The organism is Paraburkholderia sp. HC6.4b (assembly GCF_014200875.1).
Classification (GTDB): domain Bacteria; phylum Pseudomonadota; class Gammaproteobacteria; order Burkholderiales; family Burkholderiaceae; genus Paraburkholderia; species Paraburkholderia tuberum.
The window spans coordinates 1-57,671 of record NZ_JACHDC010000027.1; the positions used below are offsets into that span (position 1 = coordinate 1).

Annotated in this window: 41 protein-coding genes, 6 pseudogenes and 1 riboswitch (1 of these 48 running past the window's edge); of the genes and pseudogenes, 28 read left to right on the top strand and 19 right to left on the bottom strand. The window is 65.2% G+C overall.

The features are described from left to right. Positions 1-169: 169 nt before the first annotated feature. Together HDG34_RS33245 and HDG34_RS39610 are read left to right on the top strand one after the other, a co-directional pair. Positions 170-1,195: an aliphatic amidase gene (locus HDG34_RS33245; protein ID WP_184066718.1), complete on the top strand. Its 1,026-nt coding sequence runs from the start codon at positions 170-172 to the stop codon at positions 1,193-1,195. A 49-nt stretch (positions 1,196-1,244) separates the two neighbouring features. Then, positions 1,245-1,382 (top strand): annotated as a pseudogene (locus HDG34_RS39610) (IS6 family transposase); the annotation flags it as partial. 345 nt (positions 1,383-1,727) lie between these two features. On the opposite strand, the gene HDG34_RS33255 reads toward HDG34_RS39610, so the two are convergent. Continuing rightward, positions 1,728-2,012 (bottom strand): hypothetical protein, encoded by a 285-nt coding sequence (locus HDG34_RS33255; protein WP_184066721.1) that lies wholly within the window; start codon positions 2,010-2,012, stop codon positions 1,728-1,730. On the opposite strand from HDG34_RS33255, the gene HDG34_RS33260 reads away from it, so the two are divergent. Together HDG34_RS33260 and HDG34_RS33265 are read left to right on the top strand one after the other, a co-directional pair. After that, entirely contained in the window at positions 1,984-3,240 is a 1,257-nt protein-coding gene (locus tag HDG34_RS33260) for an acyltransferase (RefSeq protein WP_184066724.1), read from the top strand. The genes HDG34_RS33255 and HDG34_RS33260 overlap by 29 nt on opposite strands. 23 nt (positions 3,241-3,263) lie before the next feature. Then, a pseudogene (locus HDG34_RS33265) lies at positions 3,264-3,437 on the top strand (ubiquinone-dependent pyruvate dehydrogenase); the annotation flags it as partial. A gap of 70 nt (positions 3,438-3,507) precedes the next feature. Here the strand turns inward: HDG34_RS33265 and crcB are convergent. Together crcB and HDG34_RS33275 are read right to left on the bottom strand one after the other, a co-directional pair. After that, positions 3,508-3,888, bottom strand: coding sequence for a fluoride efflux transporter CrcB (gene crcB, locus HDG34_RS33270; RefSeq protein WP_184066727.1), 381 nt, complete (start codon positions 3,886-3,888; stop codon positions 3,508-3,510). 72 nt (positions 3,889-3,960) lie between these two features. Next, positions 3,961-4,022: riboswitch (Fluoride riboswitch) on the bottom strand. Positions 4,023-4,099: 77 nt separating this feature from the next. Further along, on the bottom strand, positions 4,100-5,287 hold the full coding sequence (locus HDG34_RS33275; RefSeq protein ID WP_184066730.1) for an ammonium transporter: 1,188 nt from the start codon (positions 5,285-5,287) through the stop codon (positions 4,100-4,102). Between the two features lie 431 nt (positions 5,288-5,718). Here HDG34_RS33275 and HDG34_RS33280 point away from each other — a divergent pair, with 431 nt between their 5' ends. Then, positions 5,719-7,476 (top strand): ATP-binding protein, encoded by a 1,758-nt coding sequence (locus tag HDG34_RS33280; protein WP_184066733.1) that lies wholly within the window; start codon positions 5,719-5,721, stop codon positions 7,474-7,476. A 42-nt stretch (positions 7,477-7,518) separates the two neighbouring features. On the opposite strand, the gene HDG34_RS33285 is transcribed toward HDG34_RS33280, so the two are convergent. Together HDG34_RS33285 and HDG34_RS33290 are read right to left on the bottom strand one after the other, a co-directional pair. Beyond that, positions 7,519-7,842 (bottom strand): hypothetical protein, encoded by a 324-nt coding sequence (locus HDG34_RS33285; RefSeq protein ID WP_090804088.1) that lies wholly within the window; start codon positions 7,840-7,842, stop codon positions 7,519-7,521. A 173-nt stretch (positions 7,843-8,015) separates the two neighbouring features. Further along, a pseudogene (locus HDG34_RS33290) lies at positions 8,016-8,198 on the bottom strand (SDR family NAD(P)-dependent oxidoreductase); the annotation flags it as partial. 213 nt (positions 8,199-8,411) lie between these two features. Between HDG34_RS33290 and HDG34_RS33295 the strand changes: the two are divergent. The 4 genes from HDG34_RS33295 (at position 8,412) to HDG34_RS33310 (ending at position 13,167) form a co-directional block, all read left to right on the top strand. Then, entirely contained in the window at positions 8,412-8,876 is a 465-nt protein-coding gene (locus HDG34_RS33295; RefSeq protein ID WP_184066942.1) for a hypothetical protein, read from the top strand. A 90-nt stretch (positions 8,877-8,966) separates the two neighbouring features. After that, positions 8,967-9,416, top strand: a complete 450-nt coding sequence (locus HDG34_RS33300) for an Rrf2 family transcriptional regulator (RefSeq protein WP_184066736.1) — start codon at positions 8,967-8,969, stop codon at positions 9,414-9,416. Positions 9,417-9,596: 180 nt separating this feature from the next. Beyond that, a complete protein-coding gene (locus tag HDG34_RS33305; protein WP_184066739.1) occupies positions 9,597-10,244 on the top strand; it encodes an NAD(P)-dependent oxidoreductase in 648 nt (215 codons plus the stop codon). Positions 10,245-10,362: 118 nt separating this feature from the next. Continuing rightward, positions 10,363-13,167 carry a mechanosensitive ion channel family protein gene (locus HDG34_RS33310; protein WP_184066742.1) on the top strand — a complete coding sequence of 935 codons (2,805 nt, stop codon included), beginning with the start codon at positions 10,363-10,365 and terminating at the stop codon, positions 13,165-13,167. Between the two features lie 31 nt (positions 13,168-13,198). Here the strand turns inward: HDG34_RS33310 and HDG34_RS33315 are convergent, their stop codons facing one another. After that, positions 13,199-13,867 carry a cysteine dioxygenase family protein gene (locus HDG34_RS33315; RefSeq protein ID WP_184066745.1) on the bottom strand — a complete coding sequence of 223 codons (669 nt, stop codon included), beginning with the start codon at positions 13,865-13,867 and terminating at the stop codon, positions 13,199-13,201. A 138-nt stretch (positions 13,868-14,005) separates the two neighbouring features. On the opposite strand from HDG34_RS33315, the gene HDG34_RS33320 reads away from it, so the two are divergent. Together HDG34_RS33320 and HDG34_RS33325 are read left to right on the top strand one after the other, a co-directional pair. Further along, positions 14,006-14,491: an Lrp/AsnC family transcriptional regulator gene (locus tag HDG34_RS33320; protein ID WP_184044147.1), complete on the top strand. Its 486-nt coding sequence runs from the start codon at positions 14,006-14,008 to the stop codon at positions 14,489-14,491. 229 nt (positions 14,492-14,720) lie between these two features. After that, positions 14,721-14,930 (top strand): hypothetical protein, encoded by a 210-nt coding sequence (locus HDG34_RS33325; RefSeq protein WP_090804099.1) that lies wholly within the window; start codon positions 14,721-14,723, stop codon positions 14,928-14,930. Between the two features lie 19 nt (positions 14,931-14,949). Here HDG34_RS33325 and HDG34_RS33330 read toward each other — a convergent pair whose 3' ends face one another. Then, on the bottom strand, positions 14,950-17,484 hold the full coding sequence (locus tag HDG34_RS33330; RefSeq protein ID WP_184066748.1) for an FUSC family membrane protein: 2,535 nt from the start codon (positions 17,482-17,484) through the stop codon (positions 14,950-14,952). Positions 17,485-17,697: 213 nt separating this feature from the next. Here HDG34_RS33330 and recC point away from each other — a divergent pair, with 213 nt between their 5' ends. From recC to HDG34_RS33345, 3 genes are read left to right on the top strand one after another with little or no spacing between them, the layout of a single operon-like run. Then, positions 17,698-21,090: an exodeoxyribonuclease V subunit gamma gene (recC, locus tag HDG34_RS33335; RefSeq protein ID WP_184066751.1), complete on the top strand. Its 3,393-nt coding sequence runs from the start codon at positions 17,698-17,700 to the stop codon at positions 21,088-21,090. Beyond that, positions 21,087-24,818: an exodeoxyribonuclease V subunit beta gene (gene recB, locus HDG34_RS33340; RefSeq protein WP_184066754.1), complete on the top strand. Its 3,732-nt coding sequence runs from the start codon at positions 21,087-21,089 to the stop codon at positions 24,816-24,818. The genes recC and recB overlap by 4 nt, the downstream gene beginning before the upstream one ends. Further along, positions 24,815-26,911, top strand: coding sequence for an AAA family ATPase (locus HDG34_RS33345; protein ID WP_184066757.1), 2,097 nt, complete (start codon positions 24,815-24,817; stop codon positions 26,909-26,911). Before recB ends, HDG34_RS33345 begins: the two co-directional genes overlap by 4 nt. A gap of 55 nt (positions 26,912-26,966) precedes the next feature. Here HDG34_RS33345 and HDG34_RS33350 read toward each other — a convergent pair whose 3' ends face one another. After that, positions 26,967-27,608: a VC0807 family protein gene (locus HDG34_RS33350; RefSeq protein WP_090804107.1), complete on the bottom strand. Its 642-nt coding sequence runs from the start codon at positions 27,606-27,608 to the stop codon at positions 26,967-26,969. A 177-nt stretch (positions 27,609-27,785) separates the two neighbouring features. On the opposite strand from HDG34_RS33350, the gene arfB reads away from it, so the two are divergent. Continuing rightward, a complete protein-coding gene (gene arfB / locus HDG34_RS33355) occupies positions 27,786-28,190 on the top strand; it encodes an alternative ribosome rescue aminoacyl-tRNA hydrolase ArfB (protein ID WP_090804108.1) in 405 nt (134 codons plus the stop codon). Between the two features lie 12 nt (positions 28,191-28,202). On the opposite strand, the gene HDG34_RS33360 is transcribed toward arfB, so the two are convergent. Further along, on the bottom strand, positions 28,203-29,498 hold the full coding sequence (locus HDG34_RS33360; RefSeq protein ID WP_184066945.1) for an EAL domain-containing protein: 1,296 nt from the start codon (positions 29,496-29,498) through the stop codon (positions 28,203-28,205). A gap of 492 nt (positions 29,499-29,990) precedes the next feature. Between HDG34_RS33360 and HDG34_RS33365 the strand changes: the two are divergent. Then, positions 29,991-30,152 (top strand): annotated as a pseudogene (locus tag HDG34_RS33365) (putative quinol monooxygenase); the annotation flags it as partial. Between the two features lie 80 nt (positions 30,153-30,232). Here the strand turns inward: HDG34_RS33365 and HDG34_RS33370 are convergent. From HDG34_RS33370 to HDG34_RS33380, 3 genes are all read right to left on the bottom strand, one after another. Further along, positions 30,233-30,490: a DNA-binding protein gene (locus tag HDG34_RS33370; protein ID WP_090804111.1), complete on the bottom strand. Its 258-nt coding sequence runs from the start codon at positions 30,488-30,490 to the stop codon at positions 30,233-30,235. A 235-nt stretch (positions 30,491-30,725) separates the two neighbouring features. Then, positions 30,726-30,965, bottom strand: coding sequence for a hypothetical protein (locus HDG34_RS33375; RefSeq protein ID WP_090804113.1), 240 nt, complete (start codon positions 30,963-30,965; stop codon positions 30,726-30,728). Positions 30,966-31,164: 199 nt separating this feature from the next. Next, positions 31,165-31,884 (bottom strand): YdcF family protein, encoded by a 720-nt coding sequence (locus HDG34_RS33380; RefSeq protein WP_409259671.1) that lies wholly within the window; start codon positions 31,882-31,884, stop codon positions 31,165-31,167. 265 nt (positions 31,885-32,149) lie between these two features. On the opposite strand from HDG34_RS33380, the gene HDG34_RS33385 reads away from it, so the two are divergent. Continuing rightward, positions 32,150-32,473: a hypothetical protein gene (locus HDG34_RS33385; protein WP_018418368.1), complete on the top strand. Its 324-nt coding sequence runs from the start codon at positions 32,150-32,152 to the stop codon at positions 32,471-32,473. Between the two features lie 372 nt (positions 32,474-32,845). Here HDG34_RS33385 and HDG34_RS33390 read toward each other — a convergent pair whose 3' ends face one another. Together HDG34_RS33390 and HDG34_RS33395 are read right to left on the bottom strand one after the other, a co-directional pair. After that, complete coding sequence (locus tag HDG34_RS33390) at positions 32,846-33,097, bottom strand: hypothetical protein (protein WP_090804114.1); 252 nt, start codon at positions 33,095-33,097, stop codon at positions 32,846-32,848. Between the two features lie 334 nt (positions 33,098-33,431). After that, a pseudogene (locus HDG34_RS33395) lies at positions 33,432-33,827 on the bottom strand (transposase); the annotation flags it as partial. A 403-nt stretch (positions 33,828-34,230) separates the two neighbouring features. Here HDG34_RS33395 and HDG34_RS33400 point away from each other — a divergent pair. The 4 genes from HDG34_RS33400 to rluB all read left to right on the top strand — a co-directional run bounded on the left by HDG34_RS33400 (position 34,231) and on the right by rluB (position 39,802). Next, positions 34,231-35,133, top strand: coding sequence for a LysR family transcriptional regulator (locus HDG34_RS33400; RefSeq protein WP_184066760.1), 903 nt, complete (start codon positions 34,231-34,233; stop codon positions 35,131-35,133). Between the two features lie 190 nt (positions 35,134-35,323). Further along, entirely contained in the window at positions 35,324-36,544 is a 1,221-nt protein-coding gene (locus HDG34_RS33405) for a pyridoxal phosphate-dependent aminotransferase (RefSeq protein WP_184066763.1), read from the top strand. A gap of 375 nt (positions 36,545-36,919) precedes the next feature. Next, positions 36,920-37,963: an SMC-Scp complex subunit ScpB gene (gene scpB / locus HDG34_RS33410; protein ID WP_184066766.1), complete on the top strand. Its 1,044-nt coding sequence runs from the start codon at positions 36,920-36,922 to the stop codon at positions 37,961-37,963. Positions 37,964-38,026: 63 nt separating this feature from the next. After that, positions 38,027-39,802: a 23S rRNA pseudouridine(2605) synthase RluB gene (gene rluB, locus HDG34_RS33415; protein WP_184066769.1), complete on the top strand. Its 1,776-nt coding sequence runs from the start codon at positions 38,027-38,029 to the stop codon at positions 39,800-39,802. Between the two features lie 302 nt (positions 39,803-40,104). Here the strand turns inward: rluB and HDG34_RS33420 are convergent. Next, positions 40,105-40,571: pseudogene (locus HDG34_RS33420) on the bottom strand (transposase); the annotation flags it as partial. Positions 40,572-41,225: 654 nt separating this feature from the next. Here HDG34_RS33420 and rimP point away from each other — a divergent pair. The 5 genes from rimP to truB all read left to right on the top strand — a co-directional run bounded on the left by rimP (position 41,226) and on the right by truB (position 47,774). After that, positions 41,226-41,684, top strand: coding sequence for a ribosome maturation factor RimP (gene rimP / locus HDG34_RS33425; protein ID WP_184066771.1), 459 nt, complete (start codon positions 41,226-41,228; stop codon positions 41,682-41,684). Then, positions 41,681-43,156 carry a transcription termination factor NusA gene (gene nusA, locus HDG34_RS33430; RefSeq protein ID WP_176120042.1) on the top strand — a complete coding sequence of 492 codons (1,476 nt, stop codon included), beginning with the start codon at positions 41,681-41,683 and terminating at the stop codon, positions 43,154-43,156. Before rimP ends, nusA begins: the two co-directional genes overlap by 4 nt. Before the next feature lie 94 nt (positions 43,157-43,250). Beyond that, positions 43,251-46,172 (top strand): translation initiation factor IF-2, encoded by a 2,922-nt coding sequence (gene infB, locus HDG34_RS33435; protein WP_184066774.1) that lies wholly within the window; start codon positions 43,251-43,253, stop codon positions 46,170-46,172. A 222-nt stretch (positions 46,173-46,394) separates the two neighbouring features. Next, on the top strand, positions 46,395-46,760 hold the full coding sequence (rbfA, locus tag HDG34_RS33440) for a 30S ribosome-binding factor RbfA (RefSeq protein WP_008922231.1): 366 nt from the start codon (positions 46,395-46,397) through the stop codon (positions 46,758-46,760). A 78-nt stretch (positions 46,761-46,838) separates the two neighbouring features. Next, complete coding sequence (gene truB, locus HDG34_RS33445; RefSeq protein ID WP_184066777.1) at positions 46,839-47,774, top strand: tRNA pseudouridine(55) synthase TruB; 936 nt, start codon at positions 46,839-46,841, stop codon at positions 47,772-47,774. 124 nt (positions 47,775-47,898) lie between these two features. On the opposite strand, the gene HDG34_RS33450 is transcribed toward truB, so the two are convergent. From HDG34_RS33450 to HDG34_RS33465, 4 genes are all read right to left on the bottom strand, one after another. After that, the gene (locus HDG34_RS33450) at positions 47,899-49,461 is read right to left on the bottom strand and encodes a DHA2 family efflux MFS transporter permease subunit (protein ID WP_184066780.1); all 1,563 of its coding nucleotides are present in this window, start codon (positions 49,459-49,461) and stop codon (positions 47,899-47,901) included. A 34-nt stretch (positions 49,462-49,495) separates the two neighbouring features. Further along, a complete protein-coding gene (locus HDG34_RS33455; protein WP_184029918.1) occupies positions 49,496-50,737 on the bottom strand; it encodes an EmrA/EmrK family multidrug efflux transporter periplasmic adaptor subunit in 1,242 nt (413 codons plus the stop codon). Positions 50,738-50,820: 83 nt separating this feature from the next. Beyond that, positions 50,821-52,341, bottom strand: coding sequence for an efflux transporter outer membrane subunit (locus HDG34_RS33460; RefSeq protein WP_184066783.1), 1,521 nt, complete (start codon positions 52,339-52,341; stop codon positions 50,821-50,823). Positions 52,342-52,393: 52 nt separating this feature from the next. Beyond that, entirely contained in the window at positions 52,394-52,909 is a 516-nt protein-coding gene (locus tag HDG34_RS33465) for a MarR family winged helix-turn-helix transcriptional regulator (protein WP_184066786.1), read from the bottom strand. A gap of 326 nt (positions 52,910-53,235) precedes the next feature. Between HDG34_RS33465 and typA the strand changes: the two genes are divergently transcribed. Next, the gene (gene typA, locus HDG34_RS33470) at positions 53,236-55,065 is read left to right on the top strand and encodes a translational GTPase TypA (RefSeq protein ID WP_090804133.1); all 1,830 of its coding nucleotides are present in this window, start codon (positions 53,236-53,238) and stop codon (positions 55,063-55,065) included. Positions 55,066-55,470: 405 nt separating this feature from the next. Continuing rightward, positions 55,471-57,671 carry the 5' portion of a 2-oxoglutarate dehydrogenase E1 component gene (locus HDG34_RS33475; RefSeq protein ID WP_184066789.1) on the top strand. The gene runs 661 nt beyond the window's last position, so the window shows 2,201 of its 2,862 coding nt (coding positions 1-2,201); the start codon lies at positions 55,471-55,473; its stop codon lies beyond the right edge, outside the window.

A 57,671-nucleotide genomic window follows, 5' to 3' on the forward strand; every position in this document is an offset into this window, starting at 1 on the left:
TCCATCGTCGCTGCAACGGACTTGTGCCGCATCGTCCGATTACCCTTGGGATTCAATAACTGTTTCTCTTATTGACACGCAGCGACCATATCAGTAGTGAGTGTGTGCTGAAGCGGAGCGGGCGGCCCGAAGTCCGCCTGCGATCTGAGGGACTTAAGGAGGATATGTCATGCGACATGGCGATATTTCGAGCAGCAACGATTGCGTGGGCGTCGCGGTGGTCAACTACAAGATGCCGCGTCTGCATACGAAGGCGGAGGTGCTCGACAACGCGCGCCGCATCGCCGGCATGGTGGTCGGCATGAAGCAGGGATTGCCTGGCATGGATCTCGTCGTGTTTCCCGAGTATTCGACGCACGGCATCATGTACGACCGGCAGGAGATGTTCGATACGGCGTCGACGGTGCCGGGCGAGGAGACGGAAATATTTGCGGCGGCGTGCCGCCAGGCCAACGTCTGGGGGGTGTTCTCGATCACGGGAGAGCGTCACGAAGAACATCCGCGTAAGGTGCCGTACAACACGCTTGTGCTGATCGACAATCGCGGCGAGATCGTGCAGAAGTATCGCAAGATCATGCCTTGGACGCCGATCGAAGGCTGGTATCCGGGCGATCGTACCTACGTGACGGATGGGCCGAAGGGTTTAAAGATCAGCCTGATCATCTGCGATGACGGCAACTATCCCGAGATCTGGCGCGACTGCGCGATGAACGGCGCGGAATTGATCGTGCGCTGCCAGGGCTACATGTATCCGGCCAAGGAGCAGCAGGTGATGGTGGCTAAGGCAATGGCGTGGATGAATAACACTTACGTCGCCGTGGCGAATGCCACGGGCTGGGACGGCGTGTATTCGTACTTTGGCCACTCGGCGATCGTGGGTTTCGACGGGCGCACGCTCGGCGAGTGCGGCGAGGAGGAGATGGGCGTGCAGTACGCGGAGCTCTCGCTGAGCATGATCCGCGACGCGCGGCGCACGATGCAGTCGCAGAACCATCTATACAAACTTCTGCACCGCGGGTACACGGGCACGATCAATTCGGGCGACGGCGCGAACGGCGTGGCGGCCTGTCCGTTTGGGTTCTATCGCGACTGGATCGAAGACGCCGACGGCACGCGCCGCCGCGTCGAAGCACTCACGCGCCCGACGCCAGGGACGCCGGAGTGTCCGATTGAAGGGATTCCGAACGGGGCGTGAGGATTGGTTCGCCGGGCGTTGTCACGTTCGCGCGCTGGTCAGCTAGTCAGTCATCAGCCGCGCGGTTCGGAGGTATTTCCGCTTTCAACTCAGCCTTCGCGACATCGAGGAGCTACTGTTCGAGCGCGGCGTGGTTGTCAGCCATGAATCGATCCGGCGGTGGACGGACAAGTTCGGCGCCAGTTTTTGCGCATCAGGTCAGGACTGCCCGTCGCAAGCCGGGCAGCACATGGCCCGCGAAAACAGAGATCCCTGAGCTGGCGAATGTGAAGCACGTGTTCGTCAAGGCCTGCGCGCGCGAACAACCGCGCTGAAAACAGCCATCAACCCACGCGTGAACGCGAGCGCCGGATGCGAGGGTTTCGCTTGCCCGAACGCACGCAGTCATCTGCTGAGCGCCTCGCTCTATCGCAAACAGCTCGCCGCGCGATTTGAAGCGTGGCGTCTCTTCACCGGCATTGCCCAAGCTCCGTCCACCGTGTTCTGAGACACGCCTATTGGTGGCGTTTTTTTACATCGCAGCTCTGCGCATTTATTTTGTCACTGTTTTCTCATTAACGGGATGGCGGGCGGAGAGACGCGCACGCTGGTTTCCGGCGATCTTCGCACACAGTGGTTTTTTTGCAGCTGCAATTGGTGCGGAAGCGCACATACCGGTTGCCGCGCCTCCATGAATCATGCTCCGCATATCGAGTCGCGTAAATGCTTTCAATTTAAAAATTAAAGAAGATAAAAATGAAAGGAAACGCAATGAAGCGATATTTCCACGTAAGAAAAAGGAAAACAAAATGAAGGCGATGTTCCCGGGGCTGGACATCCTGCGGTTCCTGCTGGCCTGCTATCTGGTCGTCTTCCACACGCTCGTCATTTACCCCGAGGCGAGGGCGATGCCAATGGCCGACTTCTTCAAATTCGGCGGCTGCGCGACGAGTATCTTCTTTATTCTGTCAGGATTCATTCTATCGCACGTTTCGGTGGAAAAGAAAACTGGCGAAGCGATGAAGGTTTCGGCATCGAAGTTTTTTATCAACCGTTTTAGCAATATTTATCCCATTCACATCGTTACGTTAGCGCTGAGCATTGCATTAATGGCTGTGAATTCCCATCCCTTCGACACCGAACTGAGCAACCTCGATTCAGCAACGCCGATTGTGCACACCATGAGCGGTGTGGAAGTGGCGGTCAATGCGGTTTTACAGATCCTGTTATTGCAGGCCTGGAATCCCTTTTATCTGTCATTCAATATTCCGTCGTGGTCGTTGTCGACGCTGTTTTTTTTCTATTTATCGTTTCCGGCGCTCGCGCCACGCCTGCTGTCGTTGCGCTGGAAGTCCACGATGCTGATGGCGATGTGGGGCGCCAGCCTGTTGCCGGCCGTGATCGTCGTTGCAGGCGGCTGGTATCAGGTGTGGCCGATCGGTGTGTTGCATACCAATCCGCTGGTGCGGCTTCCGGAGTTTCTGGCGGGCATTCTCGCTTACGGGATATTCGAGGCGAACGTCGAAAGCATTACCGGCATGATCGCGAGTTGCCGGTGGATCATATTCGCTGCTACAGGGGCACTTTTCATCGGCGCCACTTTTCTGTTTACGGCGGGAATGCGTTCGTGGGAAGTACTTCTTCACAACGGCGCACTCTTGCCCGCGCAAGTCGCAGTGATTTTTGTTTGCGCGAGCGCACTGCAAAACGCGTCGCCGCGCGTGGCCGCCTGGACGAGACGGCTCGGCAACGCTTCGTTGTCGATCTTCGCGCTGCAATACCCGCTATTTATCGGCTTTCTCAAAGTGCAGAAGCTGCTTGGCATTCCGTATTCGCTGTTGTCATGCGTGCATCGACCGCATGTTTGCCGGGAGGCGGCAAGCCAGGTGCCCGTGCATTTTTCCGCCTATCCGGTCTATCTGGTCCTGGTGCTGGTGGCGTCGGTGCTGTTTCAGGAGCGGGTCGTGTTGCCGCTCAGGACCAGGCTGCGTCGCGTGCTGAAGAGTCGCTGGGACGCAGCGCGGCCCGCGCCGCTGCCAGCGACGTCGGTGCCGAAGACACAGTGAGACGCGCTGCCGGCCAGGTGCAGGCGTTTGCGCATCCCGGTCCCGCACTCGTCGATGTGACCACATCGAAGCATGAGCTTGCCATGCCTCCGAAGGTGGAACGTGCCCATGCGAAGGGATTCAGCCTTTATATGCTGCGTGCGATATTGAACGGACGCGGCGACGAGATCGTCGAGCTGGCTCGCACCGAGCTCAGATGCAAACGGGCGCTAGCCCAATTGCCGACGGCTCGGGCCCGCGTCCGTGATCCTCGTCAACGTGTGCGCCTCAGCGCGCCAGCAACGAAACCGTCGCGATGCCGAGAATCGTCATGATCAGCGAAGTGCTCAGGTGAATCGCCACTTCGCCCGCCGCCCAGCCGAACCGGCCGTCCTGCAGACGCTGCACGACCTCCGCGGAGAACGTCGAGAACGTCGACAGCCCGCCCATCAGTCCGGTGATGACGAACAGCCGCCATTCCGGCGTGAGCTGGGGCACTCGCGCGAAGCCCGCGACCGCCACGCCGATGAGGTAGCCGGCGATCACGTTGGCGGCGAGCGTGCCGAGCGGCAGGTCGCTAAAGAGCGGGTTAAGTCGAATGCCGAGGAACCAGCGAAACAGCGAGCCGAGTGCGCCGCCAATCGCGACAGCGAGAAAAGACCAATACATGGAAGAGGATCGAAACCGGAATGTCGACAGACCGGTTGATGCGGGCGAGTTGATGCCGCGTCCGCATAACCGGGCGTAGCAGGCATCATCAGCCCCAAGGGCGGTTAATGGAGAATGCCATCTCCAGCCGCGAAGTCTAACATCGGCGCGCGCATTTGGGGACAGGCGCGTGAGTCGCGCCTCTCCTGTTTCCCGCGAGCGCCGCCTTCGTTCACTCCGGCGTTGCCGAAATCTTGTGAATCGACAGATCGGCGCCGTTGTATTCCTCTTCCTGGTCGAGGCGCAGACCGACCGTCATGCGGATCACGCCGTACACGACCGTGCCGCCGAGCCCCGACACGACGATTCCGCCGAGCGTGCCGATGACCTGCGAGGCGAACGACACACCACCCAGCCCGCCGAGCGAATGGATGCCGAAGATCCCGGCCGCGATGCCGCCCCATGCGCCGCACAGCCCGTGCAGCGGCCACACGCCGAGCACGTCGTCGATGCGCCAGCGGTTCTGCACGCAGGTGAACATGTAGACGAACAGCACGCCAGCGATACCGCCCGTGACCAGCGCGCCGAGCGGATGCATGATGTCCGAGCCCGCGCACACCGCGACGAGCCCGGCGAGCGGGCCGTTGTACGTGAAGCCCGGGTCGTTGCGGCCCGCGAACCACGCGCTCAGCGTGCCGCCGACCATCGCCATCAGCGAATTGACCGCGACGAGGCCGCTGATCTTGTCGAGCGTCTGCGAGCTCATCACGTTGAAGCCGAACCAGCCGACCGTCAGCACCCATGCGCCGAGCGCGAGAAACGGAATGTTCGACGGCGGATGCGCGGCGATGCCGCCGTCGCGGTGATAGCGACCGTGGCGCGCGCCGAGCAGCAGCACGGCCGGCAGCGCGACCCAGCCGCCGAACGCGTGCACCACCACCGAGCCCGCGAAGTCATGGAACGGCGCGCCGAAAGCCTGCGTGAGCCAGTCCTGGATGCCGAAGCGGCCATTCCACGCGATGCCTTCGAAGAACGGATAGATGAAACCGACCAGCACGAACGTCGCGAACAGCTGCGGATTGAACTTGGAGCGCTCGGCGATGCCACCCGACACGATCGCGGGGATCGCGGCGGCGAACGTCAGCAGGAAGAAAAAGCGCACGAGCGCATAGCCGTTGTGCTGGGCGAGCGTCGCCGCGCTGTCGAAAAACTGCACGCCGTATGCGATCGTGTAGCCGATGAAGAAGTACGCGATCGTCGAGACCGCGAAGTCCACCAGAATTTTGACCAGCGCATTCACCTGATTCTTCTTGCGCACGGTGCCAAGCTCCAGGAAGGCGAATCCCGCGTGCATCGCCAGCACCATGGCAGCGCCCATCAAAAGAAACTCGGTATCGGCGCCGTATTTCAGACTTTCCATTGATATGTCCCGCTTATGCCAAAAAAGTGCGCTATGTCAGCAAGAAGCGGGCCAAAGCTGTGCTGGTCGCGTCGACACGGTGCAATCGGGCACCGGGATGGGCATCCAGTGGGTTTTGAGCCATGCGCCGCCCGAGCGCGTCATGCACCTTAACAGAGAGGAATGGCACAAGAAAAGTGCATAAATCGACGCCCTTGCGCAGATTGACCCAGAGGAGGGCGAACTATTCGATTCAAATTACATTTTCATTCGGCATCCTGACGCAGCGAGACGCTGGCCGGCGCGTCGATGCCCATTTCTGGCGCACTGTACGCGAACGGCAGAAGCTGCCGTCGACGCGTTCGTGCCCCTCTTTCTTTTCCCGCGCAAACGCCGACATAATGTGCCGACTCCGTGCACGATCCGCCGGCCAACCCCTCCCATGGGCACGCATGAGACTGACCACTAAAGGCCTGCTTTTGATTGCGATCCCGGCCGTTTTCGAACTCGCGCTGCTCACCGGTGTCGTGAAGGCCCAGACCGATGCGACGATGGCCGAGCGCTGGGCGATCCATAGCGAGAAGGTGTTGCGCCAGACCACGGAGATTCTCGATCCGGTGCTGGCCGAATCGGTCGCGCTGCGGGGCGCGGTGCTCGCCAACGACGCGCATTTCACCACCCCGATCGCGGTATGGATGGACGTCGACCGGCGCATCGACGAGCTCGCCGAACTCGTCGCGGACGATCCGGCGCAGGTCGAGCGCGTGGCCGAGGTGCGCCAGGCGGTGCAGGCGTACCGCCAGTGGTCCGACCGGATCCAGGACATGCTGCACGCCGGGCGGACCGGCGAGATTCTCGCGCGCTTCCACGATCTCGCCCAGGCCGACGTGCTCGATCATTTCCGTGTGGAGGTGAGCGCGTTCCAGGCCGAGGAGCGCCGTCTCGACAGCTCGCGCTCGAATGCCGTCGCCGCCGTGCGCGAACGGGAACAGACGCTGATCGTCGCGGCCGCGTTGGGCTCGCTGCTGTTCGTCGCGCTCGCCGTCTGGATGTTCACGCGCGGCGTGCGCGGCCGGCTCGCGCTACTGTCCGACAACGCGGGCCGGCTCGCCGGCAACGAGCCGCTCGCGCCGCTCGGCGCCGGTAGCGATGAAATCGCGCGGCTCGATCTGACCTTGCACGAGACGAGCCGCCGACTGCTCGAAGCCGAGCGCATCGAAGCTCGCTTTCACGCGGACCTCGAGCGGCGCGCCGCCGAGCTCGCGCGCAGCAACGAGACGCTGCGCCAGCAGACCCAGGAAAACGAAACGTTCATCTACAGCGTGTCGCACGACCTGCGTGCGCCGCTCGTGAACCTGCAGGGATTTTCCAGGGAGCTGATTCGCGCAAGCGACGAGTTGCGCGACGCGGTGCGCAACTCGTCGCTCGCGATCAGCACGCGCGAGCGGATCGAGCGCCTCGTCGACGAGGACATCGGCGAGGCGCTGCACTATCTGCAGACCGCGGTGCTGCGCGCGTCACACATCATCGACGCGCTGCTGCGGCTGTCGCGGGTCGGGCGGGTCGAGTACCGGCGCCAGAATGTCGATGTGCGCGACATCGTGCAACGTGTCGTCGATGCGATGCAGGGCTCGATCCGTGCGCGGCGCGCGCGCGTGACGGTCGGCGAACTGCCCGCGGTATGGGGCGATCCGACCGCGCTCGAACAGATCTTCGCAAACCTGATTGGCAACGCGGTCAACTATCTGGACCCGGCGCGCGAGGGCAGCGTCGAAATCGGCACGACGGCGGCGCCGCCGGGCGTGCATTCGCTGCGGATCTTCTACGTGCGCGACAACGGCCTCGGTATCCCGGCGATCGCGCTGCCGCGCCTGTTCACCGCGTTCCAGCGCCTGCACGGCAATGCCGCGGCCGGCGAGGGCATCGGCCTCGCGCTCGTGCGGCGGATGGTCGAGCGACATGGCGGCCGCGTGTGGGCGGAATCGAAGGAGGGGGTGGGCACGACGTTCTATCTGTCGCTGCCAGAGGCGGGTGCCGCGGGCGCGAAACCGGCCGCGGCTGGCGCGGCTGCGCTCGCCGCGGCGGGTCCGGCTCCGGCGGCGCGCGGTGCGCGTCAGAGTGTGCCGGGCGCTGCGGGACCAGGCTTGGGCGCAGGCAGCGGGTCGTCCACGCGTTCGATCGACGCGGTGCGAGGAATCAGCACGCGGTAGGGGGCGCTCGATCGTGCGGCGCGGATGGCGCTCGTCCGCGCATCAACCGGCGAAAATCCGCCGCGGCTTCAGCAGTCTTCTGCCGCGCACCGACCAGTAGCAACCGCATGCCAGCAGCACGGCGATGCCGGCGAACGTTTCGGCCGGTGTTGGCCGAATGCCGGCAAGACCCTCGACGGCAAACAGGCCGTGCGTGACACCCAGCAGCGCCGCCCACAGTGCACACGCGGCCTGCATCAGCAAACGGGTCCCTTTCATATGCCGAGCGCGGGTGTCGTGCGACCAGGTGGGCAGCCGGCGCGCGCAGAAAAAAACGATCGCCATCAGCATGATGACGAGGGTGACGATCCAGTCGATCAGTTTCATCGAAACAGCACTCCCCAAAAGCAGCCGCGACACTATACGGAGGTGTTTCGCCTGCAACTGTCGGAAGATTCTGAATTGTGGGGCGCTGTTGAGCGATGTTGAGGCGAGCGCCGCTGCAAGTCGACGCTCGTTGCTGCACGTGGTCTCGGGACTCGGTGGGCGATCCGCGTGCCGACTGTCGCGTGAATGCCCAGCGGTCTCAACTCGGCATGCAACGCTTCCGTGATGCCTTCGACGGCGAACTTCGTCGACGAATACACGCCAAAGCCCGCCGCGGCACGATAGCCGCCAATCGATGAAACATTGATCACGTGGCCCGAGCGGTTCGCGCGCATGGTCGGCAATACAGCGCGCGTCGGCTTCGCAATACTGCCGCGGCAACAGGCGCGCGCCGAAGACGATCGTTGAGGGAAGGATCGCCTTTGAATCGCGCGGACGTCAGCTCCATCAGGTTCGACAGAACCGCGACCAACTCGCCGGGGCGATCCGAAGCGGCCGCGCGGCGCAACGGCGGTATCATGGGCACGTCTTCGCATGTGCGAGCCGCCCGACGCGGCTCCTTCCAGATCATGATTTCATCTCTTTCCTCATCGTTATTACGCCGCGCGGCGGTCGTGGCCCTCGTGTTCGGCGCGCTGGCCGCGTGTCAGAAGAACGACGCGTCGGCCGGCCAGGTCGCGGGCAAGCTGAACGACGCCGCGCAGCTTGCCGGTCAGAAGCTCGATCAGGCCGCGAGCTACGTCGGCCAACAGGTCGACGCGACCAAGGACGCCGCGCAACAGAATCTCGACTCGGCCTCCGCGCCGTCGCTCAAGATCGACCCGGCCGCGCTCGCGTCGAGTGCGCAGGCCAACCTGCAGAACGCGGCGAGCGCGGCCAACGCGCAGCTCGGCAAGGCCGCGTCGATCACGGGCCAGGGCCTCGAAACGGCGGGGCGCAAGCTGCAGGCGTGGTCGGCGCAGAATGCGGGCGCGTCGGCTTCGTCGACTGCATCGACCGATTCCGCCGACGCGCAGAAGCAGATGGATAAATGACCCGCGCCGTTCTATCCGGTTTCGCCGATTGACTTTAGTGTTATATGTAATTGCGATGGTTACACATTGTCGTTTCGGGACGGATTTGCCGTGAACACGAGTAGCCGGTTTGCCTTTGCCGTGCATGTGCTCGCGCTGTTGTCGCTACAGGGCGGCGTGCCGTTGTCGTCGGAGATGATCGCGGGCAGCGTGAACACCAATCCCGCGCTCATTCGCCGGCTTCTGAGCATGCTCTCCGACGCCGGCCTCACCACCTCGCAGATGGGCGCCGGTGGCGGCGCGTTGCTTGCGCGGCGGCCGGAACGGATCACGTTGCTCGAGGTCTATCGCGCGGTGGAAGACGCGCAGTTGTTCGCGTTGCATCGCGAGGAGCCAAATCCAGCGTGCATGGTGGGGCGCAATATCCAGAGCGTGTTGAGCGGGATCATCGACGAAGCGCAGCAGGCAATGGAAGCGACGCTGGGCGCGCGCACGCTCGCCGACGCGACCGCCGACGTGGTCCGCTCGGAGAAGCAGCGCGAGCGCAAGCGCCGTGCTTGAGCGTGTCTTCGCGCGCAAGACGCGTCGGCGGTGAACGATAGAAGCGCAGTGTCGTAGGGCGCGGCTCGAACTATTCCGGCACGCGTGCCAAACAAAGGAACGGGGTGAGCGCCCCGCTTTTTTTCTCGTTATATGTAACTATAAAAGTTACATATAAGACAACCTGAGGAGTACGCTGATATGAGCAAGCAACTGAAGATCGCCCTGTTTGGCGCGACTGGCATGATCGGTTCGCGGATTGCCGCGGAAGCCGCGCGTCGCGGGCATCAGGTGACGGCGCTGGTGCGCGATCCGGCGCGCGTGCCGGCCGGCGTCGCGAATCTGCATGCGGCGCAGGCCGATCTGCTCGACGCCGCGAGCGTCGGCGCGGCGGTGCGCGGTCAGGACGTGGTCGCAAGCGCGTATGCGCCGCCGCAGGGCGATCTCGCCACCCTGACGCAAGCGACACGCGCGCTGGTCGAGGGGGTGCGCGCGGCGGGGCTGAAGCGCGTCGTCGTGGTAGGCGGCGCGGGCTCGCTCGAAGTCGCAGCGGGCAAACAACTGGTCGATACCGACGGCTTTCCGGACGCGTACAAGGGTATTGCACTCGCGCACCGCGACGCCTTCGAGTACTACCGCGGCGTGACCGATCTCGACTGGACGTTCTTCGCGCCGGCCGCGCTGATCGCGCCGGGCGAGCGCACCGGCAAGTTCCGCACGGGCGCGAACACGCTGATTGCGGACGCGGACGGCAACAGCCGCATTTCGGCCGAAGACTACGCGATCGCGTTCGTCGACGAACTGGAGCAGGGCCGCTTCATCCGCCAGATCGCGACGGTCGCGTACTGACGAGCGGCGGTTCGAATTCGCCGGCCGCGCAAGCGTACTAACATTCGGTTACGCATGTTCGGCCGCGCCGGGCGAAACTGCGGCTACACTGGCGTCTGCCGTTTTCTCACGGATTGCCATGCAGTCATGCCCGTCGCAGCGTGAGTCCGAGGCTGCGCCGTCTGGCGGCGGGCAGCAGCCGGCGATTCTCAGCGCCCCCCATCTCTCCTCCGCTCACACCGCTTGCGACACTGCCAGCGGCGACGCCCGCCCGCGCGCGAGCACAGATGCCGTCGGTTGGTTTGCCGCGCTGCTGTGCGCCGCGCTGATTCTGTGCCTCGGCGCGCTGCCGCGCATGGCGCAAGCCGCGGGCCCTGCGGTCGGCGGCGGCACGCCGGTGATCCCGGCATTGCAGAGCCTGATCAACAGCGCGACGGTGAACGCGACGCCGGCGTCCGCGGCATCGGGGGCGTCGGCGCCCGAGGCGGCGTCGGCGCCGTCGCCCGCGAGCCAGGCGGAGCTGGCGCGCTCGCTCGACAGCGTGATCGCCACGCTCGACAACGACCGCCAGCGCAGCGCGCTCGTTGCCCAACTGAAAAAGCTGCGCGACGTGTCGCAAAGCGCCGCGCAAACCGTCGGGCCACCTGCGCCCGCGTCCGCGCAACCTAGCCCGGGCCTGCTCGGCGCGATCGCCTCGGGCATCGCGTCGTTCGAATCCGACGTGCATCAGGGCCGCACGCCGGTGCGCTACTGGAGCGGGCGCGTGACCGCGGCCGGCAACGAGCTGTACACGATCGTCTCGGGCCAGGGACACGAGGGTGTCGGCACGATCCTGTTGGCGATGCTGGGGATGCTGGCCGGCTGGGGCGCCTGTGCCGGCGCGCTGATCTATCTGCAGCAACGGCTGCACCGGCGCTTCGGTGTCGAGCTGGTGCTGCGGCCCAATCCCACCACGCGCGAGCTGCTGATCTTCGCGTTGCGCCGCGTCGGTCCGTGGATCATCGCGTTCATCGCGGCGCTGCTGTTCATGCGCGCGATGCCCGATTCGCTCGGCCGCACGCTGGGCATGGTGGTCGCGTATGCGATCGTCGCGGGCGCGGTGTTTTCCGCGATCTGTCTGATCATGTTTTCGCTGTTCGGCTCGGGCCACCGCCGCGTCGCGGTGCGTCTGCTGATCGATCACGCGCGCCGCGTGCTGTTCGTGATCGGCGTGTGCGGCGCGCTCGGCGACGCAGCCGTCAATTACGACGTCGAGCATCAGCTCGGCACCAACCTCGCCGCGCTGATTTCGACCGCGGCCAACATGACGGCCGCCGTGCTGACCGGCTATTTCGCGCTCGCGTTTCGCCGGCCGGTCGCGCATCTGATCCGCAACCGGCCGTACGAACAGCGCAACGACCACAAGGCCGCGACCGAAGCGTTCGAGGTGCTCGCCGCGCTGTGGCACGTGCCGGTGCTGGTGCTTGCGGCCGCGTCGGTGGTCGCGACGCTCGGCGGCTCCGGCTCCAGCGAAAACGTGCTGCAGATCTCGATCGTCACCGCGCTGCTGTTGGTACTGGCGTTCTTCCTGTCGGCGATCGTGCTGCGCATGACGCGGCCGCGCAGTGCCCGCGCGCGGCGCCGCTCGCCGTATCTGACGCGGCTGCTGCGCTTTTGCGGCACCTTGCTGACATTGTTCATCTGGCTGTTTTTCTTCGAATCCGCGGCGCGTCTGTGGGGCGTGTCGCTGGCCGCGGTGATCGAGAGGAACGTGGCGGCGCGCGGCGTCGCGCATGCGATGACGGCGATCGTCGCCACCGTGTTCATCGCGTGGCTGCTGTGGATTCTGGTCGACACCGCGATCACCGAGACGCTCAATCCGGGCAGCCCGCGCAACAAGGCGCGCAGCCCGAGCATGCGCGCCCGCACGATGTTGCCGCTGGTGCGCAACGTGTTGCTCGTCACGATCATGACGATCGGTGGGATCGTCACCGCCGCGAACCTCGGCATCAACGTGACGCCGCTGCTCGCGGGCGCGGGCGTGATCGGTCTGGCGATCGGTTTCGGCGCGCAGTCGCTGGTGACCGACCTGATCACCGGGCTCTTCATCATCATCGAGGACACGATCTCGGTCGGCGACTGGATCGACGTCGATGGCGGGCATGCGGGCACGGTCGAGCATCTGTCGATCCGCACCGTGCGGCTGCGCGACGGGCAGGGCGCGATCCACGCGATTCCGTTCTCGCAGATCAAGATCGTGAAGAACCTGTCGCGCGATTTCGCGTACGCGGTGTTCGAGGTGCGCATGTCGTTCTCGACCGATGTCGACGAGATCACGCAGTTGATTCGCGAAGTCGGCGCGGAGCTGATGGCCGACTTCCGCTACCGGCGCGAGATGCTCGGGCCGATCGAAGTGTGGGGCCTCGACCGCTTCGATCCGAACTGGATGGTCGTCAAAGGGCAGATCAAGACGCGGCCGCTGCAGCAATGGAGCGTCGCGCGCGCGTTCAATTTGCGGCTCAAGCGCAAGATGGACGAGGCCGGCATCGAGATTCCGGTCGCGCAGATGCGGCTGTACACATCGTCGAAAGATAGCGAGGGCGAGCCGCTGCGCGACGATGAGATGACCGGGTTCGTCGCGCCTGTGAATGCCGGTGCCGATGACAGCCGGCATGCGCATGGCGAGGCGCAGCAGCCGGCGCGGGACGGCGCGCGCGGCAAAACCCATCAAAGGGCGCATGAACCCACTCGCGAAAGAGACCGCGAAGGGCCGCACGAGTATCCGCGCGAAGCTGAGTATGAGGTGGGCGTCGTTGGCCCGTCGGCGCGCGCGTCGACACAGGTGCCGCTTGCGCCCGCCCGTGACGTGTCGCACGAACCGCGTCCGGCGCCGCCGACGACCGGACAGACCGCGCCGATTCCGCCGCAGATTCCGACGGCGGGTGATGTGGGTGGGAAGAATTGAGGCGGGGGTGTGTTTGGGGGCCGTGCAACCGTCAAACCATCTCCGCCGCGTCGGCCATGCGCACGATGTCGTTCACGTGCGAGCCGATCCGCGCGCCTTCGACGCCATAGATATGCAGCGACACCGCCGGCGCATCACTGCTGTTGCCAAGCCGATGAATCGCAGCACGGCCGCCGCGCACGAACGACACCGCGCCGCGTTTGCGCGTCTGAGCGCGCAGCGCGCTCGCGCATTGATGCGCGTCGTCCCATTCGAAGACCGTTTCGCTCAGCTTGCCCTCGACCACCGCGTAACCGCACCAGGTGTGATGCGCGTGCACGGGGCTCGCCTGGCCGGGCTGCCAGACCAGCGCGGCAATCGCATAGCGGCCTTGCGGATCGGCGATGAGCAGATGGCGCCGATAGGTGTCGGCGGAACCTTCGCGTTGCATCGGTGCGAGCAGCGCCGGGTCCGCGGCCGCCTCGGCGAGCGCGAGCCGCATGGTGCGCGCGAAGAACGTCGAATGCGACGGTTCCGGAAATTTCGCGCAGGCTTCGAACATCGCGTCGAGCGTGTCGCACAGGCGCTCGAGCGGTGTGCGCCCGATCTCGCCCAGCGTTTGTGTCGGTAACGCGGCCGCTTCAAGTCGGGCCGGGTCCGGCAGCGACTTCAGGTAGTCGGGAAGGTGCTCGAAAGCGGTGGCGCGAAGGTCGTCGCTCATGGTTTTATTGCAGCGCGGGCGCTGCAGTTCGGCAATTTTCGGTATCGATATTTATACCGGTTTGCCCGGAGAAAGAGTTTCCATATAATTCCCTCGACCGTCAGAAAAGTAGAATAATTTCCTATGAGGGGTGGTGGTATGAGTATGGATATCATCGATCGGAAGCTGCTCGAATTGCTGCAGGCAGACGCGACGATGCCGATCGCCGAACTCGCGCAGCGCGTGAACCTGTCACAGACGCCTTGCTGGAAGCGGCTGCAGCGCCTGAAGGAGGCGGGCGTGATTCGCGCGCAGGTGGCGCTGTGCGACGCGCGCAAGCTCGGGGTCGGAACCACGGTGTTCGTGGCGGTGCGGACGAATCAGCACACGGAGACATGGGCCGCCGCATTTACGCAGGCGGTGCGCGATATTCCCGAAGTGGTCGAGGTCTACCGGATGAGCGGCGAGACCGACTATCTGCTGCGCGTGGTGGTCTCCGATATCGACGACTACGACCGGATCTACAAACAGTTGATCACGGCCGTGCCGCTGTACGACGTGAGTTCGAGCTTTGCGATGGAGCAGATCAAGTATTCGACGGCGTTGCCAGTGCGGCCGGTTGTGACTGTCACAAATAACGGCTAACGCGCGACATGCGATGGGGCGGTGACGAACGAACGGAACACGGGTTCGCTACGATGGCGACGTGGTCGATGCATTTAAGGTCAGGAGCGCCGCTTGCTGCGTCGACAGTAAACGCGCCACAGCGCATCCATACTGCTCCCCCGGCTGCAAGCCGCGTGCAAGCCCACTGGGCGTAGAATGCCGCCTTCTCCGACCCATCCGCGACTGCTTCGCGAATCGAGCCCGCTTCATGACCAGACCGCCGCGCAAGAAGAATCCGACCTTTGGCATCTCCGTCTTTATCGTGGTGGCGATCCTGCTGGTGATTGCCACGCTGTTCTATAACGCGATCCGCGAAAAGCACGAGTTCGACAGCCAGCCCACGCAGGTGCCGCCAGTGGCTTCGCAGGCAGCCGCGGCGGCCACCGCGATGAAACCGGCGAGCGGCGCCGCGCAATAACGCCCGCGCGCTTCCTGCTTCACTCCTCCGGTAGCCGGATCATGCTCGCGTCTTTGCGAATCTGGGCGGACGCCGCGAGCATCTGCTTGCATTGATGCGCGAGCAGCTTCGTGTCATGCACGGCATCGGCCGTATAGTCCGGCGATTTCTCCGTTTCGACGACCATTGCATCGAGCTCGCGACTCATCAGTTTGATCTGCTCGCCCTGCTCGGCGGGCAACGCGGTGCCGGCTTCGGCGGCGCTCAGGTTGTCGCGCACGAGGCTCAAAGCGCGCTGCAGCGGCTGTAGCGAGATATCCTCGACCTGGTGCTGCTGTTGCGCGGAAGTGCGCAACAGTGGCGCGGCGGCCGTGATCTGCGACGCGAGCACATGGCTGCGCACCAGCAGACCGTTCAACTCCGGCACGAACTTCTGCGCGGACTTCGGTTCGAGCATCATCCGCTGGAACGCCTGACCGAGATTCGCGAACGCAACGTGAACGTTCTTGCGCGCGAGCCGATAACGGTAATCGCGGTCGAGCGCGGTCGCCGCGGCGGCAGCGGCGACCGATGCACCGCTTGCCGGGCGCGCGGTCGCGTTGCGGATCGTGGTGGTGTCATGGCTGGCCTCGCCCGCGTTCGCCTCGGCATTGGCGTCGGCGACCGGCTGTGCCACGCCGGCGCGCCCAGCGCCGCGCGCACCGACGCCACCCGCCACTTCGGCTCCGGCACCGGCTCCGGCTCCGGCGCCGGCAACGGCGAGCGCCGGGCCGCCAAAGCCGATCGCCGGATCCGCCATCGCCGCCGCCGGCGCGCGCGCGCCCGCTTCGGTCACGGCCGCGACCACCGCCGCGGCCGGTTTACCGCTCCACCACCAGCTCGCTTCGAGATACTGCCGCGTCGCGCTGATCATGTTGTTGACGAGCTTGCCCATCAAGCGGTACTCCCAGTACGGGAACAGGTGGCTCGCCGCGATCGCGATCGCGCAGCCGACTACGGTGTCGATCGCGCGCTCGCCGATGATGCGCATGCTGCCCGGCGCGAGCAGATGGAACAGCAGCAGCACATACGATGACGTGAACACGACGCTCGCCGTGTAGTTGAACAGCAGCAGGCTGTAGCTCATCACCATCGACGCGAACATCACGACCATCAGGATGTGCGGCTCCTTCACGAAGATGGTCAGCGCGATGCTCGCCGCGCAGCCGATCAGCGTGCCGATGATCCGCTGCCCGTTGCGCTGCTTGGTCAGCGAGTAGCCGGGCTTCAGAATGATCACGGTGGTCATCACGATCCAGTACGCGTTCGTGAGCGGCAGCAGGCGGCCGAGCCAGAAGCCCACGGCGACCGCGATCGTCACGCGCAACGCGTGTCGAAAGCTCGGCGAGGCCATCGTCAGATTCGACAGGATCTGCCCGAACGGCACGCGCCGGCTCGACACGAAACGGCTCAGCGCCTGGTCGATGCGCAGTTCGGTTTCGGTCGGGCTCGGCTCGCTGGCAAGGCTTCGGCGCATCTTGTCGATCAGCCGCGTGGCGCTCCAGATGCGGCGGAAATTCGACGACACGGCCGAATACGCCTCCGGGTTCTGCGTCGGCAGCTCCTGCTTGCGCATCAGTTCGATTTCATACTCGATCGCGCGCAATTCCGCCTTCACGTTCACGCGCATGCGCGGCGCCTGGTTCTGCAGCACCGCGAGGCCGATCTCCTCGAGATCTTCGGCCGCCTTGCGGATCAGATCGCGATAGAACACCAGCAGATCGGAGCCGCCGAACGTGCTGCGCACGAGCGTGTAATCGGTTTGCGCGCCGACGAACAGCTCATGCAGATCGACGCTATTGATGAACAGGTTGTAGAGCATCGCGCGGCGTGGTTCGAGCTTGCCGCGCTTCAACCTGGGCAGATTGCGCAGCACCATGTCGCGCGCGGCGTCCTGGCGATCGACCGCGGAGATCTGCTTGTCGACGAGGTTGCGATAGCACTCGTCGAGATCGTTGTCGAGATCGTAGAAGGCGGCGCGCGCGAGCAGATAGTCCGCGCACGCGAACACGCTTTCGGCGAGCGCCTGCTGCTCGATCCGATGCATCATCCAGCGGCTCACGAAGGTCGACCAGTACGTGTACCAGAGACCGCCGAGCAGGATCCACGACGCGTTGACGAGCGCCTGCAAGGGCGTGAAGTGCTCCTCCAGCGTCATGATCATCATGAACAGCGTCGCGAAGCTGATCTGCGGCCAGCGATTGCCGTACACGACGATTAGCGACAGCACGAACGTGAGCGGCACGACCGTGCACCACAGCGCGAGCGGATTGACGGTGGCGAGGCCGGTGGCGAGCGCGGACAGAAAGCCGATCACCGAGCAGGCCAGCATCTCGTTGTGCTTGTACTTGAGCGGGCCCGGCATGTCGACGACGCAGGCGCCGAGCGCGCCGGTCGCGATCGTGAAGCCGAGGTCACGATTGTGAAACACGATCAGGCACAGGATGGCCGGTAACGACACGCCGACCGCGATGCGCAGGCCGCCATAAAAGTACTGGCTATAAAGGAATTTTCTTATTTCGACCGAATAGCGCATCGACTACCTGAATCCATTCACCGAGAAAACCGCAGTTGGAAAGACAGCGCGAAACTGCCGTCGAGTCTAACTGATTTTGCGCGCGTTCTGACCTCGTCCATTCGGCCAGGTTATGCCCTGGGGATGGGTTTGTTATGCTGTCGCTTCAATGTCCGCCGTGGCTCGCGCGCATCGCTCGCGGGCCATCAGCGTGCCAAATGTGATCTGGAATCCATGCTTCAGCTCTTCTACTCGAACCGCTACGAAACGCTGGTGGGCGCGCTGCTCGGCGACCTCGCGCAAGCGCCGTCCGATCCGTGGACCGCGCGGCCCGTGATCGTGCCGAGCGCGGCCGTGCGCCGGCGGCTCGAGCTCGATATCGCCGCGCGCCAGGGCATCTGCGCGAACGTTAACTTTGGTTATCTCGCGCAATGGCTGTGGGCGCAGATCGGCGGCGTGATCGAGGTGCCGAAGCATTCGCCGTTCGCGCCGGACCGGCTCGTGTGGCGCTGCTACCGGCTGCTCGACGACTCAGACGAAGCGCTGCCGTGGAACGCGTCGCCGCGTCTGCGCGCCTATCTCGATGCGGCCGACGCGTCGATGCGCTACGAACTCGCGCGGCGCGTCGCGACCGTGCTCGATCACTATCTGACTTATCGCCCCGAATGGCTGCTGCAATGGCACAAGGGCGGCTCGATCTTCGCGAGCGGCGCGGCTGACGACACCGGTCCGCGTCTGACCGGCGCGAGCGACGCGGCGCGCGAGGACGAGCGCTGGCAGGCGGCGCTGTGGCGCGCGGTGCTCGCCGAGCTCGCGCAAGCCGGCGGTCATGCGCAAACATCCGCGGCCGCGCTGCCGCCCGCGTATCGGTTCCTCGATGAAATCGCGGCGCTCGATCTCGATGCGATCTCGAACGCGCAATGGCCCGAGGCGGTCAGCGTGTTCGCGCTGCCGACCATGCCGCCGCTGCATATCGCGTTGCTGCGTGCGCTGTCGCGCTGGATCGACGTGCGTCTGTACGTGATGAACCCGTGCCGCGAGTTCTGGTTCGACGTGGTCAGCGAAGGGCGCGTGCAGGCACTCGACGCGGCGGGGCAGCTCGACTATCAGGAAGTCGGTCATCCGCTGCTCGCCGAATGGGGCCGCCAGACTCAGGCGCAGCTGCATATGCTGCACGAGCTGACCGAAAGCGCCGCATCGGCCGAGACCGGCGACTTCACCGAAAACCCGGAGCCGAGCTGGCTCGCCGCCGTGCAGAACGGCATCCTCGCTTTGCGCAATGAGGCCGATGCCGACGAGTTGCCTATCGAGCGCGGTATCGAGGTGCACGTCTGTCATAGCCTGTCCCGGCAGCTCGAAGTGCTGCACGATCGCCTGCTCGGCTGGTTCGACGAATTCGACGATCTGCAGCCGTCCGACGTGCTGGTCGCGGTGTCAGATCTCGCGGCAGCCGGTCCGCTGATCGATGCGGTGTTCGGCACCACGCCCGCCGGCGACACGCGCCGCATTCCGTACCGCATTACCGGCCTGCCGCCGTCGCAGGCCAATCCGGTCGCGCGTCTGTTGCTCGACTGGCTCGCGCTGCCCGAGCGCAGCGTCGGCGCGCCGGATCTGATCGAATGGCTGCGCGTCGACGCGGTCGCGGTGCGCTACGGCATCGATGCGAATTCGCTCGAAGCCGCGCAGGAATGGCTCGCGGCCGCCGGCGCGCGGCGCGGGCTCGCGCCGCTCGAACCGGTCGGCGAGCACGTACCGGTCGCGCGTCATACGTTCGCCGATGCGCTGACGCGCCTGTACCTCGGCTACGCGATGCCGGCAGGCGGCGAGCCGGTCGATGCGTGGCTGCCGGTCGAAGGCGCGGGCGGTTCGGATGCTGAACTGCTCGGCCGTCTGTCGCGTTTCGTCGACGACATCGACAGCTTCGCGGCGAGCTGCGCGATCGAGCGCACGCCGTCCGACTGGTCGCAACTGCTGCTCGAAACGCTCGGGCAGTGCTTCGACGGCGGCGTCGAGTTCGCCGATTCGCTCGCGGCCGTGCGCGACGCGCTCGATGCGATGAGCGCCGCGATGCAGGCCGGCGCGCATGATGTGTTGCTGCCGGCCTCGGTGGTGCGCACCGCGCTCACCGAAGCGCTCGATGACCCCGCACGCGGCGGCGTGCCGTGGGGCAGCGTGACGTTTTCTTCGCTGACGAGCTTGCGCGGTTTGCCGTTCCGCGTGGTCTGCCTGCTCGGCATGGACGACGGCGTGCTGCCGTCGCTCGCGCGTGCCGACGAGTTCGACCTGATGGCCGCGTTTGGCAAGGCCGGCGACCGTCAGCGCCGCGACGACGAGCGCAATCTGTTCCTCGATCTGCTGCTCGCCGCGCGCGAGCGGCTCTTCATCGCCTACACCGGCCGCAGCATTCGCGATAACGCGCCGCTGCCGCCGGCCGCGCTCGTCGACGAACTGCTCGATCATCTCGCGCAGGTGTCGGCGGGCGAGGACGCGAGTCCGGCCGGGGTCGACAGCGCGCGGCGCGAGTTCATCGTCGAGCATCCGTTGCAGGCGTTCGCGTCGGACTACTTCGCGGCGAAGCCCGACCTGTTCACCTACGACGCCAATCGCGCCGAGCTGGCCACGCTGCTTGCCGAACCGCAGCATGCCGCCGCCACGCCGTTCTTCGATCAACCGCTGCCGCCGGAAGATATGCACGAGGTGGAGTTCGACGACTTCGTGCGCTTCTGGCGTCATCCGGCGCGCGCACTGCTGCGCGACCGGCTCGGAATCGCGTTGTCGGATGCGCAGGGCGAGTTGCTCGACACCGAGCCGTTCGATCTCGACTATGCGGGCCGCGACGCACTCGCCGAGCGCCTGCTGCCGGTCCTGCTAGACGCCGGCACCGACGACGAGGTGATCTACAGCCGCGTGCAGCGCGTCGCCGAGGCGAGCCCCGAGTTGCCCGGCGGCGCGACCGGCGCGGTCTGGCGCGCGCGCGAGCTGTCCGCGCTGCGGCAGTTGGCGCAAAGCGTGCGGCGCGAAGTGGCCGCGGGCGTCGAGCGCTTGCCGTTCGTGCTCGACGTCTCGCCGCGCTGGCCGCAAGGCGGCGCTGGCACCGACAGCGCCGTCTCCCTGTTTGGCGACTACGACGCGCTGCTGCGCGAGTCCGCCGAAACGCCGCTGCAATTGCGCGGCACGTTGAACCTGCTGACCGGAACGGGACAAGTGATCTTTCGTTATGCCAAAGCCAGCGCGCGCGACTATCTGTCCGCGTGGCTCGCGCATCTGGTCTATTGCGCGGCGCAGCCGGACGGCCCGCGCCGCACCGTATGGCACGGCAGCAACGAGAGCTTCGAGCTCGCGCCCGTCGCGGCTCCGCTCGACGAACTCGCGCCGTTGGCTGCGCTCTTCAATGCCGGCCGCCGGCTGCCGCTGCGCTTTTTCCCGAAAAGCGCATGGGCGCGGCTCAGCGAAAGCGAATCGGCGGCGCAAGGCGTATGGGTCAACGACCGCGTGCGCGGCGAATCCGACGACCCCGCGTTGCGCATCGCGCTGCGCGGCACACCGCTCACGCTCGACGAACCGTTCGGCAGCCTCGCCGCGATCGTCTTCAAGCCACTGATCCAGCATTTGCGGAGCGCCTCATGAGCGACGCGCTGCGCCATCAAAGCCTCGCCGCCGACGAACTCGACGTGTTCGCATGTCCGCTCGACGGCGTGAACCAGATCGAAGCGTCGGCGGGCACCGGCAAGACGTGGAACATCTGCGCGCTGTACGTGCGGCTGCTGCTGGAAAAGAACCTGAACGCGGATCAGATTCTCGTCGTCACGTTCACGAAGGCCGCGACCGCGGAGCTGCACGAGCGCATACGCGGCCGTCTCGCGGAACTGCATCGCGCGATCGAGATGGACGACGACGGCGACGATCCGTTCATCCGCCGGCTGTTCGAAACGACGCTCGCGCCGGAGCGCGGTATCGAGCGCGAGGCCGCGTTGAAGGTCGTGCGCCGCGCGCTGCGCACGTTCGATCAGGCCGCGATCCACACGATCCACGCGTTCTGTCAGCGCGCCTTGCAGGAAGCGCCGTTCGCGGCCGCGATGCCATTCGCGTTCGAGATGGAAGCCGACGACGCGGCGCTGCGTTTCGAACTCGCCGCCGATTTCTGGCGCGAGCAGGTCGAGCCGGTCGCACATGCGCATCCGGCGTTCGCCGCGTGGCTGGTGGCCAAGCGCGCCGGTCCCGCGTCGCTCGACGAGCAGCTGGCACGGCGCCTGAAAAAGCCGCTCGCGCAATTGCGCTGGGGCAGCGTCGACGCGGCCGGCGTAAGCGCCGATCCGCAGGCCGGCTTCGATGTCGCGTGCGCGATCTGGCGGGCCGAACGCGACGCGATCGTCGCGCTACTGGCCGAGGCACAGGAGCGCCTGAGCAAGACCACGCACAAGCCCGATCACGTGAGCGCCGCGATCGCCGCGTGGACCGACTACTTCGCGCAGGGCGATTGCCATGCGCCGCCGCCGCGCGCCGCGCTGAAGCTGATGGCGTCGGCGTTGAAGAAGGCAACCAAGGTCAAGTTCGAGCCGCCCGCACATCCGTTCTTCGAGCATGCCGACGCGCTGGCCGCGGCCGTGGTCGCCGCCGAGGCCGCGCAGCGCGCGCGCTGGCTCGCGCTGGTGCAGACATGGCTCGACTACGCGCCGGCCGAGTTGGTGGCGCGCAAGCGCACGCGCCGCGTTGTATCGTTCGACGATCTGCTCGCGAATCTGTATCGCGCACTGGCCGCGCATGCCTGGCTCGCCGATGCATTGCGTAGCCGCTATCCGGCCGCGCTGATCGACGAGTTCCAGGACACCGATCCGCTGCAATTCGCGATCTTCAGCCGCATCTTCGCGCCGGCGGGACCGCTGTTCCTCGTCGGCGATCCGAAGCAGGCGATCTACAGTTTTCGCGCGGCGGATCTGCATACGTATCTCGCGGCGCGCGAGTCGGCGTCCGCGTGCTACACGCTCGCGGTCAACCAGCGCTCGACCGCACCGATCGTCGAGGCGTGCAACCGCATCTTCGAAGCGAACCGCCAGGCGTTCGTGCTCGACGGGCTCGACTATCAGCCAGTGCGTGCGGGCGAGCGGCGCCGCGCGCCGTTTACCGATCCCGACGCGAGCGGCGGCGACTTCCGCATCTGGACGTTGCCGCGCGGCGCAACGCCGCTGGACAAACGCAGCGCGCAGCGCGCCGCGAGCGAAGCGTGCGCGGCCGAGATCGTGCGGCTTTTGCGAGGGGCGCGCGAAGGTGTCGTGACGATCGGCGACAAGCCGCTCGCACCGGGCGATATCGCCGTGCTCGTGCAGACGCACAAGCAGGGCAGCCTCGTCAAACGCGTGCTCGCGGCGTGGGGCGTCGGCAGCGTGGAGCTTGCGCAGGCGTCGGTGTTCGCGACGCTCGACGCCGAGCAGATCGAGCGCGTGCTCGCCGCCATCGACACGCCCGGCGATCTGCGTCGCCTGCGCGCCGCGCTCGCCACCGACTGGCTCGGGCTCGATGCCGCCGCGCTGTGGCGTCTCACGCAGGTCGCCGATGCGCCCGCGGCCGCGGCCGCGGCCGTTGATGAACCCGCGCCAGCGCTCGACGCCGCCGACGCGATGGGCTGGGTCGAGCGTTTTTCGCGCTACCGGATGCTGTGGCACGAACGCGGCTTCGCGGTGATGTGGCGCACGCTGGTGCGCGAGCTGCGCGTCGCGCAGCGGCTCGTCGCGGGTGTCGACGGCGAGCGTCGGCTGACCAACGTGAACCATCTCGCCGAGCTCGTACAGGCGCGCGCGGCCACCCAGCCCGGCATCGCGCCTACCTTGCGCTGGCTCGCCGCGCAGCGCGAGCAGGGCGGCGGTGACGAGGCCCAACTGCGGCTCGAGTCGGATCGCAATCTCGTGCAGATCGTCACGGTCCATAAATCGAAGGGACTCGAATACGCGGTCGTGTTCTGTCCGTTTCTGAACGATGGCGGCTTGCGCGAGCCGCCCTCGTCGGGCTTGCCCGATGCGCGCGAGTATCACGACGACAGCGGCGACGCGGTGCTGCACTACGGTTGCGACGAAGAGGAAGCCGAGCGCGCCTCGCGTTACGCGGTGCGCGAGCAGGCGGCGGAACGCGCGCGGCTCGTCTATGTGGCGCTCACGCGCGCGGTGTATCGCTGCTACCTGGTCGCGGGCACGTATCTGTCGTCGCGCTCGACGAAGGAGTCGCGGCGCAGCGTGCTGAACTGGCTCGTCGGCGGCAGCGGCCACACGTTCGACGCCTGGCTCGCCGAGCCGCCCGACGAAGCCGCGCTCGCGGCGAGCTGGCAGGCGCTCGCGGGCGGACCGGTCACGTTGCGGGCGCTGCCCGAAGTGACGCGCCGCGTGCCGCTCGAAAGTCTGCGGGATCAGGGCACGCATCTGCACGCGCGCGCGAATCGGCGGCCGTTGCGCGATCAGTGGCGCATGGCAAGTTTCAGCGGGCTGATCGCGGCCGGCGGCAGGAGCGCGGATGCCCACGCGCACGCGCCGCAGGAAGACGTGCGGCCCGACCACGATGAAATCGCCGACGCGCTACCCGCCGCGCCGCTGCTCACGCCGCTCGCCGCGTCGAGCGCCCCGGCGCATGCCGACGACGACATCCTCGGGTTCCCGCGCGGCGCGGCGGCCGGCGATTGCCTGCATCGGATGTTCGAACTCGCCGATTTCACCGAGGCGCGCACCTGGCCCGACGCGATCCGCGGCGCGCTGCGCGAGCGTCCGGCGCCGGCCGCGCCCGAGCTCGCCGCGCGCTTGCCCGCGATGATGCATCGGCTGATCGCCGATGTCGTCTCGACCGAACTCGTGCCGGGCATGACGCTCGCGCGGCTCGATCCGCGTCGGCGCCTGAACGAACTCGAGTTTCTGTTCGCGGCGCCGTCGCTGGATTTTCCGGCGCTGCGCGAGCTGCTGATCGAATACGGCTATCCCGACGTCGCGCTGGAGCCTGGCGTGCTGCGAGGGTTCGTCAAAGGATTTATCGACATGATCGTCGAGCACGACGGCCGCTTCTGGATCGTCGACTGGAAGTCGAACCATCTCGGCGACACCGCCGCCGACTACGCGGCCGCGCCGCTCGAAACGGCGATGGCGAGTCACGCGTACCACCTGCAGGCGCTGCTTTATACGGTCGCGCTGCATCGCTATCTGAAGACGCGCGTGCGCGACTATGCATACGACACGCATATCGGCGGCTACCTGTATCTGTTCGTGCGCGGCGTGCGGCCCGACTGGCGCGATGTCGACGGTGCCGCCGGTGTGCACAGGCGGCGTGCGCCGTTCGAACTGGTGGCGCTGCTCGACGCGGCGATGATCGGAGGTGGCGCATGAGCACGCCCGGCACGCTTGATGAGCGCGCGGCCGCGCCGCTCGGGCTCGAAGACATCGGCGTCAACCTGCCCGCGCCGGCCGATTTCAGCATCGCGCTCGCCGAAGGGTTCGCGCGCCGTATCGGCATGCTCGCGCGGCGCGGTGGCGCATCGACCGAGGTGGTGAAGTGGGCCGCGCGCGGCGCGTTCGCCGCGAGCCGCGCGACCGCCGAAGGGCACGTGTGCGTGCCGCTCGCGACGCTCGCGCGCCGCTTCGACGCGTCGAGCGCCGAAGTGCGCGCGGCGCTGCTCGCGAGCGGCATGGCAAGCGATGGCGCAGCGGACGCGGCGGGCGCGGCGGCGTTGCGCCCGCTCGTGATCGACGCGCAGGGGCGTCTCTATCTCGCGCGCTACTACGACTACGAGCGGCGCCTGGCCCACGCCCTGGTCGCGCATGCGACGGGCGAGGCGAGCACCGCGAAGGCCGACGCGGACACCGCCCCCGCCCCCGCCGCTTTGCGCGAACGCCTGCTGCGCTACTTCGGTCCGCCGCGAGACGACGACGTCGACTGGCAACGCGTCGCGGCCGTGATGGCGCTGTCGGGGCGGCTGACGATCGTCAGCGGCGGCCCGGGAACCGGCAAGACTACGACCGTGGTCGGCGTGCTTGCGTGTCTGCTCGATGCGCGGGCCGATTTGCGCATCGCGCTGGCGGCGCCGACCGGCAAGGCGGCGCAACGGATGCAGGAAGCGTTGCTCGCGCGCGCGGGCGACCTGCCGCCCGAACTCGCCGCGCGTTTGCCGCAGACGTCGTACACGCTGCATCGCTTGCTGGGGTCGGGGCCGGGCGGGCGCTTCCGGCATCATCGCGATAATCCGTTGCCGTATGACGTGGTCGTGATCGACGAGGCGTCGATGATCGACGTGGCGATGGCCACGCATCTGCTCGACGCGATCGGGCCGCAAACGCGGCTCGTGATGCTCGGTGACAAGGACCAGCTCGCCGCGGTCGAAGCCGGCGCGGTGTTCGCCGAACTCAGCGCGCGGCCGGCGTTGAGCGGGAGCGGATTGCGACGGGTCGCGCAGGCGCTCGACATCGACGAGGCGCGGCTCGCGCGGGCTTTGCCGCGCGCGTTGCGTGAAATCGATGAAGCACCGTTGGACGATTTATTTGCGCCGCCCGAGACGCCGCAAACCTTCGAGTCGCCCGCGTCGGGCGATCTGTTCGGTGACGGCGTGACATCGGCGACTGGCGAGCAGGCGGATCGCGATAAGCGATCGGCGATCGAACGTAACCCGCTCGCGGACTGCGTCGTCTGGCTCGAGCGCAACTACCGGTTCGGCCTCGAGTCGCCGATCGGCCGTTTGTCCGTCGCGATTCGCAACGGCTCACCGAGCGCGGCGCTCGACGTATTGCAGATCGACCCGACCGAAGTCTGCGCCGCGGCGCTGCACGAGGACGCTCACACGACGCTGGCCGAGCGCACCACCGCAAGACTTGCCGGTGGCTTCGCGCCGTACGCCGACGCGCTTGCCAGGGCGCTCGCAGTCGATACGCCCGATCCAGTGCCGCTCTTCGACGCGCTCAACCGCTTCCGCATCCTCTGTGCGACGCGGCTCGGACCTCGCGGCGTCGATCAGGTCAACGCGGCGATGGCGGCTGAGGTGCGCCGCGCCGCGGGCGTCACGCTCGCGGTCGGCGCGCAGTGGTTTGCCGGACGTCCGGTGATGGTGACGCGCAACGATTACGCGCTGGGTCTGTTCAATGGCGACATCGGCATTGCGCTGCCGGGCGCGGGTGGCGCGCTGCGCGTGTACTTCCGCACCGGCGACGGCGGTGTGCGCGCGGTGTCGCCGGCCGCGCTGCCGCCGCACGACACCGCGTTCGCGCTGACGGTCCACAAGTCGCAAGGTTCGGAGTTCGAGCAGGCGGTGCTGGTGCTGCCGTCGGCGTTCAGCCGGGTGTTGTCGCGTGAGCTCGTGTATACGGCGATTACTCGCGCGCGCGAACGCGTCGAGGTGATCGGCGCGCGGGCCGTGCTCGCGCAGGCGATCGCGACGCCGACGCAGCGTGATTCGGGGCTGGCCGCGCGGATTGCCGAAGCATCGCGTTGATTGCGCGGCAGCAGGCAGAAAAAGCGAAGTGGCGGACTTGTGGTGCGAGCGGCGCTCAACCGGCAACCCCGCTCGCCCGCTCGATGGCCTCGACGCGGCTGCGCATCGTCCTGCGATACCACAGTGTCCACAGCGCGAGTCCCGCGTAGATGCCGTAGCCGATAAACGGCGACACGACGAGGAAACGTTCGATCGGCCACGTCAGCGCCATCCACGCGCGTAGCGCGGTTTCGGCGGTCAGCCCGATGCCCCACACGAGCGTCATGGTTCGCATCGCGGTGGCGAGACCGGGGCGCTCGCGCCATAGCGCCTCGAAATGCGCGGCGCCGCCTTCCATTTCGCGCGCGACCGTCGCGCGCGCGAGGTAGAAGATCAGAGGACGACGCATCGGCAGTGACAGCAGGAACACGACGCCGACCGCGCCGGACACCAGCGACTCGCGCAACAGCAGCATGCGCGGACTGCCCCCGAGCGCCATGGCCGCGACCGACAGCACGATGCCCGCCACCACCATCACGCTGAGCGCATCGACGCGCCTGAAGCGCGCGAGTTCGATCGCGCTCCACACGAGCGGCGGCACGGCGGACGCGATTAGCGCGCCGGTCTCGCCGACCCGCGGCAACGCGAGCCGGTAAGCAAGCCACGGCAGCAGAAAGTTGACGGCCAGTTCGAGCACGAAACCGGGACGGATTTTCATATGAATTTACGTCGTAAGCGAAAGAACCAGTATCGATGAACCGGTCGGGCCGACGCAAATGGTTTTTTTCGTAGCGTTCGCGAGCCGGTGCCGCCGGGCGCTCCGCCGCCTTCCCGCGAGTTCGGGCATCTCGCGCCGAGCGCTTGTACACTGACGCATCTTCCTTGCCGACCACCCATGACATCCCGCTATCCGGTCCCGCCCAACGAAATCGAATTGACCGCCGTGCGCGCGCAGGGGGCGGGTGGTCAGAACGTCAACAAGGTGTCGAGCGCGATCCATCTGCGTTTCGACGTGCGTGCCTCGTCGCTGCCGGAAGTGCTGAAGATGCGTCTGCTCGCGCTGTCCGACCACCGGCTCACGCGCGACGGCGTCGTGATCATCAAGGCGCAGGAGCATCGGACCCAGGAGATGAACCGCGCGGCGGCGCTCGCGCGGCTCGATGAACTGATCGAAAGCGTCAGCGTGACCCGCAAGCATCGGGTCGCGACGCGGCCGACCCGCGCGTCGAACCTGCGGCGGCTCGACAGCAAGGCCAGGCGCAGCGAGGTCAAGTCGGGGCGCGGCCGCATGCACGAGTAGCGGCGTGGCTCGCTAACGTCTCGCGCCGCGTCTGCCGGTGCGCACATCCGGCGGCGACGCCTCCGGCACGAAGTCGACGCACAGCACGTGCGTGCCGTCGCGCTCGAACGCGATCGCCGCGGTGTAGCAGTCCTGACCATCGGCGAGCGAATAATGCGGCCCCATCATCGCGACGCGGCCCGGCGCCGCGAGCGCGTGCCGGAAATACGCGCGACGCGACCAGTTGCTGCGCGTCTCCGTATAGAGCGGCGCGAGCCGCTTCGGAGGCGGGGGGACCGACGCCGCCGTCACCGAAGGCTGGGTCTGCTCGCCCAGGCCGTCGGTGAGGAACACGCGGCGCGCTTCGGGCAGATGCCAGACCTTTTGCGCGGCCTGTTCGAGGTCACCGGTCGCCTTGTAGGTGTCGGCGGCGGCCAGCACCGCTTCCGCGAAGCCCTCGAACCCGAGCCGCTGGTGGCCGGCGTTCGCACGCTCGTATTCGGCGAACTTGCTCCAGATCGACGCGACGAGCGCAGGCACCTTCGTGCAGGCGGCCAGCACGCTGCTCTCTGGCTGACCGAACCAGAACCCCTGCACGAAATCGACGTCGGCCTGCATCAGGATCATCAGCTCTTCATCGGTTTCGACGCCTTCGGCGAGCACGAGCGTGCCCGACTGATGCAGCATCGCGATCAGATGGCTGATCATCGATTCGTCGCCCTCGCGCTTGCCCGCGCGCGCGACGAGCGAGCGGTCGAGTTTGACGATGTCGGGGCGGAAGCGCCACACGCGATCGAAGTTCGAGAAGCCGGTGCCGAAGTCGTCGATCGCGATCAGAAAATCGCGCGGCTGCGAGGCGGCGAGCATGCTGGCGACGGCGGATTCATCGTCGGCGGGCTGCTCGAGCACTTCGATCACGATGCGCTCCTGCGGCAGCCCGAAATGCGCGGACAACTCGTCGATGAAAGCGCGCTGCGGCCAGCCGGTTTCGAACACCTGCGGGCGCGTGTTCAGAAACAGCCACCCGGTGCTGATGCCTTGCTCCATGAAGTTCGCCACATGCAGGCAGCGCGCGATGCGATCGAGTTCGCGCGCTTCGCCGGCCGAGCGCGTGCCCGAGAACAATACTTCGGGCGAGACGGGCAGACCGACCGGATCGAACGCGCGCAACAGCCCCTCGTAGCCGACCACGCACTGATGCGTGACCGACAGCACCGGCTGGAACACGCTGTGCAATGTCAACGCGCGCCAGGTCGCGGTCCAGCCCGACTCGCCGCGGACCAGGTGCGGGAGCAGGCCGCTCACGGTCAATTCGCTGACGGATGGCATAGAAGCGGGCATGAAAGCTGACATGGGATCGTTGCGGCATGGGAATGAAGGGGCACGCAAACCCATTCGGCGCGTAGCGCTCGCACACCCGAAGCGCCGCCGGAACGAAACGAATGTGTCCCGCGAACACGGAGGGCGGTGCCAGCCACGCTGGACTCCGGCGAATTGGTCAAAATGAGTCTAGCAGTTTGCAGCGCGCGACAATGTGCGGGTTATCACAAACGCATGGGCGCGAAAATTGTCTGCAAAACGGCTGCCTAGGGCCGTGCGGCAATCCGTTGCGGTAATGCGCCGGAGCGTCCCGCGCGCTTGCCACGCGCGAAACCGATTCTCAATCGCAATGAGTTACCGTACCACGCCGAGGGTAGCAGGGCGCCCAGTGGTCGCCCGCCAAACTCCAGGCCGACGGTGCTCACATGCTAGTGCCGCTGTAGGCGCTGATGCGGCCATTCGGGCGGCGGGCTTGGCACTGCTCTGCCGGGCGGATTTTGGCGCGACGTGCAGGAGTCGCGCCGGTTCGTGTTCATCGAGCGGTGGGAAAGCCAGGATGCGCTCGCGGCGCATGCGAAATCCGCGCATATCCAGGCTTATAAGAAGGCGGCCGCGGATTGGATCGAGCACGCGGAGATTCGCGTGGTGTCGAAAATCGCCTGAATTCGGGCGCGGGCGTCAGCGGCGCGCGGACACGCTGGACAGGTGGGGCGGCCCTGAGGCCGCCGGCGCGCCGTCAGCGATCAGTGGGTTGCTTGCGGGACATCGAGAATCAGGATGATGGTCCAGTCGGCGTCGCCGTCATGGTGATACTGGCGCTCCGCGACAATGAACGGCTCCTGCTTGCCAGCCGGGCCGAGAAACAGCACGTCGCCTTCCATCGGCAGGCATTCGACGGGCGGCAGCGCGAGGTACGCTTCCTGACCGCCACGCGGCATCAGTTTTTCGATCTTGCGAGATGCTGCTTCGGTCCATTCGATATCAAGCTGGATGTTGCTCATGCTGTCCTCCGCACCAGGGTGCGCACGGGTTAGGGGATGCCGGCGGCTCGCCGGTCGGTGCGCGACTTTAGCATACAGAGAGCAGAGCGCCGGCGGCTTGCCAGGCCGGTGCACGCTCGGAGTGCCTTGCCAGCAGCGAGCGGGTCGCACAAATAAAAAAAGCCGAAACGGGCGCTGCCAGCTTCGGCTTTTTCACCTTCACGACGAGGCCGCGAGGCGAAATCCGCGAAGTCGTTCAGGTGCCCGACGCGTCGGCACCCTTCTTCGGATGATGCGGAGCCATCTTGTGATGCTTGGCCGGCGCGGCCGGTGCGCTTCCCATCGACTGCTCGCGGTTTTGCAAATCTTGCGCACGCTGCTCGACGTCGGCGGCCTTCGCCGGATCGGTGCTCGTCGTGATGCCGTTGTCCTGCGCGTGAGCCGCGCCGGCTGCGGCACACAAGGAAACCAGGATCGCCATGGACACTTTCTTCATCGTTACCTCCGTAGAATGGTGGTGGACCCGAGTATTGCCTGTCCAGTGGGAAAGACAATGCATTCTATCGAGCAAACTCTTCTCCAGCCGATGGCTTTGTAACCGTGCTCAACACTTGTTACGTTTTGTAATAACCGGGCGCTGGTTGAATAAACCGCGACGTCCTCGAGTGCGAGAGCGCAGCGGCCTACATCGTTCGTCAGAACCAGCCGATCGCGCGATATAGGTGAAATTGCGCGAGGCCGATTAGCTCATGCAACGCTATCTCCGCGGCCACGAGATTGGCGAAGCGCGGCAGCACGCCGATCCGCGCGCGCCGCGCGCTCGAAATCTGCGGCTGCGGCTCGACGCCGAAGCGCTGAAAATCGAGCAGCGCACGCGGCATGTGATACGCGGAGGTGACGAGTATCAACGTGTCGTAATGTGATTGACCGACAATAACCGAGACGTTGCGCGCGTTCTCATAGGTCGTGCGGCTGCGTTGCTCGAGCACGATGTCCGAGCGCGCCACCTGCTGACGCAGCAGATAGGGCAGGTAGGTGTCGGCTTCGGTCGCGCTATGCCGCTGCGGATTGCCGCCGCTGACGATCACCCGGCACGTGCTCGCCGTGCGCTTGCAGGCCGCGTAGTTCTGCGCGCTGACCTCGATGCGCGAGAGGACGTCGCGCGGTGGCACCAGCACGTGGTCGTGGTCGTAGACCGTGCCGCCGCCGAGCAGGATGATCGCGGTGCGTGGCGCAAAGGTGGCGGCCGTGGCGCTTTGTCGTTGCGGCTGCGCCAGATCGAGCAGTGGCGCGGTTAGCCAGCCGGCCGCGAGTAGCCAGAACAGCGCGATCATGCAGACGATGAGCGGCCGGCGCGCACGTTTCCATAGCACGATTGCTGCAAAAAAAAGCGCTAATAAAGTGAATAGAATCAATTTAAATGGGGTAACGTATGTCTTTCGGGACAAATCCACGGGCCTGCCATCGCGCCGCGGCGGTTGCATCGTCGGTTCATGGAGAGAACGCTAACATGCCGTTCTGACGGGGGTTCCGAAAACGAGACCAGGCAGCACCTGGCGGAAATCCGCCGTCAGACAGGCGGCGAGCTTCCGACCAGGAGCGGGTGCTACGCGCGTCGCCGGTGGCGCAGTGACGCGTGGGCATGAATGTGTCATAGCTGCACTTTAAGAAAGAAGTGAGATGACCACGTATTCCAACGAAGCGGTACTTGAAGCGCTGCGGCGAGCGCAATATCGTCAGGTTCCCTGGGCCAGAAGGCCGGGTGTCTTCCAATATCTTCGCGCGCTGGGGCTGATGGACACCGTTCGTCAGCGAACCGTCGCACCGGCGCCAGGCTTTCATGCTCCCGTCGACATCGCGGTGCTCACCGAACGCGGCAAAGCGGAGTTTGCGCGCCTCGAACACGACGAGCGTCTGCTCACATGGACAGCGCAACGCATGAACGATTATGTTCTCGGCGCGGCCGAACCGCAGTCCGCCGCGACAGCCGAAGTCAGATCTTAGCTCAAGGTTCATCGCTTATCCGAACTGAGTCACTGTCCGCCCGGGCATGTCACTCCCTCGGCGGGCCGTCGCTGACGTCGACCGGTCGCCGTGCGCGTCCCGGGGCGAATCTCGGCTTCCCATCGACAAGGCGGCGACGCGATCCGCGCAGGTCGTTGCCGTTGCGCGCCTTTCATGCCATCAACGCCTCGAGGGCGAAAAAAAGCCCGTATCACGAAGATACGGGCATACCGGAATTACTACTGCCACGCTGTGCTAATGGCGTTGAGTCAGACTGGTGCCGCGTCCGGTGGTTCCCCGATCGTAAGTGCGCAATGCAAGATACTGGGCACCGCGTCGCGCGACGCGCCGTCCGAGCGGCGACTTGGCAAATCAACGCCGCCGCTGATCCTCACGCGGCGCGTCGGGCCGTGCCCGCACATTGCTGGCGATATCGCCGCGCAGATCGCCACGCGGCGTCGGCGGCGTGAAGTCGCGATTATGGGCCTCGCTCTGCTGCCACGCTTCCAGCGTGGCTTGGCGGTCCGGGCGCCAGTTCCACCCTTGCGGGCGTTGTTGCGCAATTGCGGGCGCGGCCATCGATGAAATCACAATGCCGCACAACACCAGTGACATTGGTTTCATTCCGAAATCCCCCTCAACCTCGAGCCCCTCGACTCAAGGCCTGTTTGCATAAGTATTAACGTATGCCGGGGGACGAAAGCACGCTGTAATTAATAGTAAATGGATGTTTCACCCGGAGCTATCGGGTAGTTTGGCAGTCTGAGGCAGCGCGCAAGGAGCGCTGTGGCGGTGGTGCGGGAGGCGCGACGAAAGGGGCGCGCGAAGCGGAGAAGACAGCGTCTCGCGGCGACCGTCAAATGCTGGCGGGTCGTGGGCGCGCACGCAATCGTGGAAAGTCGGCTGGATAAAAAACCGGGCGCCTACAGGCGCCCGGTGACCGCGTAGTTTCGCGTCAGGCCATCTTGACCGGCGCGCGCCACGATTCCGGATTGGTCCAGAACGCGCCGCGTAGGCGGTCGCGGCTCGGCGGTGCCGGCGGTTTCGCGGCCGTTGCGCCGATCCGGCCGCGCAGCGAGATTTCGCGGCCGCTCGTGCCAAGCCGTTTCACAATTTCAGCGAGCGTGCCATCGGCTTGCCACTCGTCGAAGCGCCGGCGGCAAGTCGGGGGGGACGGGTAGCGGCCCGGCAACTTGGACCAGCCTTCGCCTGTCGACAACACCCAAAGCACGGCGTTGACCACCGCCCGAGCTTCCACGCGCGGTCGACCGCGCCGTTCGCTGCGCGCCGGTTCGGCGCAGAACAAAGCCTCGACCAGCGCCCACTCGTTATCTCTCAAATCGTCGAACAGCATCATGTTTCACCTCAGCGAAGCTAACTCCGGTGCGCTGCCCCGCGCCGCGCACTCTTCACGCACTCGATAGGCGAGTGCCAAAGGGGACGGGCTTGCCACGGATTGCCATCGGAAATCAGGGCGCCCTCCCTGTGCGTTTCACAACGCACGAAGTGTGCCAATCTGCTGCCGATTGCCTGAAAGCCCCGTGGCGGCGGGCCAACGCGGGCGCCAGCCAGGGCCGTATAAGAATCCAAAAAACCCATCTCGCAAATCGGGACAATCACCAATCTGGGGCAGAAAAGCCCGGCCGGCGTGCGTTCGCGCTTTTTTGCTGCATTGCAGCGCCCACGTGGACGGTGCTATGCCGCATGTATTTAGTCGTACAATGCGCATCAAGCTGCGCTATTGATGAGGTGAACAAATGAATGTGACGCTGCGACAGCTCAGGGTTTTCATCGAGGTGGCGCGCTTGCAAAGCTTCAGTCGGGCCGGCGCCGAAATCGGCCTCACGCAGTCGGCGGTCAGTCGCTGCGTACGCGAGCTCGAAAGCGAGATCGGCCTGAAGCTCATCGATCGCACGACGCGCGAAGTGCAACTAACCGACGTAGGCGGCAACCTCGTGGCGAGTGTGTCGCGACTGCTGGGGGATCTCGACGACGCGTTGCGCGAGATCCGCGAAATCGGCGAGCAGCGCCGCGGACGCGTGGTGGTCGCGGCGAGCCCGACCGTCGCGTGCCGGTTGATGCCGCGCGTAGTCGCGTCGTGCGGACAGCAGTTTCCTTACGTGACGCTTGGGCTGCGCGACGACGTGCAAAGCGACGTAGTGCGCAAGGTGAAGTCGGGTGAAGTGGACTTCGGCGTGATCATCGGCCCGTTCTCCGACGACGATCTGCTCAGCGAGACGCTGATGACGGACTCGTTCTGCATCGTGTCGCGTGACGATCACCGGCTCGCCGCGCGCAAGCAGGTTACGTGGAAGGACCTCGACGGCGAGCAACTCGTGATGCTCGATTATGCGTCCGGCAGCCGCCCCCTCATCGATGCCGTGATGCAGGCGCAGGGCGTGAGCGCCACCGTGGTGCAGGAACTCGGCCATTCGGCGACGGTGTTCGGGCTCGTCGAGGCGGGCGTCGGGATCAGCGTGCTGCCGTGGCTCGCGCTGCCGCTGCCGGCGGGGGCGTCGCTGGTCGCGCGTCCGCTGGTGCCGCGCGCAGAACGCCTCGTCGAACTGGTGCGGCGGCGCGACCGGTCGCTGTCGCCCGCGGCCGAGGCGGTGTGGAATCTGATCCGCCAGTTGCCGGGCCGGGCCGAGGAGTTGAATTAACGGGCGGGATCGCGTGCGATCCGTTCGACTGGTGGATTGGCGCCGGGCGCGGCCCGCCGCCCACACGCCGCCTGCCGCTACTCGCTGCGCCGCTGTCCGGTTACCCGGCGCGCTAAACTACCAACTTCATCGCGCACGCCTTCGCGGTTGCGCCCCGAGCCTCTTATCCTTCACCCACCCGGAAGCCTCGATGAGCGAATTGGACCTGCCCGTGCTCTCCATCCCAAATGCGCGCGACGCCGTACGCGCGCTGCGTCCATCGCAAATCCGTGAAGTCGCGAACGCCGGTTTCGGCGTCGACGACGTGCTGCCGTTCTGGTTCGGCGAGTCCGATCGCGTCACACCCGCATTCATTCGCGACGCCGCGAGCGCCGCGCTCGCCGCCGGCGCGACGTTTTACACGCACAATCTCGGCATCGCGCCATTGCGCGCGGCACTTGCGGGCTACGTCAGCGAGTTGCACGGGGTGACGTCGCCCGAGCACGTCGCGGTCACGAGCGCGGGCGTCAACGCGCTGATGCTCGCCGCGCAGCTGGTGGTCGACAGCGGCGACCGCGTCGTCGCGGTGACGCCGCTATGGCCGAATCTGGTCGAAATCCCGAAGATTCTCGGCGCGCATGTCGAAACCGTCGCGCTCGGCTACGGCGAACGCGGCTGGGAGCTCGACGTCGGGCAATTGCTGACCGCGCTGACGCCTGACACGAAGATGCTGATGATCAACTCGCCGAACAACCCGACCGGCTGGGTGATGAATCGCGACGACCAGCGCAGCGTGCTCGAACATTGCCGGCGGCACGGCATCTGGATCGTCGCGGACGAGGTCTATGAGCGGCTCTACTATCCCGGCGATGACGCTGCCCAGGCGGCCGGTGTGTGCACCGCGCCATCGTTTCTCGACCTCGCGACACGCGACGAACGCGTGATCTGCGTGAATTCGTTCTCGAAAGCCTGGCTGATGACGGGGTGGCGGCTCGGCTGGATCGTCGCGCCGACCGCGTTGATGGACGACCTGGCGAAGCTGGTCGAGTACAACACGTCGTGCGCGCCGTCGTTCGTGCAGCAGGCGGGCGTCGCGGCGCTCGAGCAGGGCGAGCGTTTTACGCAGCAGCTGGTGCGCGACCTGAGGACGTCGCGCGATCATCTGGTGCGCGCGCTGTCGGCGGTTCCCGGCGTCGATGTGAAGGCCCCGCTGGGCGCGATGTATCTGTTCTTCTCGATGCCGGGCTCGACGCGCAGTCTCGATTTGTGCAAGGCGATGGTGCGGGAGGTCGGGCTCGGCGTGGCACCGGGCAGCGCGTTCGGGCCGCAGGGCGAGGGGTTCGTGCGCTGGTGCTATGCGTGCGATACGGTGCGGCTCGATGCCGGCGTTGAGCGCTTGACGCGGTTTCTGGCGCGCCACGCCGGGGCCTGATCATGCGGCCTCGTACGCCCCCCGCGCTTCGTGTTGACGTACCGCGAGCGGCGAAAAGCCGCGAATCGTGAGAATCTTCTTGCTGTCGACTCGACGCGGGCGGGCGCGGCTACACCGGTCATCGCCGCAGCAGAAGATGCACGGCAGATCGCGGCTTTACGCCCCGGTCGTTTTTGCGTAATATGGCGCTCAGTCACGCGATTCCTTTCAGGAATATCGCCGCTCCGTCCGGCTGGGTCTGGCTCGATAAGTCTGTTCGCCACCCCCCGGTGCGTGCTCCCATCAATATGACCGATCAGAATCGGGCGAGCGCGTCTTCAGTTCCACATCGTCTGTTTGATCCGGTTCTTTGACCACAGGGTCTGACCTAGCTGCATGAATACCCAAGAGGCGAAGATCGTCCTCGAGACTGCCTTGATCTGCGCGCAGGAGCCGTTAAAGCTCGGCGAATTGCGCAAGCTCTTTGCCGACGGCGTGTCGGCGGACACTGTTCGGACCTTGCTCGAAGACCTGAAGCGGGACTGGTCTGGGCGCGGTGTGGAGCTGGTCGGGCTGGCGTCGGGCTGGCGGTTTCAAAGCAAGCCCGCGATGCGTTCGTACCTGGATCGGCTGCATCCGGAAAAACCGCCGAAATATTCGCGCGCGGTGCTCGAAACGCTCGCGATCATTGCCTACCGGCAACCGGTGACACGGGGCGATATCGAAGAAATTCGCGGTGTGACGGTGAATACGCAGGTCGTCAAGCAGCTCGAGGATCGCGGCTGGATCGAGGTGATCGGTCATCGCGACGTGCCGGGGCGTCCGGCGCTGTATGCGACCACGCGGCAGTTCCTCGATGACCTTGGTCTAACGGCGCTTGACGAGTTGCCTCCGCTTGCCGATCCGTCCGCACAACTGAACGCGGATCTGCTGGGTCAGCACGCGATCGAGTTTGCCGAGGGCGACGCGCAAAGCATGCAGCAGCCGGTGCAGGTTGCCGGGCACGACATCGTGGGTGAGGCTGGCGAGCCGGCTCCGCCGGAAGCGGCGCAGCACGCCGCGTCGGGATTTGAAGCAGCGCCGCCCGAGACGGTAGCCGAGTCGACGCTCGAACCGGAGCCCCGTGCGGAAGCGACCGGGCAGGCCGGCACGACGAGTGCGTCAGACGCGTCGAGCGCGCCGCACGACATGCAACAACAGCCCGAACCGGCACCCGCGGCAGCGCATGCCAGCGTCGCCGGCTCGGCACAGCATTACGATCCGGTCGCCCAGACCGATCCGGCAACACCCGCGCACGGCTCGGGCGTGGCTCGCAATACGGAGCACGCTGCCGAGCCGAACCCGATCGAGGCGGCGCACGACGATCCCGAGGATCGCCGCGATGCCGCGCAGGACGCAGGTATTCTGACCGACGACGAAACCGAGTCGCGCAGCGCCTGACGTAACCGAACTTTTTTGCCGCGCCCGCAACGGGCGCGCGCGACCTGACATTTTGAGGTTGTTTTGACACATACCCACGACACCGATTCGTCCGAATCCGAGCGCCCCGTGCCGTCGGCGCGGACCGACGAACGCACTACGCAAGCGGCGACAGGCGAGGGCGAGCGCCCGGCTCATGGCGCGGAAGCAGAGGGCGAAGAGCGCCCCCGCCGCGGTCTGCGTCGCGGGCCGCGCAGCCTGATCGCGCGACGCCGCGCCGGCGCGAAGACGAAGGCAGCCGAGGGCGCGCCCGCGCAAGGCGCGCCGGTCGTCGCCGAAACGCCGCCGGACGGCGAGGTCGTCGCCCAGGTGCGCACGCCGCGCAAGGACGCGGGTGCGAAACAGGGCGGGCGTCGTAACGCTGGCGGTGCGAAGCGCGAGGGCGCATCACGCGAAGACCAGCGCGAACGTCAGCCGCGCGAAGGTCAACGTGAGGGCCAGCGCCAGAATCGCCGCGGCGCCGATGCGGCCGCGGAGTCAGCTCAGGACGATCTGTTCTCATACGTGACGTCGCCCGCATTCGATGCCGACAACACCACGACTGGCGGCGTACGCGCGCCGATGCTGCGCCATGGCAAGGCAGCGGCCCCGAAGCGCGTGCTGTCGCCCGATGACGACGCGCCGAAGCTGCACAAGGTGCTCGCCGAGGCGGGCATGGGCTCGCGCCGCGACATGGAAGAGCTGATCATCGCCGGCCGCGTGTCGGTGAACGGCGAACCGGCGCACATCGGCCAGCGCATCATGCCGACCGACCAGGTCCGCATCAACGGCAAGCCGGTCAAGCGCAAGGTCGCCGGCAAGCCTCCGCGCGTGCTGCTGTACCACAAACCGACCGGCGAAATCGTCAGCCACGCGGACCCGGAAGGCCGTCCATCGGTGTTCGACAAGCTGCCACCGATGAAAACCGCCAAGTGGGTCGCGGTCGGGCGTCTCGACTTCAACACCGAAGGTCTGCTGATGCTGACCACCTCGGGCGATCTCGCGAACCGGTTCATGCATCCGCGTTATAGCGTCGAGCGCGAATACGCGGTGCGTGTCGTCGGCGAACTCGCCGAGGGTATGCGTCAGAAGCTGCTAAACGGCGTCGAACTCGAGGACGGCCCGGCGAATTTCTTGCGCATCCGCGACGGCGGCGGCGAAGGCACGAATCACTGGTACCACGTCGCGCTCGCCGAAGGGCGGAATCGCGAGGTACGCCGCATGTTCGAAGCGGCCGGCCTGATGGTCAGCCGGCTGATCCGTACGCGCCACGGCCCGATCTCCCTGCCGCGTGGTCTGAAGCGCGGCCGCTGGGAAGAACTCGAGGACAATCAGGTGCGCGCACTGATGGCATCGGTCGGCCTGAAGGCGCCGACTGAGGAGCGCGGTAGCCGCAATGCGGCGCCGGAGCGTCGTCAGCCGGATCCGATGCAGACGTCGATGGGCTTTATCAACCGCGAGCCGGTGTTGATGTCGCACAGCCGCTTCGAGCAGCAGCCGCGCGGACAGGGTCGCCGTGGCGCGGCGGGCGGTGGCTTCGGCGCGGGGATGGGGGGCGGCACTGGTTCTGGTGTCGGTGTGGGCAATCGCGGCGCCGGGGGGCAGCGCGGCCGCGACGTCGACGGCAACCGCGCGTCGTCGCCCAACGGCAACCGTGCGCGCACTGGCGGCAAGCGTGCCGGCGCGTCCGGCGACAGCGGCGGCAATCGCGGGCCGGGCGGCAATCGTGGCGGCAACGCCAACCGTGCCGGCGGCAACGCGGGTTCGGGCGGCGCGAATCGTGGCGGCGGCACGGCGCGCGGTCGCTCGCGCGGCCGTTGAGCGGGGCGCTGTACCGCGTTTGAGGGGTGGCCGTTGAACGGCCATACCCTTTGGTGCAGTTCGCATGACCTGCCAGGCTGATATGACTCCCGGTGTCAATTGGGATCGGGTTTTTAGTTTCTCGAATTCACGTTGCCGGAATTTCCTCAGGGCGGCGTAGCAGTACATTTCGGCGGTGGATCAAGCTGATATCCGCGGGTTGGGTACCGCACTACAGATGTCCGCCCAATGAGCCTGCCGCTATCTGGAACCGCAAGTCGGATGCAGTAGTCCGTTGCGTAGCCTGGTCGCGGGTTACTCGTCCCAAGCGAGAGTAGAAAGGCCTTCACGCGTTGCCGTGCGCGCTTCAGGTCGTCTTTGGCGCCACCCACGTCCGTGCCAGATCGCGGAACGCTTCGTCGTCGCTCGGCACGTACACCGCGGAGAGGTCACCGGCGCGCAAAGACCGCACAAGCTTGATCGCATCACGCCGCTCAGTCTTGATCCGTTCACCCGGTTTTTTCGGAATCAGCGATCGGGCGCACACGATGCACCCGAATCCCTTCTGCACGAACTGCCGGTAAAGTCCGTAGCCGCATGGACCGGCCTCGCAGACAACGCAGATGTGCCGCACATTCGACTGCAGGCGCCGGCACAGGTGATCGATATCAGCCCGCGTCATACCGATCTTGCCCAGCAGTTCGACTTCGCCCGAGCCCGGCGCATACGCGACCGTGATCGAGTCCTTGTGTACATCGAGACCGACGCACAGCGTGCTATCGTCTTCCATGCTGGCCTCCGTGCCGGAAATCGCCGGGAGCGGCCGTGTCCGCACTGTGCTGCTCTGGCAGCAATGCTAACCCGCGCTTGATTCCTTACGGCGGGCCAGCCATTGCCTCACGGGAGTCATACTGCATACTGACTAGCAATGTCGAGTGCTTCCCGGCCGAGCCGTTTATCGTTTTTGGCGATTTTATGCCGCCTCTTGTTTGCCGCGTTCGCACGGCGTTCCGATGCGTCAAACGCCGTGCGAAACTGCACTGAAGACCGACAGGACGCATCGCCGCAAAGTGTTGGCGTAGCCCGTCCGGCTCCCCTTCCCGACGGCTCGGGCGACCTTGCAAAAGCCCGGATTTGCCGCCACATTGTCGAAAGATTCCTATCAATTCAAGCGGAAATGCACATCGCCCGGCGTTCCGCGGATTGCGTTTGGGCCGGAAAATGGCTACAATCGCGAAGTCGCTGGGCGTACGGTTTCATGTGCGGCTCAGGTGCGACCACCGGCAATAAGATGATGGGCGTTCAGCCCATTTTTTTTTGCCGCTCAGTTCATCGTGGTTCGGCATCTCGGGTTCGCACGAACGTGCGCCGGCTTGGCGCGCGGCCCGCATTGGTTGTTTGCAGAAGAGGCGAGGCTCGCTGCGCGAACATCTAAGAGGGCACTGTGCAACTGACGGAACTGATTGAAACCACGGTCGTGGGACTCGGCTACGAGCTCGTCGATCTCGAGCGCACCGGGCGCGGCATGTTGTGTATCTATATCGACCAGCCAGCCGGCATCGCAATCGAAGACTGCGAGAAAGTCACGCGTCAGCTCCAGCACGTTCTGACGGTCGAAAATATCGATTACGAGCGGCTCGAAGTATCGTCACCCGGTCTCGATCGCCCGCTGAAGAAACTGGCGGATTTTGAACGTTTCGCGGGCAGCGAAGCGGTTATCACACTGAAAAAGCCATTGGACGGTCGGAAATCGTACCGGGGCATTTTGCGTGCTCCGCAAGGCGAGACGATCGGTCTGGAATTTGAAGGAAAAGAAGGGGCCGCGATGCTCGATTTCACGCTCGCGGACATGGACAAGGCGCGCCTTGTTCCGAAAGTTGACTTTAGGAGCCGCAAACAATGAGTCGCGAAGTGTTGATGCTGGTGGATGCGCTGGCACGCGAGAAGAATGTCGATAAGGACGTGGTATTTGCCGCGCTCGAAGCGGCTCTCGCTTCGGCCTCCAAGAAACTCTTCGAAGAAGATGCGGATATCCGCGTCCACATCGACCGTGAAAGCGGCGAGCACGAAACGTTTCGCCGCTGGAAGGTGGTGCCGGACGAAGCAGGTCTGCAGGAACCGGATCAGGAAATTCTTCTGTTCGAGGCGCGCGAGCAGCAGCCCGATATTCAGCTCGACGAGTTCATCGAGGAGCCGGTGCCGTCGATCGAATTCGGCCGTATCGGCGCGCAGGCCGCCAAGCAGGTGATCCTGCAGAAGGTGCGCGACGCCGAGCGCGAGCAGATCCTGAACGACTTCCTCGAGCGCGGCGAACACATCATGACCGGCTCGGTGAAGCGCCTCGACAAGGGCAACTTCATCGTCGAATCGGGTCGCGTCGAAGCGTTGCTGCGCCGCGACCAGCTGATCCCGAAGGAAAACCTTCGGGTGGGCGACCGCGTGCGCGCGTATATCGCGAAGGTCGACCGCACCGCGCGTGGTCCGCAGATCGAGCTGTCGCGTACGGCGCCGGAATTCCTGATGAAGCTGTTCGAGATGGAAGTGCCGGAAATCGAGCAGGGCCTGCTCGAGATCAAGGCGGCGGCTCGCGATCCGGGCGTGCGCGCAAAGATCGGCGTGGTGGCTTATGACAAGCGCATCGATCCGATCGGCACCTGCGTCGGTATTCGCGGCTCGCGCGTGCAGGCCGTACGCAACGAGCTCGGTGGCGAAAACGTCGACATCGTGCTATGGTCGGAAGACCCCGCCCAGTTCGTGATCGGCGCGCTCGCGCCGGCAGCCGTGCAGTCGATCGTCGTCGATGAAGAAAAGCATTCGATGGACGTCGTCGTCGACGAGAACGAACTCGCGGTCGCGATCGGCCGCAGCGGCCAGAACGTGCGGCTTGCCAGCGAGCTCACCGGCTGGCAGATCAACATCATGACGCCGGACGAATCTGCGCAGAAGCAGAATCAGGAGCGCGGCGTCCTGCGCGACCTGTTCATGGCGCGTCTCGATGTCGACGAGGAAGTCGCCGACATCCTGATCGACGAAGGCTTCACGAGCCTTGAAGAGATCGCCTACGTGCCGCTCAACGAAATGCTCGAAATCGAGGCATTCGACGAAGACACCGTTCACGAACTGCGCAACCGCTCGCGCGACGCGCTGTTGACGATGGCGATCGCGAACGAAGAAAAGGTCGAGAATGTAGCGCTCGACCTGAAGAGTCTGGACGGCATGGACGCCGACCTGCTCGCGAAACTGGCCGAACATCAGATCCAGACGCGCGACGAACTCGCCGAGCTGGCCGTGGATGAACTGGTCGAGATGACTGGGATGGGAGAGGATGCCGCTAAGGCGTTGATCATGAAAGCACGTGAACACTGGTTCCAGTGAGAAATGACCATGGCGCACTGAATTGAACGCGGCCGTCAGGCCGCATGACCCGATGCTAACCGCAAGGAATCGGTCCTTGCATTAAGAGGAATGAATGGCGAGTAACAACGTAGCCCAATTTGCCGCGGAACTGAAAATGCCTGCAGGCGTGCTGCTTGAGCAGCTGCAGGCAGCTGGCGTCACAAAAGCGAGCGAAGCCGACTCCTTGTCCGAAACGGACAAGGCGCGTCTGCTCGACCACTTGCGCAAGTCTCACGGCTCGACTGATGCAGACAAGCGCAAGATCACGCTGACGAAACGGCATACGTCGGAGATCAAGCAGTCCGATGCGACGGGCAAAGCTCGCACCATTCAGGTCGAGGTGCGCAAGAAGCGCACGTTCGTCCGCCGCGACGAGACTGTCGCGGAAGGCGGGGATGCATCGAATCATGTGGCCGAGAACGCGGACGCAGAAGATCTCGAACTGCAGCGTCGTGAGGAAGAAGCACGTCACGAAGCTGAGCTGCTCGAAAAGCAGGCGCAGGAGCTGAAGGCGCGCCAGGAACAGCTCGAGCGCGAAGAAGTCGACCGTCAGGCGCGCGAGCAGGCCGCGGAAGCCGAGCGTCAGCGCGCGGAAGAAGATGCAAAGAAGCGCGCAGCGGCTACGGCCGAGGCGGCGGCTCGCGAGAAGGCCCAGCAGGCGGCGGCGAAAGCCGCTGCACCGGTTGCCGAGAAGGCAAACGAGCAGGACGACGAACGCGCGGCAGCGGAACGCGCCGCACAACGCGAAGCCGCGAAGAAAGCGGAAGACGCCGCCCGCGTGGCCGCCGAAAAGGCGCGCGCCGAACAGGAAGAAATCGCCAAGCGCCGCGCGGCGGCCGAAGCCGAAGCGCGCGCGATTCGCGAAATGATGAACACGCCGCGCAAGGCGCAGGTGAAGGCGCCGGAACCGGCACCGAAGCCCGCCGAGCCGGCCAAGGCGGCCGAAGCCAAGGGCACGCTGCATAAGCCGGCGCGTCCGGCTGGTGAAGCACCGGCGCGCCCGGCAGCGAGAAAGCCGGCAACCGCCGCGACTCCGGCGCCCGCGAGCGCACCGTCGGCGGGCGACAAGAAGAAGCCGGGCGGCGGTAAGAGCGGCTGGCAGGACGATGCAGCGAAGCGCCGCGGCATCAAGACGCGCGGCGATTCGAGCGGCGGCGTCGATCGTGGCTGGCGCGGCGGTCCGAAGGGGCGTGGCAAGCATCAGGAGCAGAGCACCACGTTCCAGGCGCCGACCGAACCGATCGTGCGTGAAGTGCATGTGCCGGAAACCGTCACGGTCGCGGATCTCGCGCACAAGATGGCGGTGAAGGCTTCGGAAGTCATCAAGGTGATGATGAAGCTCGGCCAGATGGTCACGATCAACCAGATGCTGGACCAGGAAACGGCGATGATCATCGTCGAGGAACTGGGCCACCATGCGCTCGCGGCGAAGCTGGACGATCCGGAAGCCATGCTGGTCGAAGGCGAAGCGAGCGACGCCGAAGCGCTGCCACGTCCGCCGGTCGTCACGGTGATGGGCCACGTCGACCACGGCAAGACCTCGCTGCTCGACTACATCCGCCGCGCGAAGGTTGCGGCAGGCGAAGCGGGCGGTATTACGCAGCACATCGGCGCCTACCACGTCGAAACGCCGCGCGGCGTGATCACGTTCCTCGACACGCCGGGTCACGAAGCCTTTACGGCAATGCGTGCCCGCGGTGCGAAGGCGACCGATATCGTGATCCTGGTGGTGGCGGCCGACGACGGCGTGATGCCGCAGACGAAGGAAGCGATCTCCCACGCGAAGGCTGGCGGTGTGCCGCTCGTCGTCGCGATCAACAAGATCGACAAGCCGGAAGCGAATCCGGAGCGCGTGAAGCAGGAGCTCGTCACGGAAGGCGTCGTGCCGGAAGAGTACGGCGGCGACTCGCCGTTCGTGCCGGTGTCGGCGAAGACCGGCGCGGGCATCGACGATCTGCTCGAAAACGTGCTGCTGCAGGCCGAGGTGCTGGAGCTGAAGGCACCGGTCGAATCGCCGGCCAAGGGCCTCGTCATCGAAGCGAAGCTTGACAAGGGTAAGGGTCCGGTCGCAACGATCCTCGTCCAGTCAGGTACGCTGAACCGCGGCGACGTCGTGCTGGCAGGCAGCGCCTACGGTCGCGTGCGTGCCATGCTCGACGAAACCGGCAAGCCGACCAAGTCCGCGGGTCCGTCGATCCCGGTCGAAATCCAGGGTCTGTCGGAAGTGCCGCAGGCTGGCGAAGAAGTAATCGTGATGCCGGACGAGCGCAAGGCGCGTGAAGTTGCGCTGTTCCGTCAGGGCAAGTTCCGCGACGTCAAGCTCGCAAAGCAGCAGGCCGCGAAGCTCGAGAACATGCTCGAGCAGATGGGCGAGGGCGAAGTGCAGTACCTGCCGCTCATCGTCAAGGCCGACGTGCAGGGTTCGCAGGAAGCGCTGGTGCAGTCGCTGCAGAAGCTCTCCACCGACGAAGTACGCGTGCAGATCGTGCACGGAGCGGTCGGCGGCATCAGCGAGTCGGACGTCAATCTCGCGACGGCGTCGAAGGCGGTCATCATCGGCTTCAACACCCGCGCGGATGCGCAGGCTCGCAAGCTCGCGGAAGCTAATGGCGTCGACATCCGCTACTACAACATCATCTACGACGCCGTGGATGAGGTGAAGGCGGCAATGTCGGGCATGCTGGCGCCGGAGAAGCGCGAAGTCGTGACGGGCACGGTGGAAGTACGCCAGGTATTCAAGGTGCCGAAGGTCGGCACGGTGGCCGGCTGTATGGTCACGGACGGTTTCGTCAAGCGCTCGTCGTCGGTGCGCGTGCTGCGCAACAACGTCGTCATCTTCACGGGCGAACTCGATTCGCTCAAGCGGTTCAAGGACGATGTGAAGGAAGTCCGTCAGGGCTTCGAGTGCGGTATGTCGATCAAGAACTTCAACGATATCGTCGAAGGCGATCAGTTCGAAGTCTTCGAGGTCACCGAAGTCGCGCGTACGCTGTAATTCACGCGGCACGGCACAACGGGCGGAACGGGCTTGACGCCCGCTCCGCCCGTTGTTTTTGAGCCCGCAGTGTCGAGTTTGTTGCTGGCTTGGCTGCCGCGTTCGTCGCAAATGGACTCTCACCCCGCCGCGGCGACCGCGACGCCGTCGTATCGAACGAATATCGAACACGGCTCGCGCGAACCAATTTTTTGCATCCGTCTTAGCGGAGCACACAACACCATGCCTAAGAAACGTACTACTCCCAATCGCAACGTGCAGATCGCCGATCAGATCCAGCGCGACCTGGCTGAGCTGCTGCGCGAGGTCAAGGATCCGCGCATCGGCATCGTCACATTTCAGAGCGTCGAGCTAACGCCCGACTACGCGCACGCAAAGGTCTACTTCACGACGCTGACGGGCGACCCGCAGCAAACGCTCGAAGCGCTGACGCACGCTGCCGGCCATCTGCGCAATCTGCTGTTCAAGCGCCTGCATATCCACACGGTGCCGACGCTGCATTTCCACTACGACAAGACGATCGAGCGCGCCGTGGAGATGTCGCGTCTGATCGACGAGGCAAATTCCACGCGCGCGAAAGACGACTGAGCGTCTGCCATGCCGTGGCGTTCCATGTAGCGCGCGGCGCCGTTTTTCGCATTTCCCGAACGTTCTGCCTCCCTCGACATGACCGCACCTCAACGCCCCCGCGTGCCGCGTCGCGCGCTCGATGGCGTGCTGCTGCTCGACAAGCCGCTCGGCCTGTCGAGCAACGACGCGCTGGTTCGCGCGAAACGTCTTTATCTGGCGAAAAAGGCGGGCCACACCGGCACGCTCGATCCGCTGGCAACTGGCCTGCTGCCGCTGTGTTTCGGCGAGGCCACCAAGTTTTCGCAAGACTTGCTCGAAGCCGACAAGACCTACGAGGCGACGATGCGCCTCGGTATTCGCACGACCACCGGCGACGCCGAAGGCGAGGCGTTCGACATCCGTGCCGTCGACTGCGACGAAGCGGCGGTGCGGGCGGCTTTGCCGAAATTCATCGGCGAGATCGTTCAGATTCCGCCGATGTACTCGGCGCTCAAGCGCGATGGCAAGCCGCTGTACGAGTACGCGCGCGCCGGCCAGACGGTCAAACGGGAAGGGCGGCAGGTGACGATTCGCGCGCTCGAGCTGATTGCGTGCGCGTTGCCGGATGTGACGTTTCGCGTGACGTGCAGCAAGGGCACCTATGTGCGCACGCTTGCCGAGGATATCGGCGAAGCGCTCGGCTGCGGCGCGCATCTGGTCGCGCTGCGGCGCACGGGCGTCGGCGCGCTGACGCTCGAGCATTCGGTCACGCTCGACGCGTTGTCCTACGCGACCGAACTCGAACGCGACGCATGGCTGCAACCGGTCGACGCGCTGCTGTCCACGTTCCCGCAGGTCTGTCTGAACGACGATGACACGCGCCGCTTCCTTCACGGCCAGCGCCTGAAGCTGTCGTCGCTGACGATCGCCGCCGACGCGGTGAATGCCCCGCGCGTGAGGGTGTACTCGGCGCAGGGGCGGCTTCTGGGGGTCGCGAAGCCGGGCGAAGGCGTGCTCGCGCCCGACCGTCTGATCGTGACGACGGAGAGCTAGAGGTCGCCGTTTTGCCAGCCCGGCGCGGACAATAAAAAAACGGGATCGCCATCGAGCGATCCCGTTTTGATCATGCCCTCCGGTGGAGCGGTGTCGAACTAAAGCAACATCACAAACACCCCCCTCAATGCGCCGCGGCCGCCGCCGCTCCCGCATCGCCGCCTGCCCGTTCCGGCCGCGTGATCCAGATCAGCGCGATCAGCGCGACAAAAATACCGGCCGAAATGAAGAACAGATCGTTTACGCCGAGCTGCGCGGCCTGCTGCGTGACCATGGTGTTGAAGAGACCATAGGTCTGCTGCTGATCCAGACCCACCGCGCCCATCTGATGAATCGATTGACCGAACGCCGGGTTGTAAGCATTCGCCTGTTCGGTCAGTTGCGCGTGGTGCATGATCGTGCGGTGATCCCAGGCGGTCTGGAAGATCGACGTGCCGATACCGCCGCACATGATCCGCACGAAGTTCGACAGCCCCGAGGCCGCCGGAATCCGATGGCCCGGCAAGCCCGACAGCGTGATCGACACGAGCGGAATAAAGAAGCCGGCCATACCGATACCTTGAATCAGCGTGGGCAGCATCAGCGAGTACGTATCGACGCCCGTCGTATAACGCGAGCGCATCCAGAAACACAGCGCGAAAATCAGGAACGACAGCGTCGCGATATAGCGCGGATCGGTACGCGGCAGCACCTTGCCGGTCAGCGGCGACAACAGGATCGCGAACACACCGACGGGTGCCATCACGAGTCCAGCTTCGGTCGCCGTGTAGCCGATATCGGTCTGGAGCCACAGCGGCAACAGCACGAGATTGCCGAAGTAAAGCCCATAGCCGATCGACAGCGCGATCGTGCCGCCGGTGAAATTGCGCCGGCTGAACAGCGACAGATCAACCACCGGATGCTCGGCCGTCAACTCCCACACGATAAAAAACGCGAGCGCGATCACCGCGAGGAGCGCGAGCACGACGACCGTCGTCGACGAGAACCAGTCGAGGTCCTTGCCCTTGTCGAGCATCACCTGAAGCGAGCCGACCCAGACGATCAGAAGACCGAGGCCGACGCCGTCGATTGGCGCCTTCCTGATGACCGAATCGCGGTTACGGAAGATCATCCACGTCGCGGCGGCCGCGACCGCGCCGACGGGAATGTTGACGTAGAAGATCCACGGCCACGAGATGTTGTCGGAAATCCAGCCGCCGAGGATCGGACCGGCAACCGGTGCGATCAGCGTGGTCATCGCCCACATCGATAGCGCCATCGGCGCTTTCGCGCGCGGATAGCTCGCGAGCAGCAGCGTCTGCGACAGCGGGATCATCGGGCCGGCCACCGCGCCTTGCAGCACGCGCGACGCAAGCAGGAACGGCAGGTTCGGCGACAGCCCGCACATCCATGACGACAGCACGAACAGCACGATCGACGCCATGAACAGCCGCACCTGGCCGATGCGGTCGGTGAGCCAGCCGGTCAGCGGCACCGAGATCGCGTTGGCCACCGCGAACGACGTAATCACCCACGTGCCCTGGTCGGACGATACGCCGAGGTCGCCGGAAATCGACGGGATCGACACGTTCGCGATCGACGTGTCGAGCACGTTCATGAACACGGCGAGCGACACCGCGATGGTGCCGATCACCAGTTGCGCGCCCTCGAGCGGCGGGTGAGGGACTTGCGCCTGAGCCTGAGCCATTAAAAGAGCCTTCTTTGAATCGTCGGACGGAGCCTCAGCTCTTATGGGCCGCCGGTTTCGCGGCGGCCGCGGCGCTCGCCGCGGTCGACTTCTGCGCGCCGCCGTTCGCGTTCGTGCCGGCGTTTTCCGAGATGATGCGTGCGATTTCCGCATCGGCTTCCGCGCCGTACTTGTCGAAGACGTTGGTCTGGTAAACCGTGGACGGCGCCTGACCGAGCTGGCCGCCGGTGTCGTCCTTGATGTTCACGTCAGCTTGCATCGACAGACCGATACGCAGCGGATGCTTCTCCAGTTCCTGCGGATCGAGCGAAATACGCACTGGCAGACGCTGCACGACCTTGATCCAGTTGCCGGTCGCGTTCTGCGCGGGCAGCAGCGAGAACGCCGAACCCGTGCCGGCCGAGAAGCCGACCACCTTGCCGTGATACGGCACCGACGAGCCGTAGACGTCGGCCGTCAGTTCGACCGGCTGGCCGATGCGCATGTGCTTCAGTTGCACTTCCTTGAAGTTCGCCTCGACCCACACGTCATGCAGCGGCACGATCGCCATCAGCGGCGAGCCGGGCGATACGCGCTGGCCGACCTGCACCGAGCGTTTTGCGACATAGCCTGTGACCGGCGCCGGCAGAGTATTGCGAGCGTGGTTCAGGTATGCGTCGCGCAGCTTCGCGGCGGCGGCCTGCACGTTCGGGTGATCGGCGATCGTGGTGTTCGCGGTCAGCGCGCGGTTTGCCGCGAGTTGCTGTTTGGCGGCGTCGAGCGCGGCTTGCGCGCTCTTCACGGAGTCGCGTGCGTGCGAAATTTCTTCCTGCGATACCGCGCCGGTTTGCGCGACCGTCATACGGCGCTTCAGGTCGTCCTGGGCGCGCGACAGATCGGCCTGGCTCGCCGCGACCCGCGCTTCGTACTGGCTGTCGTCGGCGAACAGACCGCGCACCTGGCGCACCACCTGCGCAAGATTGGCCTCGGCCTGTTCGAGTGCGACGCGCGCGTCGGCCGGGTCGAGCACGACGAGCGGGTCGCCGGCCTTGACGACCTGGGTGTCGTCCGCGTTGACCGCGATCACGGTGCCCGTGACCTGCGGGGTGATCTGCACGACGTTGCCGCTCACGTAGGCATCGTCGGTGTCTTCATGGAAGCGCGCGACGAGGAAGTAGTACAGGCCGTACGCGACCGCGGCAATCAGGATCACGATGACGAGCAGCGTCATCATGCGCTTGCGTTTGCCGTTGTTCGCCGCTTGCGGTGGAGTGGCGGGCTGCTGGGGGGTGCTCATTGATGTGCTCCGGGTTCTTTTGAACGTCGTCGTTTATTCGGGTGTTCGTGTGTATGCGTGTGCGTCGGCGCGGGCGGGCTCGCTCAGTTCGCGGCGGTGCTCGTGGCGTGGTTCGCGGCGTTGGCCGACGCGGGAGCATCGGTCGGCACGACGAGACCGGTCTGGGTTGCGTCGAAGCCGCCGCCCAGTGCCTTGATCAGACCGATCTGCAGACTACGGCGGCGCATCTGCAGACCCGTGACCGTCTGCTCGGCGGCAAGGCGGTTTTCGTCGGCGGTGAGCACCTGCAGCTGCGGCGACAGGCCGGCCTTGTAGCGGATTACGGCGAGCTGGTATGCCTTGCTCGACGCGTCGAGCGCGCGCTGGGCGTCACCCTCCTGGCGGTCGATCGAGCGGATCGACGACACCTGCGTCGAGACGTCCTGCAGCGCGTTGATCAGCGTCTGGTTGTAGTTCGCGACGTCGCCCTCGAAGTCGGCGTAGCGGCCCTTCAACTGCGCGCGCAACGCGCCGGCGTCGAAGATCGGCAGATGGATCGCCGGGCCGAACTGGATCTGACGGCTCGACGCGGTCAGGAAACGGCCCCAGCCGAACGCGTCGAAGCCGAAGCCGGCCGCGAGATTCACGTCCGGGTAGAACTCGGCTTTCGCTTCCTTCACGTCATGCATCGCGGCTTCGACCTGCCAGCGCGCGGCGACGATGTCCGCTCGACGCGCCACGAGGTCGGCCGGGATGTTGTCCGGCAGAGCGACCACGTCGCCGCCGGTGAGCACCGGCTTGTCGATCTGCAGGCCACGGTCCGGGCCTTTGCCGAGCAGCGCGCCCAACTGGTAGCGCACGACGGTGATCTGGCCGTCGAGGTCGGTCAGGTTCGACTGGCTCGTCGCGACGTTGCCGGCGGCGGTCTGCTTCTCGACGTTGGTGTCGAGGCCGGCCGTCACGCGGTCATTCGTGATACGGCCGACGTCCTGGCGGTTCGCGATTTCACGCGCGGCGATGTCGCGAAACGCATACAGCTGCGCTAGCTGGTTGTAGGTGCTCGCGACCGACGCGGCGAGCGTCACGCGCGCCTGCTGCATATCGGCCTCGGCGGCTTTCTGCTGCGACACGGCCTGGCCGAGCCGCTGACGGTTCTTGCCCCACAGGTCGAGATCCCACGACGCGCTCGCGAGCACGTTGTTCTCGCTATACCAGGTGCCGCCGAACGGAGGCGGGTAAAGGGAGTTTGCCGAGTACAGCTCGCGGGTCCACGAATAGCTCGCGCTGACCTTCGGGAACAGCGCTGCGCGCGAGCTTTCAATATACGACGAAGCCTTTGCGAGCCGCGCTTGCGCCTGGGCGATCGACGGGCTGCCCTCGAGCGCTTCCGCGATCAGCTTCGGCAGTTGCGGGTCGCCGAACTGGTTGGCCCAGTCGAGCGATGGCCACTGGCCGCCCTCGTTGGGCAGACTCTGCGTCGACTCGTACTGCGTCGGCGACGCGATCTGCTTGTCGCTTTTGACGCCGAAGTAGTTCGCGCACCCCGTGAGGGCGAGCGCCGTCACCGCGGCGGCGACAGCGGCCCGGCTCGACAGCGCGGGCGCGGACAGGGAAAGGGATTTCATCGCTCGACTCTTCTTTGAGTGGAATGTATTGATGGACGCAGCAAGCAAGCTATTACGATTTGCTATTGGGATGGCTTGCGGCGTCGCGGGAAAGTCCCGAGTGTTCGCCGGAATTGACGAGCACGCGACGCAGCATGCTCTTCAGGAAGCCCACTTCTTCCGGGGTGAACCCGCTCAGCAGGTTATCGAGCACGCCATTGAAAATGGCCGGCATGCGAGCCGCGATCGCATGGCCTTCCGGCGTCAACGCGAGGCGCACGACGCGCCGGTCTTCGTTACTGCGCACCCGCGTGAGCAGGCCGCGCTTTTCGAGCCGATCGATCAGGCGCGTGACGGCGCTTGCGTCGATACCGTATTCACGCGCCAACTCAGCCGCGAGCAGGCATTTGCCGCTCGCCACCATGAACAGGATGCTGCCCTGCTGGCTGGTGATGCCGAGTTCGGCCATGCTGCGCTGTGTGATCAGGTTTGATAGCGTCGATTTCACCCGTGAGATGAGATAGCCGACGCTTTCGCCGAGCTGGTACTCGCTGAGATTCGGCGTGGATTCGTTGGACGGCTCCGTCATGATTCTCGTGCGAATGCAATGGTTGACTAGGCATTAGTATAGCTGGCTGTTGATTGACGCGACAAGCGTTAATACAGCTTAGGCAAGGATTATTTCGCGCTCAAGCAACAAACCGTACGGAATGACGTAGGGCAGGGCAAGGCGCGATTCGCGCAACTCGCGCAGGCGCGGAGAGCGGACGGTCTATCGGGGAATACCAGAAAAGGATCATCCGTGCGTGCTATAATTTTCGGTTCCCAAAAGTGCGCTTTGGGCTTGTTGTCGTGGTTTGGCTCCTCAACCAGCAGCATAAGCAAGCGGCGCACTCAACCGTCTTCAGGTTTCCTATGACCCGCGCCCTACGCAACATCGCCATCATTGCTCACGTCGACCACGGCAAGACCACGCTCGTCGACCAGCTCCTCCGTCAGACCGCCACGTTCCGCGAGAACCAGCAGATCGCCGAGCGCGTGATGGACTCGAACGACATCGAAAAAGAGCGCGGCATCACGATCCTGTCGAAGAACTGCGCGGTGGAGTACGAGGGCACGCACATCAATATCGTCGACACGCCGGGGCACGCCGACTTCGGCGGCGAAGTGGAGCGCGTGCTGTCGATGGTCGACTCGGTGCTGCTGCTCGTTGACGCGGTGGAAGGCCCGATGCCGCAAACCCGCTTCGTCACGAAGAAGGCGCTCGCACTGGGTTTGAAGCCGATCGTCGTGGTCAACAAGGTCGACCGTCCGGGCGCGCGGATCGACTGGGTGATCAACCAGACCTTCGACCTGTTCGACAAGCTCGGCGCCAGCGAAGAGCAACTCGACTTTCCGATCGTCTACGCATCGGGCCTGAACGGCTACGCGGGTCTCACGCCTGATGTACGCGACGGCGACATGCGTCCTTTGTTCGAGGCAATCCTGCAGCACGTGCCGGTGCGCCCGGCCGACCCGGAAGGTCCGCTGCAACTGCAAATCACGTCGCTCGACTACTCGTCATACGTTGGTCGTATCGGCATTGGCCGTATCACGCGCGGCCGCATCAAGCCGGGCATGGCCGTCGCGGTGCGATCGGGCCCGGAAGGCGAAATCCTCAATCGCAAGATCAACCAGGTGCTGTCGTTCAAGGGTCTCGATCGCGTGCAGGTCGACTCGGCCGAGGCGGGCGACATCGTGCTGATCAACGGTATCGAGGAAGTGGGCATCGGCGTGACGATCTGCTCGCCGGAACAGCCGGAAGCGCTGCCGATGATCACCGTCGACGAACCCACGCTGACGATGAACTTCCTCGTCAACTCGTCGCCGCTCGCGGGCCGTGAAGGCAAGTTCGTCACGAGCCGCCAGATTCGCGACCGCCTGATGAAGGAACTGAATCACAACGTCGCGCTGCGCGTGCGCGATACCGGCGACGAAACGACGTTCGAAGTGGCCGGCCGCGGTGAGCTGCACCTGACCATTCTGGTCGAAAACATGCGCCGCGAAGGCTACGAGCTGGCCGTGTCGCGTCCGCGCGTCGTGATGCAGGAAATCGACGGCGAGAAGCACGAGCCGTACGAAAATCTGACCGTCGACATGGAAGACCCCCACCAGGGCGGCGTGATGGAAGAACTTGGCCGCCGCAAGGGCGAAATGCTCGACATGGCATCGGACGGCCGTGGCCGCACGCGTCTCGAGTACCGTATTTCGGCGCGTGGTCTGATCGGCTTCCAGTCGGAATTCCTCACGCTCACGCGCGGTACGGGTCTGATGAGCCACACGTTCGATTCTTACCAGCCGGTCAAGGAAGGCGCGGTCGGCGAACGTCGCAACGGCGTGCTGATCTCGCAGGACGACGGCGCGGCAGTCGCATACGCACTGTGGAAGCTGCAGGACCGCGGCCGCATGTTCGTGGCGCCGGGAGAAGCGCTGTATGAAGGCATGATCATCGGCATCCACAGCCGCGACAACGATCTCGTCGTGAACCCGATCAAGGGCAAGCAGCTTACCAACGTGCGCGCATCTGGCACCGACGAAGCCGTGCGTCTCGTGCCGCCGGTTCAGCTGTCGCTCGAATACGCGGTCGAGTTCATCGACGACGACGAGCTGGTCGAAGTCACGCCAAAGTCGATCCGTCTGCGCAAGCGCTACCTGAAGGAACACGAGCGCCGCAGCGCGAGCCGCAACAAGGTTGCCGGCGAATAAGCCGGACTCGAATATCCGTCTGGATAGCAGGAAGCGGAAGCCACCTTCGGGTGGCTTCCTTGTTTTCGGCGCATCAAAACGTTTGGCGCTGCATCATGCCTGCCACTTTCCGGGGCGGCACACATGTAGACACCCATTGCGCCGTTCGCCTTCATTTCTCACAGAACACTGTTGCGCGCTGTGAAAAGGCACCCCGTCGCCCGCGAAACGTCCGCCATCACAGGCTTTGCGCCTGTGCCGTTCGCTATCTGGGCTATTCGTTCTGTGCTATGCTCCCGGGTGCAAAGTTTTAGGTCCTTCCAAGCAAGACTTGATTCGCGCAATCCGCTAAACGGTCAGGCCGTGTCGCGGAAGGTTCGGTAACCCGCTATTTCTCGAGAAACTCGAAGAAAGGTGAGCGTAAAAATGATGAAGCAATTCCAGTCGAACTCTTATCTGTTCGGCGGCAATGCTCCGTACGTTGAAGAAATGTACGAAGCGTATCTCGATAATCCGGCGTCAGTGCCCGAGACCTGGCGCAGCTATTTCGATGCGTTGCAGAACGTGCCCGCATCGGACGGCAGCAACGCCAACGACGTGGCCCATGGCCCGATCGTCGAATCGTTTGCCCAGCGCGCCAAGGCCAATGCCTTCCTGCCGCGCGCAACGGCCGGCGGCGAAGATCTCGCAACCGCCCGCAAACAGGTTTACGTCCAGTCCCTCATCGGCGCATATCGCTTCCTCGGCTCGCAATGGGCCAATCTCGATCCTCTGAAGCGCCGCGAGCGTCCCGCGATCCCCGAACTTGAACCCGCGTTCTACGACTTCACCGAAGCCGACATGGACCAGGAGTTCAGCGCAACGAATCTGTACTTCGGGTTCGAGCGCGCGACGCTGCGCGAGATCGTCAAAGCCCTGCGCGACACGTACTGCGGCACGATCGGCGCCGAGTACATGTACATCAGCGATCCGGAGCAGAAGCGCTGGTGGAAGGAGCGCCTCGAATCGATCCGTTCGACGCCGAGCTTCAACAACGACAAGAAGAAGCACATCCTGAACCGCCTGACGGCCGCCGAAGGCCTCGAGCGTTTCCTGCACACCAAGTACGTCGGCCAGAAGCGCTTCTCGCTCGAAGGCGGCGAGAGCTTCATCGCGGCGATGGACGAAGTCGTGCGTCACGGCGGTCTGCGCGGCGTTCAGGAAATCGTCATCGCGATGGCTCACCGTGGCCGTTTGAACGTGCTGGTCAATACGCTCGGCAAGATGCCGGCAGACCTGTTCGCCGAATTCGAAGGCAAGCACGTCGATGATCTGCCGGCTGGCGACGTGAAGTACCACAAGGGCTTCTCGTCGGACGTCGCGACGGAAGGCGGCCCGGTTCACCTGTCGCTCGCGTTCAACCCGTCGCACCTCGAAATCGTCAACCCGGTGGTCGAGGGCTCGGCGAAGGCGCGTATGGACCGTCGCGGCGACGAAAACGGCGTTCAGGTGCTGCCGGTGCAGATCCACGGCGACGCGGCTTTCGCCGGCCAGGGCGTCGTGATGGAAACGCTGAACCTCGCGCAAACGCGCGGTTATGGCACGCACGGCACGCTGCACATCGTCATCAACAACCAGATCGGCTTCACGACGTCGGACCCGCGCGACTCGCGCTCCACGTTGTACTGCTCGGACGTCGTCAAGATGATCGAAGCGCCGGTGCTGCACGTGAACGGTGACGATCCCGAAGCGGTCGTGCTGGCCACCCAGATGGCGATCGACTTCCGCATGCAGTTCCACAAGGACGTCGTCGTCGACATCGTCTGCTTCCGCAAGCTGGGCCACAACGAGCAGGACACCCCGGCGGTCACGCAGCCGCTGATGTACAAGACGATTTCGAAGCACCCCGGCACGCGCGCGCTGTACGCTGAAAAGCTCGTTCAGCAGGGCATCATCAAGGCCGAGGATGGCGAGGAATTCGTCAAGGCTTATCGCAGGGCGATGGACGAGGGCCACCACACGGTCGACCCGGTGCTCTCGAACTACAAGAGCAAGTACGCGGTGGACTGGGTGCCGTTCCTGAACCGCAAGTGGACCGACGCGGCCGACACGGCCGTGCCGCTCGCGGAACTGAAGCGCCTCGCCGAACGCATCACCACGATTCCGGAAAACTTCAAGGTTCACCCGCTCGTCGAGCGCGTGATCAACGACCGTCGCGCCATGGGCCGCGGCGAAGCGAAGCTCGACTGGGGCATGGGCGAGCACCTCGCGTTCGCATCGCTGGTCGCTTCGGGCTACGCAGTTCGTCTGACCGGTCAGGATTCGGGCCGCGGCACGTTCACGCACCGTCACGCAGTGCTGCACGACCAGAACCGCGAGCGCTGGAACGACGGCACCTACGTGCCGCTGCAGAACATCGCCGAAGGTCAGGCGAAGTTCACGGTGATCGACTCGGTGCTGTCGGAAGAAGCGGTGCTCGGCTTCGAATACGGTTACTCGACCGCTGAACCGAACACGTTCGTCGCGTGGGAAGCGCAGTTCGGCGACTTCGTGAATGGCGCGCAAGTCGTGATCGACCAGTTCATCTCGTCGGGCGAAGTGAAGTGGGGCCGCGTGTCGGGCCTGACCATGCTGCTGCCGCACGGCTA

Bases quoted from the DNA above. Each gene is read 5' to 3' on its own strand.
- scpB (WP_184066766.1), top strand. From the start codon at position 36,920: ATGAATACCCAAGAGGCGAAGATCGTCCTCGAGACTGCCTTGATCTGC.
- HDG34_RS33315 (WP_184066745.1), bottom strand. From the start codon at position 13,867: ATGAGCGACGACCTTCGCGCCACCGCTTTCGAGCACCTTCCCGACTAC.
- HDG34_RS33285 (WP_090804088.1), bottom strand. From the start codon at position 7,842: ATGAAACTGATCGACTGGATCGTCACCCTCGTCATCATGCTGATGGCG.
- HDG34_RS33280 (WP_184066733.1), top strand. From the start codon at position 5,719: ATGAGACTGACCACTAAAGGCCTGCTTTTGATTGCGATCCCGGCCGTT.
- HDG34_RS33295 (WP_184066942.1), top strand. From the start codon at position 8,412: ATGATTTCATCTCTTTCCTCATCGTTATTACGCCGCGCGGCGGTCGTG.
- HDG34_RS33375 (WP_090804113.1), bottom strand. From the start codon at position 30,965: ATGAAGAAAGTGTCCATGGCGATCCTGGTTTCCTTGTGTGCCGCAGCC.
- arfB (WP_090804108.1), top strand. From the start codon at position 27,786: ATGACATCCCGCTATCCGGTCCCGCCCAACGAAATCGAATTGACCGCC.
- HDG34_RS33455 (WP_184029918.1), bottom strand. From the start codon at position 50,737: ATGAGCACCCCCCAGCAGCCCGCCACTCCACCGCAAGCGGCGAACAAC.
- HDG34_RS33350 (WP_090804107.1), bottom strand. From the start codon at position 27,608: ATGAAAATCCGTCCCGGTTTCGTGCTCGAACTGGCCGTCAACTTTCTG.
- HDG34_RS33320 (WP_184044147.1), top strand. From the start codon at position 14,006: ATGAGTATGGATATCATCGATCGGAAGCTGCTCGAATTGCTGCAGGCA.
- recB (WP_184066754.1), top strand. From the start codon at position 21,087: ATGAGCGACGCGCTGCGCCATCAAAGCCTCGCCGCCGACGAACTCGAC.
- typA (WP_090804133.1), top strand. From the start codon at position 53,236: ATGACCCGCGCCCTACGCAACATCGCCATCATTGCTCACGTCGACCAC.
- HDG34_RS33345 (WP_184066757.1), top strand. From the start codon at position 24,815: ATGAGCACGCCCGGCACGCTTGATGAGCGCGCGGCCGCGCCGCTCGGG.
- HDG34_RS33275 (WP_184066730.1), bottom strand. From the start codon at position 5,287: ATGGAAAGTCTGAAATACGGCGCCGATACCGAGTTTCTTTTGATGGGC.
- rbfA (WP_008922231.1), top strand. From the start codon at position 46,395: ATGCCTAAGAAACGTACTACTCCCAATCGCAACGTGCAGATCGCCGAT.
- HDG34_RS33370 (WP_090804111.1), bottom strand. From the start codon at position 30,490: ATGAGCAACATCCAGCTTGATATCGAATGGACCGAAGCAGCATCTCGC.
- crcB (WP_184066727.1), bottom strand. From the start codon at position 3,888: ATGTATTGGTCTTTTCTCGCTGTCGCGATTGGCGGCGCACTCGGCTCG.
- HDG34_RS33390 (WP_090804114.1), bottom strand. From the start codon at position 33,097: ATGAAACCAATGTCACTGGTGTTGTGCGGCATTGTGATTTCATCGATG.
- HDG34_RS33260 (WP_184066724.1), top strand. From the start codon at position 1,984: ATGAAGGCGATGTTCCCGGGGCTGGACATCCTGCGGTTCCTGCTGGCC.
- HDG34_RS33360 (WP_184066945.1), bottom strand. From the start codon at position 29,498: ATGCCATCCGTCAGCGAATTGACCGTGAGCGGCCTGCTCCCGCACCTG.
- infB (WP_184066774.1), top strand. From the start codon at position 43,251: ATGGCGAGTAACAACGTAGCCCAATTTGCCGCGGAACTGAAAATGCCT.
- truB (WP_184066777.1), top strand. From the start codon at position 46,839: ATGACCGCACCTCAACGCCCCCGCGTGCCGCGTCGCGCGCTCGATGGC.
- HDG34_RS33305 (WP_184066739.1), top strand. From the start codon at position 9,597: ATGAGCAAGCAACTGAAGATCGCCCTGTTTGGCGCGACTGGCATGATC.
- HDG34_RS33400 (WP_184066760.1), top strand. From the start codon at position 34,231: ATGAATGTGACGCTGCGACAGCTCAGGGTTTTCATCGAGGTGGCGCGC.
- recC (WP_184066751.1), top strand. From the start codon at position 17,698: ATGCTTCAGCTCTTCTACTCGAACCGCTACGAAACGCTGGTGGGCGCG.
- HDG34_RS33465 (WP_184066786.1), bottom strand. From the start codon at position 52,909: ATGACGGAGCCGTCCAACGAATCCACGCCGAATCTCAGCGAGTACCAG.
- HDG34_RS33255 (WP_184066721.1), bottom strand. From the start codon at position 2,012: ATGTCCAGCCCCGGGAACATCGCCTTCATTTTGTTTTCCTTTTTCTTA.
- HDG34_RS33310 (WP_184066742.1), top strand. From the start codon at position 10,363: ATGCAGTCATGCCCGTCGCAGCGTGAGTCCGAGGCTGCGCCGTCTGGC.
- HDG34_RS33385 (WP_018418368.1), top strand. From the start codon at position 32,150: ATGACCACGTATTCCAACGAAGCGGTACTTGAAGCGCTGCGGCGAGCG.
- HDG34_RS33405 (WP_184066763.1), top strand. From the start codon at position 35,324: ATGAGCGAATTGGACCTGCCCGTGCTCTCCATCCCAAATGCGCGCGAC.
- HDG34_RS33245 (WP_184066718.1), top strand. From the start codon at position 170: ATGCGACATGGCGATATTTCGAGCAGCAACGATTGCGTGGGCGTCGCG.
- HDG34_RS33460 (WP_184066783.1), bottom strand. From the start codon at position 52,341: ATGAAATCCCTTTCCCTGTCCGCGCCCGCGCTGTCGAGCCGGGCCGCT.
- HDG34_RS33450 (WP_184066780.1), bottom strand. From the start codon at position 49,461: ATGGCTCAGGCTCAGGCGCAAGTCCCTCACCCGCCGCTCGAGGGCGCG.
- HDG34_RS33325 (WP_090804099.1), top strand. From the start codon at position 14,721: ATGACCAGACCGCCGCGCAAGAAGAATCCGACCTTTGGCATCTCCGTC.
- HDG34_RS33330 (WP_184066748.1), bottom strand. From the start codon at position 17,484: ATGCGCTATTCGGTCGAAATAAGAAAATTCCTTTATAGCCAGTACTTT.
- nusA (WP_176120042.1), top strand. From the start codon at position 41,681: ATGAGTCGCGAAGTGTTGATGCTGGTGGATGCGCTGGCACGCGAGAAG.